Source organism: Motilimonas eburnea (assembly GCF_021295345.1).
Lineage (GTDB): Bacteria > Pseudomonadota > Gammaproteobacteria > Enterobacterales > CBDFNC01 > Motilimonas > Motilimonas eburnea.
The window spans coordinates 57,672-114,072 of sequence record NZ_JAIMJB010000003.1; the positions used below are offsets into that span (position 1 = coordinate 57,672).

At 45.6% G+C, this 56,401-nt stretch carries 58 protein-coding genes (2 of these 58 only partly in view); 27 read left to right on the forward strand and 31 right to left on the reverse strand.

All coding sequences use genetic code 11. The features are described 5' to 3' along the window. Positions 1–484 carry the 3' portion of an EF-P beta-lysylation protein EpmB gene (gene epmB, locus K6Y21_RS03915; RefSeq protein ID WP_233070434.1) on the forward strand. 536 nt of this gene lie to the left of the window's left edge, so 484 of the gene's 1,020 nt are visible here — the last part of the coding sequence; its start codon lies beyond the left edge, outside the window; the stop codon is at positions 482–484. A gap of 384 nt (positions 485–868) precedes the next feature. On the opposite strand, the gene K6Y21_RS03920 is transcribed toward epmB, so the two are convergent. Beyond that, positions 869–1,057, reverse strand: a complete 189-nt coding sequence (locus K6Y21_RS03920) for a hypothetical protein (RefSeq protein WP_233070435.1) — start codon at positions 1,055–1,057, stop codon at positions 869–871. Between the two features lie 177 nt (positions 1,058–1,234). Here K6Y21_RS03920 and K6Y21_RS03925 point away from each other — a divergent pair, with 177 nt between their 5' ends. Continuing rightward, positions 1,235–1,552 (forward strand): hypothetical protein, encoded by a 318-nt coding sequence (locus tag K6Y21_RS03925; protein WP_233070436.1) that lies wholly within the window; start codon positions 1,235–1,237, stop codon positions 1,550–1,552. A gap of 25 nt (positions 1,553–1,577) precedes the next feature. Here the strand turns inward: K6Y21_RS03925 and K6Y21_RS03930 are convergent, their stop codons facing one another. Both K6Y21_RS03930 and K6Y21_RS03935 read right to left on the reverse strand, forming a co-directional pair. After that, positions 1,578–2,237 (reverse strand): flagellar brake domain-containing protein, encoded by a 660-nt coding sequence (locus K6Y21_RS03930; protein WP_233070437.1) that lies wholly within the window; start codon positions 2,235–2,237, stop codon positions 1,578–1,580. Between the two features lie 22 nt (positions 2,238–2,259). Continuing rightward, complete coding sequence (locus K6Y21_RS03935) at positions 2,260–2,766, reverse strand: DUF3087 family protein (protein WP_233070438.1); 507 nt, start codon at positions 2,764–2,766, stop codon at positions 2,260–2,262. Positions 2,767–2,918: 152 nt separating this feature from the next. Here K6Y21_RS03935 and rluA point away from each other — a divergent pair, with 152 nt between their 5' ends. Next, on the forward strand, positions 2,919–3,575 hold the full coding sequence (rluA, locus tag K6Y21_RS03940) for a bifunctional tRNA pseudouridine(32) synthase/23S rRNA pseudouridine(746) synthase RluA (RefSeq protein WP_233070439.1): 657 nt from the start codon (positions 2,919–2,921) through the stop codon (positions 3,573–3,575). A gap of 22 nt (positions 3,576–3,597) precedes the next feature. Here rluA and K6Y21_RS03945 read toward each other — a convergent pair whose 3' ends face one another. Continuing rightward, positions 3,598–3,978, reverse strand: a complete 381-nt coding sequence (locus tag K6Y21_RS03945; RefSeq protein WP_233070440.1) for a DUF2799 domain-containing protein — start codon at positions 3,976–3,978, stop codon at positions 3,598–3,600. Positions 3,979–4,293: 315 nt separating this feature from the next. Between K6Y21_RS03945 and K6Y21_RS03950 the strand changes: the two genes are divergently transcribed. Then, complete coding sequence (locus tag K6Y21_RS03950; RefSeq protein ID WP_233070441.1) at positions 4,294–4,980, forward strand: substrate-binding periplasmic protein; 687 nt, start codon at positions 4,294–4,296, stop codon at positions 4,978–4,980. Between the two features lie 114 nt (positions 4,981–5,094). On the opposite strand, the gene K6Y21_RS03955 is transcribed toward K6Y21_RS03950, so the two are convergent. Both K6Y21_RS03955 and K6Y21_RS03960 read right to left on the reverse strand, forming a co-directional pair. Then, complete coding sequence (locus K6Y21_RS03955; protein ID WP_233070442.1) at positions 5,095–5,262, reverse strand: hypothetical protein; 168 nt, start codon at positions 5,260–5,262, stop codon at positions 5,095–5,097. A 200-nt stretch (positions 5,263–5,462) separates the two neighbouring features. After that, on the reverse strand, positions 5,463–6,563 hold the full coding sequence (locus tag K6Y21_RS03960) for a beta-N-acetylglucosaminidase domain-containing protein (RefSeq protein WP_233070443.1): 1,101 nt from the start codon (positions 6,561–6,563) through the stop codon (positions 5,463–5,465). Positions 6,564–6,733: 170 nt separating this feature from the next. On the opposite strand from K6Y21_RS03960, the gene K6Y21_RS03965 reads away from it, so the two are divergent. From K6Y21_RS03965 to K6Y21_RS03975, 3 genes are all read left to right on the forward strand, one after another. Further along, complete coding sequence (locus tag K6Y21_RS03965; protein WP_233070444.1) at positions 6,734–7,663, forward strand: DNA/RNA non-specific endonuclease; 930 nt, start codon at positions 6,734–6,736, stop codon at positions 7,661–7,663. A gap of 120 nt (positions 7,664–7,783) precedes the next feature. Further along, positions 7,784–8,719: a formimidoylglutamase gene (gene hutG, locus K6Y21_RS03970; RefSeq protein WP_233070445.1), complete on the forward strand. Its 936-nt coding sequence runs from the start codon at positions 7,784–7,786 to the stop codon at positions 8,717–8,719. Positions 8,720–9,114: 395 nt separating this feature from the next. After that, positions 9,115–9,708, forward strand: coding sequence for a superinfection exclusion B family protein (locus K6Y21_RS03975; RefSeq protein ID WP_233070446.1), 594 nt, complete (start codon positions 9,115–9,117; stop codon positions 9,706–9,708). 85 nt (positions 9,709–9,793) lie between these two features. On the opposite strand, the gene K6Y21_RS03980 is transcribed toward K6Y21_RS03975, so the two are convergent. Together K6Y21_RS03980 and K6Y21_RS03985 are read right to left on the reverse strand one after the other, a co-directional pair. Further along, positions 9,794–11,710: a hybrid-cluster NAD(P)-dependent oxidoreductase gene (locus K6Y21_RS03980; protein ID WP_233070447.1), complete on the reverse strand. Its 1,917-nt coding sequence runs from the start codon at positions 11,708–11,710 to the stop codon at positions 9,794–9,796. 49 nt (positions 11,711–11,759) lie between these two features. Then, positions 11,760–12,218 (reverse strand): methylglyoxal synthase, encoded by a 459-nt coding sequence (locus K6Y21_RS03985; RefSeq protein WP_233070448.1) that lies wholly within the window; start codon positions 12,216–12,218, stop codon positions 11,760–11,762. 318 nt (positions 12,219–12,536) lie between these two features. Between K6Y21_RS03985 and K6Y21_RS03990 the strand changes: the two genes are divergently transcribed. Both K6Y21_RS03990 and aroG read left to right on the forward strand, forming a co-directional pair. Further along, entirely contained in the window at positions 12,537–13,022 is a 486-nt protein-coding gene (locus K6Y21_RS03990; RefSeq protein ID WP_233070449.1) for a hypothetical protein, read from the forward strand. Positions 13,023–13,155: 133 nt separating this feature from the next. Then, positions 13,156–14,211 carry a 3-deoxy-7-phosphoheptulonate synthase AroG gene (aroG, locus tag K6Y21_RS03995; RefSeq protein WP_233070450.1) on the forward strand — a complete coding sequence of 352 codons (1,056 nt, stop codon included), beginning with the start codon at positions 13,156–13,158 and terminating at the stop codon, positions 14,209–14,211. A gap of 260 nt (positions 14,212–14,471) precedes the next feature. Here aroG and K6Y21_RS04000 read toward each other — a convergent pair whose 3' ends face one another. Together K6Y21_RS04000 and K6Y21_RS04005 are read right to left on the reverse strand one after the other, a co-directional pair. Beyond that, positions 14,472–15,656, reverse strand: a complete 1,185-nt coding sequence (locus K6Y21_RS04000) for a cystathionine beta-lyase (RefSeq protein ID WP_233070451.1) — start codon at positions 15,654–15,656, stop codon at positions 14,472–14,474. Between the two features lie 145 nt (positions 15,657–15,801). Continuing rightward, the gene (locus tag K6Y21_RS04005) at positions 15,802–16,512 is read right to left on the reverse strand and encodes a DUF3581 domain-containing protein (RefSeq protein WP_233070452.1); all 711 of its coding nucleotides are present in this window, start codon (positions 16,510–16,512) and stop codon (positions 15,802–15,804) included. A 280-nt stretch (positions 16,513–16,792) separates the two neighbouring features. Between K6Y21_RS04005 and K6Y21_RS04010 the strand changes: the two genes are divergently transcribed. Further along, positions 16,793–17,698, forward strand: coding sequence for a chemotaxis protein (locus K6Y21_RS04010; protein ID WP_233070453.1), 906 nt, complete (start codon positions 16,793–16,795; stop codon positions 17,696–17,698). Between the two features lie 4 nt (positions 17,699–17,702). Here the strand turns inward: K6Y21_RS04010 and K6Y21_RS04015 are convergent, their stop codons facing one another. Genes K6Y21_RS04015 through K6Y21_RS04050 form a run of 8 tightly spaced genes read right to left on the reverse strand, consistent with a single transcriptional unit; the run spans position 17,703 to position 25,875 of the window. Further along, positions 17,703–18,407: a tyrosine-protein phosphatase gene (locus K6Y21_RS04015; protein ID WP_233070454.1), complete on the reverse strand. Its 705-nt coding sequence runs from the start codon at positions 18,405–18,407 to the stop codon at positions 17,703–17,705. Next, positions 18,404–18,811: a hypothetical protein gene (locus K6Y21_RS04020; protein WP_233070455.1), complete on the reverse strand. Its 408-nt coding sequence runs from the start codon at positions 18,809–18,811 to the stop codon at positions 18,404–18,406. The genes K6Y21_RS04015 and K6Y21_RS04020 overlap by 4 nt, the downstream gene beginning before the upstream one ends. Position 18,812: 1 nt before the next feature. Further along, the gene (locus K6Y21_RS04025; protein ID WP_233070456.1) at positions 18,813–19,544 is read right to left on the reverse strand and encodes a VpsP family polysaccharide biosynthesis protein; all 732 of its coding nucleotides are present in this window, start codon (positions 19,542–19,544) and stop codon (positions 18,813–18,815) included. Positions 19,545–19,569: 25 nt separating this feature from the next. Continuing rightward, positions 19,570–20,403 carry a UTP--glucose-1-phosphate uridylyltransferase GalU gene (gene galU / locus K6Y21_RS04030; protein ID WP_233070457.1) on the reverse strand — a complete coding sequence of 278 codons (834 nt, stop codon included), beginning with the start codon at positions 20,401–20,403 and terminating at the stop codon, positions 19,570–19,572. A 38-nt stretch (positions 20,404–20,441) separates the two neighbouring features. After that, a complete protein-coding gene (locus tag K6Y21_RS04035; RefSeq protein WP_233070458.1) occupies positions 20,442–22,697 on the reverse strand; it encodes a GumC family protein in 2,256 nt (751 codons plus the stop codon). Between the two features lie 18 nt (positions 22,698–22,715). Next, on the reverse strand, positions 22,716–23,252 hold the full coding sequence (locus K6Y21_RS04040) for a polysaccharide biosynthesis/export family protein (protein WP_233070459.1): 537 nt from the start codon (positions 23,250–23,252) through the stop codon (positions 22,716–22,718). A 5-nt stretch (positions 23,253–23,257) separates the two neighbouring features. Next, positions 23,258–24,463: an outer membrane beta-barrel protein gene (locus tag K6Y21_RS04045; protein ID WP_233070460.1), complete on the reverse strand. Its 1,206-nt coding sequence runs from the start codon at positions 24,461–24,463 to the stop codon at positions 23,258–23,260. An 11-nt stretch (positions 24,464–24,474) separates the two neighbouring features. Further along, positions 24,475–25,875 (reverse strand): undecaprenyl-phosphate glucose phosphotransferase, encoded by a 1,401-nt coding sequence (locus K6Y21_RS04050; RefSeq protein ID WP_233070461.1) that lies wholly within the window; start codon positions 25,873–25,875, stop codon positions 24,475–24,477. Positions 25,876–26,232: 357 nt separating this feature from the next. Between K6Y21_RS04050 and K6Y21_RS04055 the strand changes: the two genes are divergently transcribed. The 6 genes from K6Y21_RS04055 to K6Y21_RS04080 all read left to right on the forward strand — a co-directional run bounded on the left by K6Y21_RS04055 (position 26,233) and on the right by K6Y21_RS04080 (position 32,116). Continuing rightward, positions 26,233–26,883 (forward strand): transglutaminase-like cysteine peptidase, encoded by a 651-nt coding sequence (locus K6Y21_RS04055; RefSeq protein ID WP_233070462.1) that lies wholly within the window; start codon positions 26,233–26,235, stop codon positions 26,881–26,883. 9 nt (positions 26,884–26,892) lie between these two features. Continuing rightward, positions 26,893–28,803: a bifunctional diguanylate cyclase/phosphodiesterase gene (locus K6Y21_RS04060; RefSeq protein ID WP_233070463.1), complete on the forward strand. Its 1,911-nt coding sequence runs from the start codon at positions 26,893–26,895 to the stop codon at positions 28,801–28,803. An 88-nt stretch (positions 28,804–28,891) separates the two neighbouring features. Then, positions 28,892–29,566 carry a hypothetical protein gene (locus K6Y21_RS04065; RefSeq protein WP_233070464.1) on the forward strand — a complete coding sequence of 225 codons (675 nt, stop codon included), beginning with the start codon at positions 28,892–28,894 and terminating at the stop codon, positions 29,564–29,566. A gap of 62 nt (positions 29,567–29,628) precedes the next feature. Next, positions 29,629–30,966: an O-antigen ligase family protein gene (locus K6Y21_RS04070; protein WP_233070465.1), complete on the forward strand. Its 1,338-nt coding sequence runs from the start codon at positions 29,629–29,631 to the stop codon at positions 30,964–30,966. 216 nt (positions 30,967–31,182) lie between these two features. Beyond that, positions 31,183–31,635 carry a zinc uptake transcriptional repressor Zur gene (gene zur, locus K6Y21_RS04075; protein ID WP_233070466.1) on the forward strand — a complete coding sequence of 151 codons (453 nt, stop codon included), beginning with the start codon at positions 31,183–31,185 and terminating at the stop codon, positions 31,633–31,635. A gap of 19 nt (positions 31,636–31,654) precedes the next feature. After that, positions 31,655–32,116 (forward strand): chemotaxis protein CheX, encoded by a 462-nt coding sequence (locus K6Y21_RS04080; protein WP_233070467.1) that lies wholly within the window; start codon positions 31,655–31,657, stop codon positions 32,114–32,116. Between the two features lie 109 nt (positions 32,117–32,225). On the opposite strand, the gene K6Y21_RS04085 is transcribed toward K6Y21_RS04080, so the two are convergent. From K6Y21_RS04085 to dnaB, 3 genes are all read right to left on the reverse strand, one after another. After that, positions 32,226–32,828, reverse strand: a complete 603-nt coding sequence (locus K6Y21_RS04085) for a peroxiredoxin C (protein WP_233070468.1) — start codon at positions 32,826–32,828, stop codon at positions 32,226–32,228. Positions 32,829–32,998: 170 nt separating this feature from the next. Beyond that, a complete protein-coding gene (gene alr, locus K6Y21_RS04090; RefSeq protein ID WP_233070469.1) occupies positions 32,999–34,087 on the reverse strand; it encodes an alanine racemase in 1,089 nt (362 codons plus the stop codon). A gap of 42 nt (positions 34,088–34,129) precedes the next feature. Beyond that, complete coding sequence (dnaB, locus tag K6Y21_RS04095) at positions 34,130–35,554, reverse strand: replicative DNA helicase (RefSeq protein WP_233070470.1); 1,425 nt, start codon at positions 35,552–35,554, stop codon at positions 34,130–34,132. A 287-nt stretch (positions 35,555–35,841) separates the two neighbouring features. Between dnaB and K6Y21_RS04100 the strand changes: the two genes are divergently transcribed. The 5 genes from K6Y21_RS04100 to ilvN all read left to right on the forward strand — a co-directional run bounded on the left by K6Y21_RS04100 (position 35,842) and on the right by ilvN (position 40,478). Then, entirely contained in the window at positions 35,842–36,735 is an 894-nt protein-coding gene (locus K6Y21_RS04100) for a LysR substrate-binding domain-containing protein (RefSeq protein WP_233070471.1), read from the forward strand. 57 nt (positions 36,736–36,792) lie between these two features. Further along, a complete protein-coding gene (locus K6Y21_RS04105) occupies positions 36,793–37,353 on the forward strand; it encodes a GNAT family N-acetyltransferase (protein WP_233070472.1) in 561 nt (186 codons plus the stop codon). Positions 37,354–37,450: 97 nt separating this feature from the next. After that, positions 37,451–38,116, forward strand: a complete 666-nt coding sequence (locus K6Y21_RS04110; RefSeq protein ID WP_233070473.1) for a hypothetical protein — start codon at positions 37,451–37,453, stop codon at positions 38,114–38,116. Positions 38,117–38,523: 407 nt separating this feature from the next. Next, positions 38,524–40,194, forward strand: coding sequence for a biosynthetic-type acetolactate synthase large subunit (ilvB, locus tag K6Y21_RS04115; RefSeq protein ID WP_233070474.1), 1,671 nt, complete (start codon positions 38,524–38,526; stop codon positions 40,192–40,194). Continuing rightward, positions 40,191–40,478 (forward strand): acetolactate synthase small subunit, encoded by a 288-nt coding sequence (gene ilvN, locus K6Y21_RS04120; RefSeq protein ID WP_233070475.1) that lies wholly within the window; start codon positions 40,191–40,193, stop codon positions 40,476–40,478. Before ilvB ends, ilvN begins: the two co-directional genes overlap by 4 nt. Positions 40,479–40,646: 168 nt before the next feature. Here the strand turns inward: ilvN and chrA are convergent, their stop codons facing one another. The 4 genes from chrA to K6Y21_RS04140 form a co-directional block, all read right to left on the reverse strand. After that, positions 40,647–41,801, reverse strand: coding sequence for a chromate efflux transporter (gene chrA, locus K6Y21_RS04125; protein ID WP_233070476.1), 1,155 nt, complete (start codon positions 41,799–41,801; stop codon positions 40,647–40,649). 324 nt (positions 41,802–42,125) lie between these two features. Continuing rightward, positions 42,126–44,882, reverse strand: coding sequence for a heavy metal translocating P-type ATPase (locus K6Y21_RS04130; RefSeq protein ID WP_233070478.1), 2,757 nt, complete (start codon positions 44,880–44,882; stop codon positions 42,126–42,128). After that, complete coding sequence (locus tag K6Y21_RS04135; RefSeq protein WP_233070480.1) at positions 44,872–45,318, reverse strand: MerR family transcriptional regulator; 447 nt, start codon at positions 45,316–45,318, stop codon at positions 44,872–44,874. The genes K6Y21_RS04130 and K6Y21_RS04135 overlap by 11 nt, the downstream gene beginning before the upstream one ends. Positions 45,319–45,641: 323 nt before the next feature. Further along, positions 45,642–46,235, reverse strand: a complete 594-nt coding sequence (locus tag K6Y21_RS04140; protein ID WP_233070481.1) for a DUF4202 domain-containing protein — start codon at positions 46,233–46,235, stop codon at positions 45,642–45,644. A 292-nt stretch (positions 46,236–46,527) separates the two neighbouring features. On the opposite strand from K6Y21_RS04140, the gene K6Y21_RS04145 reads away from it, so the two are divergent. From K6Y21_RS04145 to K6Y21_RS04155, 3 genes are all read left to right on the forward strand, one after another. Then, positions 46,528–47,547, forward strand: coding sequence for a Fic family protein (locus K6Y21_RS04145; RefSeq protein WP_233070483.1), 1,020 nt, complete (start codon positions 46,528–46,530; stop codon positions 47,545–47,547). Positions 47,548–47,683: 136 nt separating this feature from the next. Next, complete coding sequence (locus K6Y21_RS04150; RefSeq protein ID WP_233070484.1) at positions 47,684–48,073, forward strand: cupin domain-containing protein; 390 nt, start codon at positions 47,684–47,686, stop codon at positions 48,071–48,073. Between the two features lie 192 nt (positions 48,074–48,265). Further along, complete coding sequence (locus K6Y21_RS04155; RefSeq protein ID WP_233070486.1) at positions 48,266–48,616, forward strand: hypothetical protein; 351 nt, start codon at positions 48,266–48,268, stop codon at positions 48,614–48,616. 264 nt (positions 48,617–48,880) lie between these two features. Here the strand turns inward: K6Y21_RS04155 and K6Y21_RS04160 are convergent, their stop codons facing one another. Continuing rightward, the gene (locus K6Y21_RS04160) at positions 48,881–49,270 is read right to left on the reverse strand and encodes a GFA family protein (RefSeq protein WP_233070488.1); all 390 of its coding nucleotides are present in this window, start codon (positions 49,268–49,270) and stop codon (positions 48,881–48,883) included. Positions 49,271–49,597: 327 nt separating this feature from the next. On the opposite strand from K6Y21_RS04160, the gene K6Y21_RS04165 reads away from it, so the two are divergent. Further along, positions 49,598–50,953, forward strand: coding sequence for an ATP-binding protein (locus K6Y21_RS04165; protein ID WP_233070489.1), 1,356 nt, complete (start codon positions 49,598–49,600; stop codon positions 50,951–50,953). Positions 50,954–50,988: 35 nt separating this feature from the next. Here the strand turns inward: K6Y21_RS04165 and nrdG are convergent, their stop codons facing one another. From nrdG to K6Y21_RS04180, 3 genes are all read right to left on the reverse strand, one after another. Then, a complete protein-coding gene (nrdG, locus tag K6Y21_RS04170) occupies positions 50,989–51,456 on the reverse strand; it encodes an anaerobic ribonucleoside-triphosphate reductase-activating protein (RefSeq protein ID WP_233070490.1) in 468 nt (155 codons plus the stop codon). Positions 51,457–51,465: 9 nt separating this feature from the next. Beyond that, positions 51,466–53,586, reverse strand: a complete 2,121-nt coding sequence (gene nrdD, locus K6Y21_RS04175; protein ID WP_233070492.1) for an anaerobic ribonucleoside-triphosphate reductase — start codon at positions 53,584–53,586, stop codon at positions 51,466–51,468. A gap of 298 nt (positions 53,587–53,884) precedes the next feature. Beyond that, positions 53,885–54,217 (reverse strand): HI1450 family dsDNA-mimic protein, encoded by a 333-nt coding sequence (locus K6Y21_RS04180; protein WP_233070494.1) that lies wholly within the window; start codon positions 54,215–54,217, stop codon positions 53,885–53,887. Positions 54,218–54,475: 258 nt separating this feature from the next. Here K6Y21_RS04180 and K6Y21_RS04185 point away from each other — a divergent pair, with 258 nt between their 5' ends. Both K6Y21_RS04185 and K6Y21_RS04190 read left to right on the forward strand, forming a co-directional pair. Continuing rightward, positions 54,476–54,670, forward strand: a complete 195-nt coding sequence (locus K6Y21_RS04185) for a hypothetical protein (RefSeq protein ID WP_233070495.1) — start codon at positions 54,476–54,478, stop codon at positions 54,668–54,670. Between the two features lie 67 nt (positions 54,671–54,737). Beyond that, complete coding sequence (locus K6Y21_RS04190; RefSeq protein ID WP_233070497.1) at positions 54,738–55,385, forward strand: DsbA family protein; 648 nt, start codon at positions 54,738–54,740, stop codon at positions 55,383–55,385. Positions 55,386–55,441: 56 nt separating this feature from the next. Here the strand turns inward: K6Y21_RS04190 and K6Y21_RS04195 are convergent, their stop codons facing one another. Both K6Y21_RS04195 and K6Y21_RS04200 read right to left on the reverse strand, forming a co-directional pair. Beyond that, positions 55,442–55,636 (reverse strand): DUF4250 domain-containing protein, encoded by a 195-nt coding sequence (locus K6Y21_RS04195; RefSeq protein ID WP_233070498.1) that lies wholly within the window; start codon positions 55,634–55,636, stop codon positions 55,442–55,444. A gap of 105 nt (positions 55,637–55,741) precedes the next feature. Next, a protein-coding gene (locus K6Y21_RS04200) for a DMT family transporter (RefSeq protein ID WP_233070501.1) crosses the window boundary here: on the reverse strand, positions 55,742–56,401 show its 3' portion. Its footprint extends 243 nt past the window's final position; only the last 660 of its 903 coding nucleotides appear in the window; the start codon falls outside the window, past its right edge; the stop codon is at positions 55,742–55,744.

The following is a 56,401-nucleotide window of genomic DNA, read 5'->3' on the forward strand; positions in this document are numbered from 1 at the left end:
GACTCAGTTGGAGCAAATCCCCCATCTTACTCGAATAAGGATCCATACCCGTTTGCCTGTGGTTATTCCCAGTCGCTTAACGCCAGAGCTGTTATCTCGCTTACAAACGAGCCGGCTAAAAGCCGTGATGGTGTTACACATCAATCACGCCAATGAAATTGACCACACATTGCGCCAAGGATTACAACAAGCGCGCGCTCATAACATCACTTTACTGAATCAAAGTGTATTATTACGCGGGGTTAATGATTCAAGTCAGGCTTTAGTGGCTTTGAGTGAGGCCTTATTTGCAGCGGATGTGCTGCCTTACTACTTACATGTATTAGATAAGGTGGCGGGTGCAGCGCATTTTGATGTGCCAGAGTCTCAGGCGCAAGCCTTGATCCAAGCAATGCTGAAAGCGCTGCCTGGCTTTTTAGTGCCCAAGTTAGTACGCGAGGTGGCCGGCGAGGCCAGTAAAACACCTATCGACCTGCACCAATAATCAAGGCCAGATAATCCGTACCTTCAAGCCCAAATCACGCGCCCAAATACTCGCTCAAAATGTGCGCCAGAAAGCCACGTAGAAAAAACGCGCTCAACGCGCGTTTTTAGCTAACTCTAGGGCCTGTTTATCTTTGGTGGTTAATTTTTGTTCGAGATAAAAGCGTTTTGGGCAAGGCGAGCAGTGTGTAGCTTAGCGTTCTAAGTAAATACTGCTCAACGACGCACAAAACGCTTTTAGCCGAATCCGTAGGACAGCGTTTGTTGGATATTTCTACTGCGTTAGCGCCTTTTAACATAGATGACTATGCTACAAAGTCTCTGCCTTGTATAAATACCCAACAAATCGCTGCAAAAACAAGCTCAAAAGGTAAACAGGCCCTAATCAAACTTGAATATTTATGTTTTGGCCGATAGAGCTCGAAGGGTCTGGCTTGGGAGCTGAGCCAGATGACTCTAAGGTGGCCGATTGGATCAACTGCAGCTCTTGCTGCCCTTGGGTTTCTTGCTGCTTTTTATTCAGTGCCGCCTGCCAAGCTTCTTGACCTAAACCTGAATTTCCCGATACCTGCATACTGCCTCCTGTATCTGTGCGAACAAAAATGAAATCACTGCATATCGATGAATTGTCGTTTACTTTCCCAAGCGAACACAGGGTTGGCTAAAGGGTAATCAAATAAACACATGCTCATTCAGCTTACCGCTACTTGAGTATATACTACTGTCATCACTTCACTGCTTACTATAGATTATGACACACGAACAAATTTTGAACAGCTTAAAAGAGAATATTCAGCTAATTTACCGCCAATCTGTCGACGCGGACCAAGCTATAGCAGCATTAAAAGAGCAAGATAAGGCCAAATTTTCTGCCATCTTTGGCGACAATACCCCATTTCGAACCCGCTCGCCGTTATTCTTAGTTTACGTTGAGGAGCTGGCTGGCGATCTACTCACCCTGCAACAAAGCAGTAATGATGACGAATTCAAACGCACGCTAGCCGAATTAGTCAAAAAGATAGAAGCCATGTTCAAAACCTTACACGCGTTTAAGCAAGGACTAAAATAATGACAAACAAGAGTAATAGGCTCACCTACTGCTCTTGATCTAGGCTAATCAGCATTTTTTCAAAGATCTGCTCCACATTATGGCTAACACTGTTATCCAGTTTGATGCCAATTGACCATAGTCCTGACTCTTCCTTCTGGTTACAGACCACACCTAACAATTTAAATAATTCACTTTTGTTAGCATTCTCAACCATGATGGTCATTTGTTGACCTTTGAACGCACTATTTTGCACTGGGTCCACCAAACGAACACGACAACCATGGGGAGAAATATCAATCACCTGACCCGATAACATTTGGGTTCCATAGCGTACCTTGGCGGCTAATTGGGTCGGCAATCGCCGCTCAGCTCGCAAGGGCTGACGTTGTACTCCCTTAGGGTAAGTGATGACTAACATCTTAGTTGGCCTAGATACCGTGGTCACCACCTGACATTTAAATGCCATTACCGAGCCGAGTTGATCCTCTACAAGCACCCTAATGATGATGTCATAGCCCTCTCGTAATAGATCATATTTATCACCCCAGCGTTTGGGATCGGGGTATTGCAGCAACAAGAAGTCGTCGGCTTGATAGCCGATTAAAGCTAACTTCATTTTTGATCTAACCCCGGCTGGCGTAATGGCCTCCACATGTAACATCATTCCTGGGCGTAAAAAATTAAGTTGGTCAGTGACTGTCATGCCAAGCATCCATTTCGGCGAATTAAAATTGATCTAACAAAGTGCGTGAGTAGGCGTTAACGTCAAGATGCAGCCCTTGCGTTGCTGCTTGATTTTCAAGCCTGTCCATTAAAGGGCGTAACTCATCAAGCGTGATGGTGTTATCATCCAGCTGCCAAAGTTGACGCGACCCTTGATAGGAAAAGTGTAACACCTGCATTGCCGTTTCGTCCCCTTGCTGCGCAGCTTGCTCAATGTTGCGGATCTTACGATTGATAAGGTTAAGCTCGTGTTTAAGATCCCACACATACATAACTTCCCGCATATATGGGTGAGCACGATAGTAACGCAATAACTGCAATACGAGTCCGCCACCTAATACCACCCCCGCCAAATTTAAAACAAAATTTGACCCCGCCTCATCCCCAAAAAAATGGATCAAAGTTGTGGAGATACTTAAGGCTACCACCGTCAGCAGCGCAATAGCGGCCACTATCACACGATTAAGGCGTTGACGGTATTGCTGCTTATTTATCTCTCTTAACATCATGAGCACTCCTTAAGCTTGGTATTCACATTCATTATCGCGCGGCGGCTACTATACAACAAGCTAAGCAATAGCCGTAAACATGCGTGAGCTTTGCGCATTCAAGAAGGAAAAGGTATCCTAGCGCCATTTTCAATCTAGGCTAGAAAACTCCTATGGCAATGCTCGAGTATCACCCCCCAACGGATCCTTGGTTAGATATTATTTACCAAGATCGGGACATTATCGTCGTCAATAAACCCAGCGGTTTGTTGTCTGTGCCGGGGCGGGATCCTAAGCACAGTGATAGCACTTGGCGCCGGGTGCAAGAGCAGTTTCCTGATGCCCAAATTGTTCACCGCCTCGATATGGCGACGTCAGGCGTGATCGTTCTCGCTATGCATAAAGATGCCGAACGAAATCTAAAAAAACAATTTATGAATCGCGAAACAGAAAAAGTTTACTACGCCAGAGTATGGGGACACTTAGCCGAAAAATCGGGATTAGTTGATTTGCCATTGATTTGTGATTGGCCTAACCGACCCAAGCAGATAGTGTGTTATGAAAATGGTAAAGCATCACAAACCTATTACGATGTGCAAAGCGAAGATGAGCAAACCAGTCTGGTCAAACTGACTCCCATCACGGGGCGCACCCACCAGCTGAGAGTGCATATGCAAGCCATCGGTCATCCGATTTTAGGTGACTATTTCTACGCCACCCCCGAAGCACAAGCGCTGTCTTCACGCTTATTGCTTCATGCGACTTGGCTCAAAATAAAACACCCTCGAACCCATCAAGCCATGGAATTTTCTTGCCCTCATGGCTTTTAGCAGCATGCGGGCTTAGCGCCACTTAATCAGGAAATTCGGGACGAAAGAACTTATCTCTGCCGCGTTGCCAATGTAACTTAAAGCGGCCTTGATCCTTGTCGTCACAGACACCGAAATAAGGTCGACCTCGACGGCCTAACTCGTAAGGATCTTGTTCGGTGCAATAGCTATTTACGCCTTGTTGGTAAGCCTCTAGGTATTGATCGTAATCCGTCACCACAACCTGATATTGATTGGCTAATTGGACCAATTCATCTGCCGTTTTTAAGGGCTTTCCTTGTCTACCATCACGCTCGCCAAGAGAGTGCCATTGTGCTTGCTCAACCATCGACTGCTGCGTTGGGATCTGAGCGCACCCGACCAACGCAGTCAACCCTATCCCGACCAATATCATCCTCATCATTATCTCCTCTTTTGCTGCCATCGGTACTCAAGCACTTCTGAAAGCAGGTACTTTGAAATCTATCCTAGCAATTAAAGCTCAACCTCAGCTGAACCAAAGTGGATCCACGCACCACTTTTGTTTTAGCCGCAATAATGGGATATTGGGTATAATAAAACGACTTTTAAACAGCAGGAGCAAATCGTGCTTTCCCTTCACACATTTAATCCATTGTTTTTATTAAATAAATACAGAACAGCCTGGTTGCTCGCCATGCTCTTCGTTCCTTTTATGGTCAAAGCTGATTTAGCCTTACTCACTTCCCATGAGCCCCCAATGAACTTTGAACGTCACGGTAAAGTCGAAGGGGTGATCACAGACTACGTCAGATTACTGGCGAGTCATACTCAACACCAACAAGAAATCGAAATCGCGCCTTGGGCTCGCGTGCTTGAGGTGGGTTTACAGCGGCCCAACACGCTGATCTTTAGTGCTGAGCGAAACCCTCAACGTGAGCGCAGTTTTCATTGGATAGGACCTGTGATGGCAAAGCATTGGTATTTTATTGTTCACCAAGACACCGATACTTCTTTTCATCAACTTGAGCATTTCAAACAACTAGAAGACATAGGGGTACTGCGTGCGGATAACCGCGAGACTTGGTTAAAGTCACAAGGGTTCAATAACTTATACCCACTCAATACGTTGGAGCAGGCCTATAAAATGCTGTTAGCCAAACGCCTTGATGCGGTTTTAACGGGTGATATTGAACATGCCTATATGCTTGCACAGCAGCCTGAATTTAAACGCTTAGTTAAAGTCCACTACGTCAACACCGCATACAGCTATTTAGCCATTTCAAAAAACACCGCCCCCAGTGTTGCAAAACAATGGCAAGATGCCTTTAACCACTTCAAAGGCAGCCCTGAACTCATCAAGATACAGCAAAAGTGGCAACACAAGCTGACCAGAGACCTCACTTTGCATGAAGGCATGTTCGAATTAAGCAAACCTAAGGATTAGCGTTTGTGACGCTACTTTCGTGATACCTGAAAGCCCATAAAGTGAGCTCTTATATAGCTATTTTGTGGATATAACGAATAAAAAAACCAGCTAGATAGCTGGCTTTTTTATTAACTAAAAACTTTGGTCGTCACCCTCTGCATATTTCTTTTGACGCCGCTTTTCACGCACAAGATTCGCTTGAATTTTTTCTTTCTTCTTGCGCTTGTGATCAGCCACATCATGGTAGTCAGGCTCTTCGTAGTCGTCATCATAATCATCGTTGATGAATGTCTTACCCATAGCTTTAAAGCTCCAATGTTGATTACATTGCAATAAATAGCCTTAGCAGAGCACGAAATAAAGTGAAAGTTTTTCATCTTCATGAAAAATTTTTTTGCAGATAATTTAAACAATTGCCGCAATCATACCAAGGGGATATTTATTGTTAACGCGACAACAATACCCCCTCACTATGACAACTTGATGGCAGCGTCTTGCTGTCAATCTTGGGTCCATTGTTGCACCTGATTAGCATCAAACTCGTACTCTTTGTTAAGCCAACCCAACACCTCTTGCGCCATAGGATGATCAAATTGACCATATCGCGCTTTTAGCCTTTCCACTTCCTCAACGCTTAATAACTTAAAACCTCTATCAGCAAAGTCAGCAACATCTTGCGCTAGTTGCGCCGCTAACTCCCTCGGCACTAAATCCGTTAACGCTTGATGTAAAGCATGTTCAGGATCGTATTGCTCACCTTGTTGATACACCATAGGCAAGGTAGACAAAGAAATTTTTGACAGTTGGGCCTGGTTCATCGGGTTAACAAAGTGGCCCCGCGTTAAGCTAGGCATGCTAGCCAACCTGTCCTTAAAGGCACGCAAAAATAAATAATGCCAATTTTTCATATCATTCACTGGGTAGTTATCCCATATCACCGGCTTGCGGCCTAACTGACTGGCAACGCGCTGTAAATGCTCTGGAGGGTAAGCGACCGACCACACACTTGGCCCGGTCCAAAACACGTCGAATTTGTTATCTAATCGGTCACCCAATAGCTCTAAATATCCTTCCGGCTTTGCACCAAAAATACGTTCTAAAACAGGATCATCTGAATAATAAGTCGGGCACATAATGATTTCTTTTGCCTGACTGTGCTGAGCAATGAAATCACAAATTTCGGCTTGATTCACCGCCAGTTCTGGCACATCACCACGCATATCATCAAATAAGATACATAAAATATCTGCACCTATGGCGTTGATTTCTGACATCTTCTTAACCAAGGCCTGCCGGGTGTGACTATTCCAGTGTTGGTAAACTTCGTAAGGGCTTAAAGCGATTCCAAACTTTAACCCTGCCTGCTGATAACAACGGGCTAATTGTTGTAAATGCGCTCGCTCAGAATCACTCCATGGCTGCTGCCAATGCTCACGTAGCTTAAGATCAAATTTGGGACCATAAATATAGGCTCCGTATCCTTGTTGTGCCAAAAAGCCAGAATAGGCTTGTCGAGTCTGCCAAGACCAAGGTTTGCCATAAAACCCTTCTATGACACCTAGATTAAAACCTTGAAACTGCTGAGATAAGTGTGCTGACATAACGCCCCCTAATGATCATGACTGCACTCAGCATAAAGAAAATACACCAAAAAACTAGCGTTTGTTTCACAGGCTAAGGTCACAGTATAGATATTTCCTAACCACCCCTGTCCAAAATAAACATCAGTTCGCCTACAATTAATGACAAATAAATCAATACATTATTATCCATGCGCAAACCCTACCTCTCAACTTGCCTACTCCTTGTCATTGCTGGTTGCCAAGGTGGCACCAGTTCACTGCAAACAAGTCAACCAAGCGCAACCATTGGCGCTATCGGCTGTGAACACGCCCTAGTCGGCCATCAATCAGATCTCAGTTTGTGTCGTGAAGGCTATCAAGTTGGCTTTAACCTAACCCATCGCACCGCAGATTGGGTCAGCTATCAATTAACTCCCGAACGTGTCATTGGCTATGATGAGGGCTATGATTTTATTCCCGACCTCGACTTACCTAGCTCAGCTCAAGTCGACCCCTCCCTTTATCTGGCCACGGGTTATGATCGCGGCCACCTTGCCCCTGCGGCCTCAATGGATTTCACCTCAACGTCAGCCCAGCAATCATACTTGATGAGCAACATCGTTCCGCAGCTACCCGAGTTTAACCGTCAAGGCTGGGCAGATTTAGAAGCTTGGGAGCGCCAATGCACGCTCGAGCTTGGTCACCTGATGGTCATAACCGGTCCAATATATCAGCCTAGCGATCAGCGATGGTTAGCACACCAAGTTCGCATTCCTTCAGCCTATTTTAAAGCCTATGCCAGCCCCATTAACCAGCAAACTACCATGGCCTTTGTCATTCCCCATCAAGGCTTTCAGTTAAATGAAATAGACCAATATCAAGTCAGCCTCGCCCAACTGGAGCGGGTCACTAAACTGCGCTTATTCCCTGAGCGAGGGTTAAATAAACATGAGCGAGGTAGCCTCTGCCACCTCAACGGTGACAACACCTCCACCTCGACTGCATTGACCTGTGAAGATAAGCGCTATTGCAACCAAATGCAGAGTTGCCAAGAAGCGCAGTTTTATCTAAATACCTGTGGCTTAAGCAGGTTAGATAATGATAACGATGGTATCGCTTGCGAGTCTTTATGTTACTAAGCCAAGAATTTTGCAGCAGTTCACAGATGCATTAATTTTGTCATTAAAGGGGCGGATATGGGTTTTAGTTTGACCACGATGTGCCAAACTAAAATCAGCTAACCCCCTGAGATGATTAGAATGACAGAGATATCTTCGCCATTATGGCTAGGCAAACAAGACCGAGAAGACAGCCCACTAGCCTTACGTTGGCATAATAAAGTGACTCGGTTAAGCCCTAGTGCACAACCTGGCACTTGTTTAATCGGCTTCCCGTGTGATTTGGGCGTACGAAAAAGTAAGGGACGGCATGGCGCAGCCAAAGGGCCAGAGGCCATTCGCCGAGCCCTTGCTAATCTTGCTTGGCATCTAGATAAACCGGTTTATGATGCGGGCAATCTAGATTGCGAGTGGTTTGAGCTGTCCAAGGCGCAAGCTGATTTAGGAACCATGGTCGCCGATATACTCGCAAAAAAACACTTCCCCATTGTGTTGGGTGGCGGACAAGAGCTCGCCTTTGGCTGCTACCAGGGATTAGATAAGCAGTTACCTGCATCGGCAAAAATTGGCGTCATCAATTTTGATACCCATTTTGACATCCGCAGCGATCAAGATGGTGGCTCATCGGGTAGCCAATTCTATCAGATAATGAAGCACGCTAAGGAGCACCAGCGCGAACTGCAATATCTCTGCCTTGGGGTAAGCCAAATCAGTAACAGCCAAGCCTTGTTCCAACGCGCCAAAGCGTTTCAAGTTAAATACAAATACGATACCGAGCTGCATTGGAATAATATTGATGTCGTCAAAGCGGTCATTAAATCCTTTATTAATGAAATGGATGCTATCTATATCAGTGTTGATCTCGCAGTTTTACCCGCATACATAGCACCGGGAGTCAGCGCGCCAGCGGCTTATGGCATGCCATTAGAGCTACTGGAGCACCTTATTCTCACGGTCAAAAAGCATGGTCAAAGCAAGCTAAAACTGGCGGACATCAGCGAATACAACCCCAATTTTGACCAAGACAATCGTACCGCCAATGTCGCAGCGCGCCTAATTAGTCAGTTGGCAAAATAGCCAGCATCATGGCTGTCAGATTCTTGTCATATATGCCATTTATACTGAGCAGGCTTTTAAGACTTAGCGAATTGGCTTATGTGGATTGGAAAACGCGTGGTATATCCCCGACGTAACCTCGACTTCAGCGAAGGCGTGGTTATTAGCCACCAACAAAATACAGGATGGGTTTCGGTTAGAGATTTCTCCGGTGAGTTGTGGCAAGGACATCTCCATCAAATCGCACTTTTGTAGTGATGCGATCCTAACAAGACCTGCCCTTGGCTAACCAAGGGCTTTTTTTTGCCTAGCATTAATATTGGCACTACACTTGCTTAAACTATCCCATCAGGCTCATCTCGATGCCAACTAACATTTTCCACCATGCCTCATTGGAAAGACGAAGGGGATACAACATGAAACATATCATTACGCAATTCTCAATGAATGTTCAATTTAGCCTATTAATGGCTTGGGTATTATTGAGTGGCATATTTATGTTACTTCTGCCCAACGGGCTAGCCGAAGCACTCAATATCCATTTGCTGCAGGCTCAACTGAGCCCCTATCTAACCGTTGCCAGCATTATTAGTTGTGCCTACTTTATTGCTAAAGCCCTGTTATACACTCACTATAAGCTGACCCATAAAACCGAGCAGCAAGAGCAACATAAGCGTATGACCGAGATGATAAAGCGCCTCGACTTTGAAGAGAAAGCAGTTTTACGTGAATACATCATTCAGCGTAAAAATGTGCTGTCTTTACCCTTAAATGAACCGGCCGTTGCTAACCTATTAGATGCAGGTGTACTGGTGCCCGCATTAGCGACCCAAGAAATAAACGGCGAACGACGTATCGTGAAGCTGTCGATCAACCTTGCCGCACGGCCATTACTCACCCACAAGTTATTGGGCCTACCACAAGGAAAGATGACAGAAGAAGAAGTTGAGTTACTAAAATCGGCTCGCCCAGAATATGCCCGTCAAAATTTTGTTGGCCTGCGCGGTTAGGCTCACTCAGTCAGTGTCAAAAAAGTGGCCAACTGCGCTTTTTTGACACCTTTACACGGCGTGTGGCAGCCAATCATCACTATCCTTAGTGCTGCGACACCACAAGATCGGTTTGCGGAACACAACTACAGGCCAACACAACTCCCGCGTCACGCTCATCCGGCGTTAATGCCGCATCACTTAACATGCGCACTTCGCCCGATTGCAACTGCACCTTACACGCGCCACACATACCGCCTCGACAAGAAAACGGCAAGCTCAATCCAGCCTGCTCTGCTTGCTCTAATAAGGTAAGTTGGTTATCCCCTTCGACATAAGTATCCCAACTGTCGAACAAAATATTTAGTTGCTTTTTATTGCCACCAAAGCCGTCTTTTTGACCAAAACTTTCATCATGATACTGACTTGAGGGTAAACCAGCCGCCAATAAATATTGCTTCATTTGCGCCATAAAGCCGACTGGCCCACAAACAAATGCCGTACACTTGGTTAAATCTTTCACCAACTCAAACACGCCTTGATTGATATGACCAGCTTGCACTTCCGGGTTTAATGCGGGCGTTTGCACTTGTTCACGGCTGATAAAATAGTGCAGACTGAGATTAGGTAACAATGATTGAAAAAAGCTCAGCTCTTGTCGACATAACAAGTCAGCTTGGGTTTTCGCCGCATGGATAAACACCACATCACGACTTGGCTCCAAGTCACTGATATAACGTAGCATGGATAGCATAGGCGTTACCCCTACCCCTGCCGATATCATCAATAACGGTGCCTCACTGGGTGCTTTTTGTAAGTGGAAGCTACCCGCAGGTGCATGGGCAACGAGCGATTGGCCGATCTCAAGCTGCTCATGAAGCCAGCTTGAAACCTTACCTTGAGGCAACTTTTTCACTGTAATACTAATGAGATCGGGCCGCGTGGGTGTTGAGGACAGAGTATAAGTGCGTTTGTATGGCTTGTTATCTATGTTAACTTCAATATTGATGTATTGGCCAGCTAGGTAGCTAAACTTAGGGATATGAGTGCAACTAAAGCGAAACGTTTTGACGTCGTGACTTTCCTCTATCACGGCAACGCAGGTTAACACTTGAGTGTGTTGCTTATTCCACTGGTGAGCTTGGTCAACTAATGCAGTACTACGTAGCTTAGGCGCATGATTAACATACTCCTCCGGCGTTTGATATTCGAGCACCTCAACCTTATCAAAAACCGATATTTTACCTTCGTTTAGTGCTATCAAATTTTGACCAAAGTAGACCTGTCCATCGCTCCCCTTGCGGTACTTTTGTAACGTATTGAGGGGCTCGTTAAGCTCACTTTTTATTCCTGTAAAGGGATCTAGGGTGGTAAATATACAGCGAGAACAAGGTTTTACGACCGAAAAACGAACCTCGCCAATCTGAATGGTTTTCCAACTGTCTTCGGCAAATGCGGTACAATCGCTGACCACTAAGTTAGGACGAAAATGATCCATCGTCACACTTTCATCGGCACGTTCATTCAAGTCATCAAGGGATGCTTGCGATATCAGCAACAAAGGATAACCATCGGCAAAGGCCACTTGCGTTTGCCGATCTTTAACCAAGCGCTCACTTTGCTCGGCAAAATAAAGCAGCCGACAAGGCAGCCCTAAATAGTCACTGAACCAAGTATCATAATCTTTATGACACCATTGACCACTGACTTGCGTGCCCCAGATCTCGACATCAAGATAAAGGTGCCCAAAAGCGCGCTTATCAATTTCCAGCGCGGGCATATTGGGCGCACGAACATGCAAACCATTTTCGCTCAAGGCACTGTGAACTAAGGTTAAGGTCGGCTGGGTGCGAGCCGTAATAAATTTGCCTTTATGATCAACGAGAACAAACCTGCGATCAAACAATAAGCCAAGCTCTTCCACAAAAGCATGGTTGAGGTGCATGCCTGCCGTTGATTTTATGGGGAAAACGGTGATTTGACTTAACTTGGCTTGAGCCACGCCGGTGCGGGTTCCTGACATTTAAGCTTCCTTACTTGCACACCAAATAAAATGGGTGTGCAAAACTGTTTTACTGAGTACGTTCTGCTAAATAACCTGCATAATCAGGCACTTCAATTTCATATTCGTTATTCATGAACTCTGAATTCATTAAGAAATTGGCACTTGATTTGTTGGTGGCACAAGGAATGTTCCATACGGCAGCCAAACGTAATAGGGCTTTTACATCGGGATCATGAGGTACCGCGTTAAGGGGATCCCAGAAAAAAATCATCACGTCAATTTCCCCTTCGGCAATCAGCGCGCCAAGTTGCTGATCTCCCCCCATCGGGCCAGAGAGTAAGCACTTAACCGGAAGGCCGACTTTTTTACTGAGTAAGGTGCCTGTGGTCCCCGTGGCAAATAAATGATGAAATTTAAGCTGCTCGGCTTTTTCGTTAGCCCAGGCCAGTAAATCTGCTTTCTTGTTGTCATGAGCCACTAATGCAATACGTTTATTGGCGGCCATTTTTCGTGTGGTCTGTTTCACTTACTGCTCCCTATGACAGAATGTCTATTATTATACCCAATCAACCTGGATATGTTTGATTTCAGCATCTTCAAGTTGATTGGGTATACCTCGGTCCATCCCAGTTTAACGGCAATCAAATCACAGACACAGGGATAAACCTCGATTGGTTCAAGGGCTCATCAAAGTGTTGCATTTGCTTGATGTAAATCAATTTACCCGCGAATAGTCAAAACATCCAGAGCTTGTCACGCTAACTTCACCATTTTTATGATAAAACATGACTCTCCTAGGTGGGCGGTATCTCGCGACCTACTATTGACCGCGTTAGAGTATGCAATGATAAAAAGTAACCAGCTATTAGTGCAAACCTTAGAAAAACTTCCCCAATTGTTTATTGCCAACCCAGACATTAAGTTAATGGGATTGTGGATAGATAATCAAAATGAGCCCAGTTTACTGTACGCCATCTATCTGGAAAAAGACGATGTATCCGAAGAGCTGCCGTACCGAGCTCAATTAGCCATAGGTGAATGGGATAACACCAATAACAGCGAAGAATATTTTATCGAGGCCTTAACCGCCTCACGCTTGGTTGAAAAGCTGCGTAGTTTTATTGACCCCGCTCCGTTTGTGTTTTTTGAGGTGCCTAAGAGCATCACCATGGATGTCGTCAACATGTATCCCGACCCCATGATGTACAAACTATTTCCTGAACTAGGGGAATTTGAAGCTAGCTTAGATCAAAATGATTTATTGGATGCAAGGAAGCAAGCCAACCAAATACTTAACCATCTACACACAAAGACAGAATCGACTATTTAAGCTAAAAAATAGCATAAATAGTCTATATAATTATCAGTCAAATTTGCGCCAGCCCCGTTAAGGCTGGTACATTAAGGACACAAAGGGATAAGCATTGCCGAGCCATCTCGGCCATAATTAATGAGTGAGTATTATGCAATACCAAACGGATGATCTTCGCATTCGCGAAACCAAAGAACTTTTACCCCCCATTGCTGTACTAGAGAAATACCCAGCCACAGAAAAATCTTCAGCGACTGTGTATCAAGGCCGAACCGCCATCCAAAACATTTTACAAGACAAAGATGACCGCTTGTTAGTTGTGATTGGCCCATGTTCAATCCATGACACCCAAGCAGCCGTTGAATACGGCAAAAAGTTACTCTCTTTACGTGAAGAGCTCAAAGACAACCTAGAGATTGTCATGCGTGTTTACTTTGAAAAACCGCGCACCACAGTTGGCTGGAAAGGGCTAATTAACGACCCCTATATGAACGATAGTTTCCAAATTAACGATGGTTTGCGCATTGGCCGTAAATTATTGTTGGATCTAAATGAGTTGGGCATGCCAACGGCGAGTGAATTCCTCGATATGATTTCTCCGCAATATGTTGGCGATCTCATGTCTTGGGGTGCCATCGGCGCTCGCACCACTGAATCACAAGTTCACCGCGAATTATCTTCAGGTCTATCATGTCCAGTCGGCTTTAAAAACGGTACCGATGGCACCATTAAGGTGGCCATTGACGCGATTGGCTCAGCCAGTGCACCTCACCACTTTTTGTCGGTCACCAAGTTTGGCCACTCAGCCATCGTTTCTACTTCGGGTAACCCTGACTGTCACATTATTCTTCGTGGTGGTAAAGAGCCAAACTACAGTGCTGCCCATGTTGAAGCCATTTGTAGTGATCTCGCCAAAGCTGAACTACCACAGAAAGTCATGATCGACTTTAGCCACGCAAACTCCAGCAAGCAATACAAAAAGCAGCTTGACGTATCTACCGATGTGGCAGGTCAAATTGCCGCGGGTAACAAGTCTATATTTGGGGTGATGATCGAAAGCCACCTAGTGGAAGGTCGTCAAGATCTCGTGGATGGCAAAGCGGCCACTTACGGACAAAGTATTACGGATGCGTGTATTGGCTGGCCGGATACCGAAACCGTGCTGCGCCAATTAGCCGATGCGGTAGCCACCAGACGCCAAGCTTAAGCTGAGCGCTGATAGAAAACCAGCCATATGGCTGGTTTTTTTTGTTCAACGTCTTGTTTCACGCTACCTGTATCAGGGAAATCCTGCATAGATAGAGACCAGCCCCCCCTGCATAATGTGTTCATAAATCAACCAATATGTAGTGAGGAAAAAGTGCAAGCGCTAAATCTATTTTTTATCTTTCTGCAACTGGCTTTTGTGAGCGCCACGGCCCTCAATATTTGGCTGCTTTGGCGCTTTCTAAAACGCTTATAACCCGCTTATGCTTCTTGCGCCAAGACCTGGTTAAATCTGGCGAACCCTTGCTCTAAATCAGCAATTAAATCATCTGGGTCTTCAAGACCAATGTGCACTCGTATTAACGGGCCAGCCGCCTGCCACTGGGTTGCACTTCGTAAGCCTTGGACATTACTTACCGCCAAGATCAAGCTCTCGTACCCGCCCCACGAAAAGCCCATTTTAAAATGGTGCATGCCATCAAGTAGCGCCGTCAATGCAGCTTGATTACCGCGATTCAGCACAAATGAAAACAGGCCATTACTGCCGCTAAAATCGCGTTTAAAAAATTCATGGCCCGGGCAACTGCTCAACGCAGGATGGCGAATATGATCCACCTCATCTCGCGTTGCCAACCAATGAGCAACCTTAAGCGCGTTTTCTTGGTGCTGTCTCATACGTACCCCTATGGTACGCAGTCCTCGCATCGCCATGTAGATATCGTCAGGGGAGGTACACTGCCCCATTAGGTAGCTGTTTTCTCTTAGTTGTGGCCAGTGTGCTTCATTCGCCGTCGCCGTTCCTAGCATGACATCGGAGTGACCCACTATGTATTTGGTCGCGGCTTGAATGCTGATATCAACCCCATGAGCAAATGGGTCAAAATTTAACGGTGACGCCCAAGTATTATCTAACATCACGGTGATATCGTGCTGGTGAGCAATGCTGGCCAAGGTAGGTACATCTTGCACCTCCATGGTCAACGAGCCGGGCGATTCCAAAAATAAAATGCGAGTATTAGGCTGGATCAGCTCGGCAATGCCGGCCCCTATCATAGGGTCATAATAAGTGGTCGAGATGCCTAAGTTGGCTAACATCTTGTCACAAAAATCACGGGTTGGCTCATAAGCCGTATCGACCATTAAGATATGATCGCCAGTTTTAACAAATGACAAAATAGCATTACTGATCGCAGCCGTGCCCGATGGGTAAAGGGCGCAGCCCGCTCCGCCTTCCAGCTCAACCATGGCTTCTTGAAACGCAAATGAGGTATCCGTGCCGCGGCGGCCATAAAACATCACTTTATTGGTACGATTACCAGTGGCATGCTTCATCTGTGCAACCGAGTCAAACACCACGGTAGACGCTCTTACCAAAGGAGGGTTAACCACCCCTTTCGTCCATTTTTTTGCTCTGCCTGCCGAAACGATTTTAGTATCTTTTTTCATCACTTTTGCCAATCCTTAGAACCAGGCGGCTATTGTGGCATTTTTTAACTAAGACCAACATAGTCTATGCACTAATCAAGTAAAACTAATTACAAAGCAGTTGGTTGAGGAGGGAGCTAGGCCAGAGACGGCCTAGCTAAAAGGATTAGGCGCTATAGTTATCGCGGCTAGCTAGGTATTGCACACAAAATGCATCAATCGCGGCTTGATCAAACGCTCGTAACCCGCTTAACATCATTTTTTTCGAGCCAGTACCCACGACTTCGCCTGCCGATTTAACGTCGAAAATAAGATATGCGACACCACGCTTGCCATTGACCTCAAGACGACTCTCTGCCAACTCTAATTTAGGTGGCTCACTGAAGTTTACGTGGGTTAGGTTAAATTCCATACTGTCATAAATAACAAGTGGGCGCTCTGGATTAAGCATCACATTGTGCTCTGCCATTAAAGGCACCAATATGTGAGGAAAATTATGACCAGAAAATTCAACATAATTTCGCGCCATGGCTTCAATCACCGCAGCATCGTGACACACCTCCCCCTCACGCTCTACCGCTAAATACACCTTGCCATTGTCATCGTTGATATCAAAACTAAGCGCATCGGTATCAGGGAAGTTAAGGGCAACGTCTTTACCCACCATGCCAGCAAAGTTAAATGACATGCGTTGGCTGAGCCCATATTTGGCCAGCACCATGGAAAACAGCAAGTCACCAGGCACACAAAAGCGTTTATTGCTAGGGTCATGCAAAGGATTAAAGTCCCCTGCCACTCCTTTCGCAAAATGACTTGCTTGTTCAGGAGTGATCAAAACTTGATTGTTGTTCTCAGTAAAAAATTCGGATAAAAACATCGAAAAGTCACGACCCTGTACTAAATGAAAAGTAAAAATAATAGTCTTGCTATAATGAAGGCGGTTTTATACCAATAAAGCTGTCTGGTGTTAAGTAAAAATACCTAAAACCCTGTATAACTAATGATAAAGCGCAAACTTCGCTGCAATAGTCACATATCCACTCAAGCGAGGATTTCGACATTATCGATTTCTTGCTATTCTCTAAGCATTAGCCAGAGGCAATCACCAGAGCGGACCATTTCGCTAATACCGTCTCTTTCTCAATAGCGAGTGCACAATGAAAAACCAAACCAGTCATCATCAATCACAGGGTTTACTGCTGTTTCATCTAACATCGCAGCAAAGTTTTGCAATTGGCACACTCAAAGTACAAGAAATCGTTCCCTTCACTCAGTTGACCAGTATCCCCAATGCTCATCCTTGCGTTTTGGGCGCGGCAAACTTTCGCGGCCGAACCATAGCGGTCATTGACATGGCCAAGGCCATTGGCTACCCTCCAATCAAACCCGCAGAGCGCAAAAACTGCGTCATTATTATTACCGATTGCAGCCGACAATTAATGGGCTTTTTGGTACGCAGTATCGATAAGATCATTGAATGCGATTGGAAGAAAATTTCAGCCCCTGCGCAATCCCTTGGCCGCCATACTTATGTCACCGGCGTGACTAAGGTAGAAGATAAGTTAGTGCAGCTGATGGATGTCGAGCTATTACTCGATCAAGTTTACCCCGACAAAGATAATAAGGCATTGCCAACATTATCCAGCCATGAAAAAGCATTACTCAGGTCGCAAAACATCTTATTGGTGGATGACTCATCCGTGGCCCGCCGTCAATTGGCTGGCGCCCTTGATGAAATGGGCGTGCATTACTTGCTGCACAAAAACGGCCATGATGCCTTTGAAAACATGAAACAATGTGCAGCGCAAGGTGAGCCTATTGATATTCTCGTGAGTGATATTGAAATGCCCGGTCTAGATGGCTACGAGCTAGCATTTGAAGTGCGTAGCGCCCCTGCGATTGCTGATGCCTATATTATTTTACACACCTCACTATCAAGCGAAATCAGTGTTGATCGCGCTCACCAAATTGGCGCCGATGAGGCGCTGACAAAATTTGACGCAGAAGAATTGATCCATGCCATTTTACGTGGCGCAGAGAAAAAGCAGGCCGTTACTGGATAACCCGCTACAAACCGACGATCTCTGCTGGGGTATCCAATACCAAGGCTCTGGCTTTATCATGACCGAGCCATTGCTCTGCCTTGGCTAACGCTGCGGATAACTTAGGTGTACGATTACTTAAGTTATGAGCATCACTGGCAATCACACTGGCATGGCCTTCTTCCAGTAAGGCTTTTGCTCGCAGCAAACTACGCTCACCAAACCCACCAAGTAAAGAGTTGGCCGTCACTTGCATTAAGCAGCCTTGCTTAATGAAAGGCAGCAATTTAGCAGGTTGTTCCCAAACGGCTCGATTGCGCTCGGGGTGCGCTATCATGGGCAAAATACCCTGTTTTAATAACCAAGCAGTGAGATTGTCGCTACCTGGCGGTATATGGGCGTGGGGAAACTCGAGCAATAACACATTTTTTTGTCGATAACGGCCAATAAAAGGCAGTACCTCCTGCTTAGCCCACAACATAATCTGCGGGTCAAGGCGCACTTCGGCAGCCAAAGAAAAGGAATAGCTGTTATCTTGTTGCCTGATCAAACTCGCCGCGGCTGCGATGGTCTGCTGATTATTATCAAAGCGCCCAGGCTCAATATGTGGCGTCATGACACTATGGGTAATACCGTCATCACGCGCCATGGCCAACATATGTAAACTGGTCGAAACTTGGTCTGCGCCATCATCAATTCCCGGTAAAATATGACAATGTAAGTCAATCATAAATCCACCTTCTCTAACCAAATCTGCCTAGCCAATTGAAATAAAAGCCAAGCAAAGCCCCCGCCCAAGGCACTCATCGCAAAGTCCAGCAAATCAAACTGCCGCAATGGTGACCAAGCCTGCAAACACTCATCAATGAAAAAGGCCACAAGTACGCCAATACCTAACCACAGATAAGGCTTAAAACGCAGACGTAATTCATCCCTAAGTAAGCTAAACAAGGCTAACAACATGGCCAACATCAAAGCAAAACCAAAGCTAAAGTGAACCACCTTATCCCCACCTAACCCTTGCTCAAGTAGCCAAATCTGTTGGCTGGCTAATCCCAAGGTTTTCAACAGTGATAGTGCAGGAGCAACAGCAACCACTAACAGCGAGGGAATTAATAAAGGCCATCTAATCATGCTAGTTCCGACGACACCTTGAAGGTAACAAAACAGAAGGGAAGTGTTCATCTCGTTTTACCTTCTGCCTAGCAAGAGCGCAGCCATAGGCTAGACGATTGAGACGCCCTAAGTAACCTATCAAGGCAGATTGACTTTGTTTATGCAATAACCCCAGCGCGATATGTTTATTGGTTAATTGGCGCAATGGGGTCGACAGTTCACGCCAAGCTAACAAACCAGCCTGACTCAACACCAAATGCACTTCCGCTGTCATCGGCCCATACTGGTCAGCCAGCGCAAAAGCTAAAGCAAACTCATCGTCGATTTGATTTAACCAAAGTTTAGTTTGCACCAGATCGGCATAAGTATTTGGCCAATGGGGTCTTAAGGCCACAGCTTGCTCTAACAAGGTTAAACTTGATAATAATGGCTCAGCATGTTGTAAACGCTCGACCTTGGGTTGTTTCGCGCTGGTTAAGTACAGCCATTGATAAACCTTGGCTTCCAGCACTAAATAATGAGGGTGATCGGGGTGTAATGCATTGGCTTGTTTTGCGGCATTTAATACCGATTTCAACCCATGCTCATCAATCAGAGCCTGCTCATCTCGTAATCCTTGCCAATCGGCGAGGCTGTTTTCAACATAGTTGGCATACAAGTTCGCTAGGGCATAACGGCCAGCGAAAAAAATAAGCCCGATTGCCAGGGTGGCAATCAGGCTTTTAATTAAGATACGATAACACTGAGTCATAATCAGCCGGCTAAAAGTGGCCGTATTACCCCTTATAGAATTTATCGTAGCAGTAGTTGGTTGCTTCGATAAAGCCAGGCACGCTACCACAGTCAAAACGGCGGCCTTTAAATTTATAAGCGAGTACACAACCCGATTGAGCTTGCTTTAATAACGCATCGGTGATTTGGATTTCGCCACCTTTTCCTGGCTCTTGATTTTCAAGAATATCGAAAATGTCTGGAGTCAGAATATAGCGGCCAATAATCGCTAAATTACTTGGTGCAGTACCCGGCTCTGGTTTTTCGACCATGTCATCAACACGGTACAGATCATCTTTGATCATCTCACCCGCGATCACACCGTACTTGTGGATCTCATCGGCTGGCACTTCTTCAACGGCAACAATGCTACAACGGAATTGCTTATACAGCGCCACCATTTGCGCTAACACGCCTTGCTCTTCGTTAATGCAAAGGTCGTCCGCTAAAACCACAGCAAAAGGCTCATCACCGACTAATTCTTTACCGGTCAAAATAGCGTGCCCTAACCCCTTCATTTCACTTTGGCGAATAAAGGTAAATTTAGCGGTGTCGATGATATTACGGATATCGACTAGCATGTTTTCCTTACTGGTGCCTTTGATCTGATGCTCTAACTCATAGTTCATATCAAAATGGTCCATGAGGGAGTGCTTACCGCGACCGGTTACAATACACATGCCTTCAATACCCGCCGCAATGGCTTCATCAACACCATATTCAATTAATGGCTTATTAACGATAGGCATCATTTCTTTTGGCATAGACTTGGTCGCAGGTAAAAAGCGTGTACCATAGCCTGCCGCAGGAAATAGACATTTCTTAATGGTTGATTTCATTTTATATCCCTAAAAGCCCCATAACATGAGGCTAACTATTACACTGATTCTTTTTCTGTCTTAGTGACTTTCGCCGTTTCTGGCGCTTTCTCGGCATAGCCATAGTATTCATAATAACTGCCATGGCCGCTGTATTTGGCTGCCTTTTTCAGATTCAACCGGTTCAGGATCACGCCATCAATCTTCACGCCTTGCTGTACTAGCTTACCCAAAGTGTGCTTGACCACACCGGTACGAGTGTGCTCTGCACGCGTCACCAAAATACAAGAGTCTACCTTTTGTGAAAGTAAGTAAGCATCACTGACAGCTTGGCAAGGAGCCGTGTCGATAACAATTCGGCTATAGCGCTGTTTTAACTTCTCAAGCAATAAACCAAAGCGATCTGATGCCAATAGCTCTTGCGGGTTAGGTGGCACAAGTCCTGCCGATAAAATATCCAGCCCAGAGGTTTCATCCTTAACTAAGCACTCTTCAAAGGTATGAGTGCCTGCAATCAAGTTAGCCAAACCCGGTTGGGCAGCAGGTAAATTAAATCTTTTGGCCACTGCCGGACGACGTAGATCGCAGTCAATCAAAATGGTTTTTTCTAACTGCGCCAAACCAAAAGCAAGGTTAATCGCTGATGTGGTCTTGCCTTCACTCGGCTCAGAGGAAGTCACTAACACCGAATGATTGTCATGATTCATATTCGACAACATATAGCCGGTACGTATAGTGCGCACGCCTTCAGAGAAGGCCCTTTGCTTATCATCGTAATACAGATAGGTAGGTAACTTATCTTTTTTGCTTTTCACTAAAGGTAAAATACCAAGGAGACTTACTCCTAACGTGGTTTCAACTTGTTTTGCATTAGTAAAGCTATCGTTAAGGGCCTCTAGCACAAAGGCCACCACACAGCCAAAGCCAAATGAAGCCACAAAAGCCATTAGTACGATGAGCTTACGTTTAGGTGCACTAGGTAACAAAGGTTGATAAGCCACATCGGTAAAACGCGCAATGGTTGAGCCAAAATCACTCGAAGCCGATGTTTCTTTATAGCGATTTAAGAATAAATCATACAGTTGCTTATTAGAGTCTACTTCGCGTTGATATTCTGAGTAACGCGCATTTTTCACGGTTAGCTCTTGGAACTCAGCTTTGCGGCCCTCTATCTCACGACGTATGGTATTTTCAGCTTGACGCGCAGCACTCATTTCCGCGCCAATGCCTTTAACTAGTTGACGTAACTCTCGGTCTAAGTTCTTTTGCGCCGATTTAAGCTCAGCTTGCGCCGCCTTCATTTTCGGGTGCTTGGGACCATATCGCTTGGCGAGATCGGAAATTTTTCGCTCGGCATTTGACACGGCCAACTTAACATCGCGAATGACAGGATGGTTGGTAATCTCAGGCACCGCAGAGATTCGAGCCACATTGTTGGTGCTACTTTGCGCTAAATTATAAAGGGATTCAGCTGCAACACGACGATCTCGGGCCTTGTTTAACTGCGAGGTTAATTCATTCAGCTCTTGTGACGCTAGGCCACCAACCCCTTCGATATCCACTAAGCCCTCTTCTCTTAAAAAAGCCTGAAGTCGAGCTTCGGAAGCTTGCAGATCGGCTTTTAACTTAGCAACTCGCTCATTTAGCCAGCCAGAAGCTTTATTGGCCACCTGCATGGTCGAGTCTAGGTTGCTTTCAATATAAACATTACCGACTTCATTAGCCACTTGAGCAGCCAGAGCCGGGCTGGTACTGCTAAATGAAATATTGACAAGCTGAGTTTTGCGTACCGGTGAAATCGCTAATTTACTTTTAAATGTCGCTAATACTCTTTGCTCTAAGCGGTAACTGGCTTCATCTTCCGATAATTCTGGTGCTGGCTTTCTTAACCCCTTAAGAAAAGGCAATAACTCGTAAATATCAAAAGAAATATCCAGTAGCTTCTGCTCTTCAACTAAAGCAGGATTAAACTCAGGATTGTTGGTTAAATCCAACTTGCGGATCACTTCTAAGGCGATACTGTCAGACTTTAAAATCTCAAATTGAGTTAAAAAATACTCATTGATACGGGTATCTAGGCCATAGACCTCTTCTACCGATACCGCTTTTGCTTGCTTAGATTCGATCATTAAGGTGGCGGTTGCAGTGTAAATAGAAGGCTTTGACAAAGCCACTAAACTGGCAATAGCCGTCACCATGATCGAGAAAAACAGTATTTTCCATTTGTACTTCAATAAAGTTAGCCAAATCTGCTTAACATCAATCAGCTGTTCCATTTGCGGCATGGCCGAACTGGCCGAGACTTTCTGTTCCATTAATGATTAACCTGACGTTTAGAAGAAACTTTGTTCTATGGTGATTATATCACCAGGCATAATGCTGGTATCGAGTTTAACGGGCTTCGGCTTTCTGTTAGGAGCATCGCTGGAAGTTACATAAATGCTGCTTTTAGATGCGCGGTTAGTAAAACCACCCGCCAAGGCGACCGCTTTGTTTACCGTTAAGCCTGGCTGAAAGGCATAACCGCCGGGCTGCTTAACTTCACCATTGATAAAAAACGGTCGATATTCAACGATACTGACATGGACACTGGGATCGATCAGATAGTCCCCTTTCAAGCCTTTTTGAATGGTATCTTTCAGATCTTCAATGGTGAGTCCCTTGACCATGATTTGCCCAAGAAACGGATAGTTAATCCGCCCGCTGTCACTGAGCAAGGTCTCCATAGAAAGCTCTTCTTCACCGTAAACTAAGATAGAGATAGTATCCCCCGCTCCCAGTTTGTAGGTAGAATCAAAATCATTAGCATGAACGGACCATGTTAATACGATAGCGACAACGGCCAACCATACCGAATAAAGCTGCTTCATTTTATTTACATCACCATGTTTACAGAAATAAAGAACACGTTTTTATCGTAATCTAAATTGTCTTGATTAGAATCTTTGTTAGTTATGCGATAGCCCAACCCTAAGTTAACCCAACGACGCAGGTCATAGTTAAGGCCAAAGGCAAACTCATCGGTGTCATCGCGTCTTGGGCTGCCGGTGTAGTCATCGCGCACATAAGTCCAGCTAATATCACTGGATAAGCGCTCTAGCCAGTAGTGATTCCACGCGGCGCGATAAAACGACTCTTCAATGTAATCGCCGCCTTGATCGGGATCTTTAGCGCGATGACGGGTACCCACTTCAAACTTAGAATGCTCCTTCGCTTGCCAAGTTAATCCCACATCCCAACTAAAGCCTTCGAAATTATCTCGGCTTGAGGCTTTAAAATCTTTGTTTTGGTAACCCACCTTGGCAATACCCGTCACTGTCGCTGTGGTATCCCAAGTTGCACCGACATAAGCATAGTAATCATCGGAGTCGCGTGTTACCCCTGATACATCAAGTACGTCATAGCGTTTATCATTTTTCAGAAGTTCAAACAGCAAGCTCGTTTTCGGAGCCACACGGTAATAAAAAGTCCCGCCGTAGCGCATTTCATCATAATCACGGTACTGGGTAATATTACGGTAGTTAGTATAACGCTGGTCAAAATAACCTAGGTTGAATTTAAATCGTCCCGTGGCTTGCATACCACCAAAACCGTAGCTCGCATCGACATAATTAGTGCGATAACGGATAACCTCATCAAGTAAGTTACCAGCACCATCAGATATCCCTGTGCCGCGGTCTTCGTGAGTGGCGTTAAAGTCATAGCTTAGCCCTGCACGGTGGCGATCGGTAAACTGCCAATCGGCTTTCATCCCTACGTAATGATCTGTGTAGTCATCATTGTGTGAGCTAAAGTAATTTCCTTGGCTTAAACGGTAAAGGAAAACGTATTCGTGGCTACCTGGATTCAACTTAACCATTAGGCCAGGCTCTATCACACTTGCCCATGAACTTTTCTCGTTGCTGCTGGCATTAATCACATTATCATCGTGCTTTAGCTCTGCCTCCACGAAAGGCAAAATTTCAATCCCATTTTCAGTAACATAAGGATTAGCGGTGACTTCGGCGTAAGCAGACACACTAAAGCTAGCGGCTAGACTTAAACTAAGCAGAGAAACGCCATTTAATTGCAATGATTTCATTTAATTTTCCCTTAATAAGCTGTTTTGCTTACAAATCCCTTAAAAATGGTTAAAAACACAATCTTAATATCTAACCAAAGTGACCAGCGGTGGATGTAGTCCAAATCGTATTGAACACGTTTTTCCATCTTCTCTAAGGTGTCAGTTTCACCTCGCCAACCATTAATCTGAGCCCAACCTGTGATACCCGGTTTTACCTTATGGCGCAGCATGTAGCGCTCCACTAACACTCGGTATTCTTCATTGTGAGCTACCGCGTGAGGACGAGGCCCAACAATTGACATCGAGCCTTGCAACACATTAATAAATTGAGGTAATTCATCTAAGGAAGTGCGACGTAAAAAACTGCCAAGCGGGGTAACCCTAGGATCATTTTTTGTTGCTTGAACCACCTTATCCCCGTTGTCCATGGTCGACATGGATCTGAACTTCCAGACCTTGATTTTTCGCCCGTCTAAACCATAACGAAATTGTTTAAAAATGACAGGGCCGGGCGACGTTAACTTTACGGCCACAGCAATGGCAATAAGCACAGGAGAAATTAAGGCTAATATCATGCTTGATAACACGATATCTTCAAGGCGCTTGATCCAACTACTCAAGCCATTAAACGGCGTATCGAATACACTTAAGGTGTGAATGTCACCAACTGAATCCCAACGAGAATGCAGCAAGTTATAAGTAAAAAAGTCTGGTACGAGGTAAGTACAGGCGGTCGTATCGGCAAACTCAGAAAGCAGGTGGGAGATGCGTTCCTTAGCATGCATCGGCAAGGCAATATACACGCGCTCAACCGCTCCCTTTTTTGCTAGTTTTAAAGCCCGCTCAGCATTGCCGCGCAGCCTAGCAGGTAAATCTTGATCTAGTCGGCTGGTGTCACGATCGTCGTAAAAGCCCAACACTTTGACACCTATTTCGGGGTGGCGCTGTAAGTTTTTAACGAGAGAAATTGCCTGTGGTGTCACCCCTATCACAACAGCATTACGTGTATTGAGTCCTTTTCTGCGCATTTGTGCGCGGTAAAAGCGTAAAACAACCCGCCAACACAGTAAGCCACCCCAAGCGATGACGAACCACCAACCAATCACCAATCGCGAATACTCAGTGCCTAATTTGGTGAAATAAGCTAACAGCATTAATAACCCGCAGACAATGATCCAAGCGAGACTGGTTAACATAGCAAGGTAACTAAAGTTACTGCCTCGCCATGAGCGGTATAAATCAACACTTTCCGATGCAATGGTGAATCCCACCGTTGCCAGTAAAGCAACAGCAAAATAGTGGATATCAAAGACTTGGTCGAATATAGATAACGAGACAAACAAAGACAATGAGACAACAACGATATCAATTAATCGATAAAAAAAGCTCGATGATTTGCCAAACGTACGAATATGGCCTTGTGCGCCCATGTATAATAGTCCCTTATTGCTAGTAATGTGCCCACTATCAAGCTACCGAGCTATCATAGTGTCGCACCTGTGTTTTGTGTGAGAGCTTACAGTTAAAAGTTGTCTTTTTTGTTGCAGTGCTGGTGAAATGCAATTGTTTTATTTTTTGTTACTAGGCCAAAATTTGATTTGGCTAGCATTTTTTTGTTGCGCTATGGTAATAGACTTGACAGACTTGCTCAAGGTGTTTCTTTGACATTTTAACAAAAAATATCTAATACAAATCGAATCAAACCTTTAGTCACATGGAAGTAATTGAGGTAGGCTAAGTAGCATTGCAAATGACTTTAATATGACTCATTTTTCCTGATGACAAAGATGACAACGCTAAAAACTGCCCTTTTCGCTTTAAGCTTTGTCGCGCTTGCTATTCCTGCCATCAATATTCAACAATATCTCACTCCTGTTTTACTTAACCAAGTAAAACAAGAACACGGCAACCGGGCTCACCATCGGGTTCGACAATGGCAGCGGTTGATCGAGAAAAACCAAGATCGAGATGAAGCTGAAAAGCTCAAACTGGTCAACGATTTTTTTAATCGGGAGATCGAGTTTATTGATGACATTAAACATTGGGGACAAGAAGATTATTGGGCCACACCACTTGAGACCTTGATTACCGCCGGGGGGGACTGTGAAGACTTTTCCATCGCCAAGTACTTTACCCTTAGAGCCTTAGGTATAAGCGAAGACAAATTGCGTATGATGTACGTAAAAGCACTAGACTATAACCAAGCTCACATGGTAGTGATTTATCTGCCCGAGCCAGGAGCATACCCCTTAGTGCTAGATAATATTAATCGTGATATCTTAAACGCTCAGCAGCGTCGCGATTTACGCCCGGTATACAGTTTCAATGGCCAAGGGTTATGGATGGCCAAAGCCCAAGGCTTAGGTAACAAAGTCAAGCAACGCAGAGGGTTTGCCCCCTGGGTTAAACTAATTAAACGGATTGAACAAGGCCAGTAGAGAAAAAATATGAGCTTATTTGCCCGCCTGAATGGCATGTTGTTTGGTGTGATTTTAATGTGTTTTCTCACCAACTTGATCACAAATATCCAAGAAAGCCAAAACTATCTTGAAGAGCAGCTCAATTCCCACAGCCAAGATGCTGCCACCTCCCTTGGCCTGTCCCTAAGTAATATCATCGGCCTTGACGACATCGCCATGGTCGAAACCACAGTAAACAGTATTTTTGACTCAGGATACTATCGTTCGATCAAGCTGTTCCGTATTGATGGAACCCCCCTTGTTGAGCGCGAATACCCAACCCAAATTGAAGGCATTCCTAACTGGTTCATTTCTTTGTTTCCGTTGAACCCGCCCGTTAACCAAACCGAAATTAATGATGGTTGGCGTATCGTTGCCACGATGAAGATCCAAAGTAATCCCGGCTTGGCCTATTACCAGCTTTGGCAAATGGCCAATAACACCTTTATTTCCTCTGGCATTATTTTTGTTCTGGCGTTGTTCACCGGCTGGCTACTGTTACGCTTAATCTTACGTCCATTAAGCGCCATCGAAGCCAAAGCCAATGCCATTGCCGATAAAGACTTTAGTCCTATCGCAATGCAGCCTAAAGCGCGTGAACTTCGTATTGTGGTGGAGGCGTTTAACCGCATGGCCGCAGCGTTAAAACGAAACTTCGATGAAATATCAAGCTATGCCGAAAACATGCGCCAACAAGCATTCATGGATACCTTAACGGGCTTTGGTAATAAGCGTAGCTTTATGTCTAAGCTATCACTGGAACTCGAGTCAAAAAAATCCAACAACAGCGGCTTAGTCGGGCTATTTCAACTGCAAGGATTACAAGAACTTAATGAAGAATTAGGCTATCAGGAAGCCGATCGCCATTTAAAAAACCTCTCGATGAAACTTAAGCAAAATTTCAGTGGTCAACCGCAAAGCTCTTTTTTCCGTCTGCAAGGCCCTGAGTTCGCCGTGATCATGCCCAATACCGATCTAGAAGTTTTAGAGCAAATCGCTCCACTTCTTAATCAAACCTTAAATCAAGCGAATAACCCAGTTGCAGGCGCTTTTGTTCGTTACCAAGAAGGGCTACAATCCGGCGCGGTATTAGCCCAACTCGATAATCAGATCAGCCACTCCATTTCACAAGGGTGTAAAATCAGCATTGCCAACCAAGATAACGTCGCGACTCAACGCAGTGACTGGCACGGGATTATTAATGATATTATTGCTTATGACCGTATCAAGTTAGTATTCCAACCCATTATCAATGTACAAAAGCAAACCTTGTATTACGAAACCTTGACGCGATTTGTTGACAGCAAGGGGGAGCCCCTGAACACGGGTGACGTATTTTCTGCCGCCAACCGGATCAACCAAACCAAAGCCCTTGATCAGGCCATCTTTAAGCAAGTCATGGCTACCCTAGTAGAATCAAGTCAAGTTTCTTTGTCAATCAACCTCGCGGGCAGCTCCTTGGCTGAAGCAGACTTTCAAACATTCGTATTAGATGCCATTAAACAAGCGCCACAATTGGCAAAACGCCTCATCATCGAAGTCAGTGAAACCAGTGCCAACCACTTTTTGGTCGACTTAAAAGCATTAGTCGGCGAACTAAAACAGGCGGGCTCCTTGCTGTCGATTGATCGATTTGGTACTAGCTTTACATCTTTTAGCTATATTCAATCCCTCAAGCCTGATTACTTAAAAATTGACGGCAGCTATATTCGCCAGCTTGAACAACACAAGGACAATCAGTTTTTTCTTAAAACCTTAGTTCAAATTGCCCACGGCATTGATACTAAAGTGATTGCAGAGCACATAGAAACGCAACAAGAACTCGATACCGCAAAGGAGTTATTGGTAGATGGATTTCAGGGTTATCTAGTCGCGAAACCCGGCGCCATAAAAAATTAATCTATCTAATACTTTTTCTGTCTTGAGTTATGCTATCGAAGCCCCTAAAATCGGCTTGTTTTTTAATTTACCCTACAGGGAAGTCGTCATGAAACTGCCAATCAAACATATCCTATTAAGCTCCATTTTGCTTACGGGAAGTGTGCACGCCACCATTAGCGAAGATATGTCTGCGGGTATCAGTCTGAATGACAGCATTAATAACGCGTTGGCCGCTGGTGAAACAAGCGAACAACTCTTTACTGAGTTAGCCCAAAGTAACCCAGAATTATTAGCACAAACTCTTACGTTACTTGCCGCGCAGCCCGCGCAAGATCTGAATGTGTTATTGGCGCAGGCCTTGGTTGCCAGTCAATCCCTTGATGCCCAGATCCAAGATGACATCCTAGTAGCAGCTGTAGAACAAGCCAAGAATAACGAAGCACTCGTTTTAAACTTGCTTGACACAGCCATTCAGAATTCAACCGATGATGCACAACTTGATATTATCGCGACCATGATTGCTAGTGTCGGTGCAACCGAAGAAGCAACATTGGCTTTACGACTCAATATTGCAAAGCGCGCTGTAGAATTACAGATCCCTGATGATATTTTGCTAGCTGGTTATGCTGCTTCGGGTGCGGATACCGCAGAACTTGAAGCAACAGCTGCAGGTGGTTCCGGCTCTACACCAGGAGCGGTTGCTACAACAGCTACAATTCCCACATCCACAGGTAATGGCGCAGGCACAGGTGGCGGCGGTCTAACGGCATCACAAAACTAATTTCCACTACCATCTTCTAAAGAGGGCGTTTTACGCCCTCTTGCTATTTCTGGATCCCGCGCATGTCTGCTATGCAAAAAGGTTGTTATTGGGCATTTCTACTCTTTGTCTTTTATCTTCCTTTCCCCCTAGGTGGAAACAGGCCTTGGCTTTGGTCTATTAATGAAATCTGGTTAAGTGGCCTTATCCTAGCCACGCTGTTTTGTTTTTCATTCAGTCAGTGGCGAGATGCCATATTGCGAGTTAAATGGCTATTTACTCCACTGCTACTGTTTACACTATGGACTGCCCTGCAGTATTTTGCCGTCGGCCTGACTGATCTAAGCTGGGTTGCCAGTGTCGATCCTGCCCAAACATGGATCCAACTGCTAAAAACCCTCAGCTATCTCTGGTTAGTGATGTTGGCAGGCTTGTTTATCACCACCCATAAACAGTTAACCCAATTAGCCTACGTCATGATCCTCAGTGGTGTTTTACAAGGCTTTTACGGCGCGTTTCTGGTACTCGCACAAATCGACCCCACTCCGGTTTTTTCTTTGCCGCTCAACAGTCGTGCCGCGGGCTCATTTGTTTACCACAACCATCTCGCTAATTTCCTTATGCTCACCCTTTGTCTTGGTTTTGGTTTACTGGTATCGCAATTACAGCATGGTCAGCATCAAAATTTGAAACAAGCCATGGCACAATTTTTCGCCACCTTCTTAACCACTAAGGCCTTGATACGTATGGCACTCATCATTATGGTGATCGCCTTAGTGCTGACTCGCTCTCGCATGGGCAACACCGCATTTTTTAGCGCCCTGACTCTAGGCTCACTGCTCTTGCTCGTGGTTTACAAAAACAAGCCGAAAAGCTTGTACATCCTCGTCGGCAGTATATTTGTTATTGATACCGTGATTGTGAGTACCTGGTTTGGCCTAGACAAGGTAAAAGAACGCTTGGTTGCCACCAACCTGGATGCAGAAACCCGGGATAATGTGGTGCGATTTGCGTTAAACGCCATAGAGCAACGACCTATGTCAGGCTATGGTGCGGGTAGCTTTTATTCTGAGTTCCAGCGCTTCAATGAGCACGGGATTTACCTTTTTTATGATCACGCCCACAACGAGTATATTCAATTCTTATTCGAGTCAGGTCTGATTGGCACCACTTTGTTAGGGCTGGCGATTGTCATTGCGCTCATGGTGAGCACACAGCAATTTATCAAACGCGAAGATCCCTTAGTTAAAGGGATTGCGCTAGCTTGTGTCATGACCATTGTCGGCATGCTGATCCACATTTCAGTGGACTTCCCGCTTCAAGCGCCTGCGACGACTTGCTACTTCTTACTTATCTTATCTATCGCTCTGGTACTTCCATCAATTCACCAACGAAAAAGAAAAAAGCGCTCGGTAGATTAAACCAAACCCGATAATTTGCGATTAATCACAACAACTTAAAAAAATGAAGTTTAGTTGATAATTGCCACCACAGCTGAGCATTTAATTCTATACTTAGTACTGTTGGTAGTAATCGTTAGTTGAAAACCGACTCAGTTAACGAGTCTCTAAGCTTGTGCTTTATAGACCGGAAAATAATGTTAGTATTTCGCTCTCGCTATTTAATAAACCACTGATATGCCGAATAACGCGATAGACTTACTAAAACGAGCCGAACAGATTTGCCAGCAACGAGCGGTTAGATTTACACCAATACGGCAGAAAGTGTTCCGTATTATGGCTGAACAAAATGGTTCAATCAGCGCTTATGACTTGCTTGATAGGCTGCGTGAGACAGAGAAAGGGGCAAAACCGCCAACCATCTATCGCGCGTTAGATTTTTTACTTGAGCAAGGCTTTATCCATAAGATTGAATCGATAAATGCTTATATTTTATGCCCACATTTTGGTACGCAACACCCAATGCAGTTGTTAATTTGCGACCAGTGTGGAATTGTCATAGAGCTACATGATGAAACCATAGATGACGCTTTTGCAGCGCAAGCGCAAAACCATGGCTTTAGTATTAGCAATACGACCCTAGAAGCCCATGGCATTTGCCAGCAATGTAAACCAAAAGCGACGGCTTAACTCATAAAAGAACCCGTATATGAATGTAGAATTTGTAAACCCTTTTCTTAGCTCTTTAATGAATGTGCTGCAAACCATGGCGCAATTAGAGTTAAAGCCAGGAAAACCTAAACTAAAACAAGACAATATTGCTCGAGGAGATGTTTCGGGTTTAATTGGTATGGTGAGCTCGGAAGCAAAAGGCTCTTTCTCTATTAGCTTTGAAGAATCACTCGCCTTGGAAATAATGAAGCGTATGCTCGGCGAAGCCCCGGCCACGATAGATAATGAAGTATCTGATATGGTTGGAGAAATTACTAACATGGTAACAGGTGGAGCCAAACGCCTGCTTGCCGAAAAAGGCTATGACTTTAACATGGCTACCCCCGTCGTAGTATCAGGTAAAGCCCATACTATTTCCCATAAATCAGAAGGTAAAAAGGTATTAATGCCATTTACCACAGATTTCGGCAATGCCACGCTGGAGATTTGTTTCGACTAACCCATTGGTCAAATATCAGCCCCGTATTCGTTAATCAACATTTCATATCTAACGAGATCAAAAAAGCCGCACAGTATGCGGCTTTTAAGGTTCAGACTAAAACGTCTGATTATAGGTCGTCAGTGTGCTCAGATAGGTACTTAGCCACACCTTCTGGTGATGCCGTCATACCTTCTTTACCTTCTTGCCATTGTGCAGGACAAACTTCACCGTGCTTCTCATGGAAGTTTAGCGCGTCAACCATACGTAGCATTTCGTCAATGTTACGGCCTAGTGGTAGGTCGTTAACAACTTGGTGACGAACAACGCCGTTAGCATCGATTAGGAAAGAGCCACGGAAAGCAACACCGGCTTCTGGATGCTCAACGTCGTACGCTTTACAAATTTCATGTTTAACGTCAGCAACAAGTGGGTATTTAACAGCACCGATACCGCCATCAGCAACTGCAGTGTTACGCCATGCGTTGTGAGAGAATTGTGAATCGATAGAAACACCGATAACCTCAACACCTTTATCTTGGAAGTCTTGGAAACGCTTGTCGAAGGCGATCAGCTCAGATGGACATACAAATGTGAAATCTAGTGGGTAGAAGAAAACTACCGCAGCTTTACCTTTAGTGAACTCTTTAAAGTTAAAGTTATCTACAATTTCACCGTTACCGAGTACCGCTGCAGCTGTGAAGTCAGGTGCTTCTCTTCCTACTAATACCATTTTCTATTTCCTCATTTAAAGGTTTTGATTATCAACAAAATACGGGATAAATAATGGCTCAAGTTTGTGAAATTTGCGAATCGTTTTTAGCAATTAAATTAATTGCTAAAAACTATCAATAAACAAGAAAAAAGAGCCACCCACTATTAATACTAAATCCGTCGTGGCTGTCAATCAAAATCAGGAGGTGAAATGTAACTTAACGGCACTCTTGAGGTTAACTTAGTCACTAACTCATAAGCAATGGTACCGATTGCACGCGCAACCTGCTCTACAGGCAGCTCTGCTCCCCAAAGGGTTACTTCATCTCCTACTTGGTCCTTTGCTGCTGGACCCAAGTCTACTGTCATCATATCCATCGACACCCGGCCGACCACAGGTACAACACGGCCATTGATGTAGACAGGTGTGCCCGCAGGGGCATTGCGAGGGTAACCATCACCATATCCAATAGCCACCACGCCAAGTTTGGTATCGCGCTCTGAACGCCAAACACCACCATAACCAACAGGCTCACCGGCGCTATGGGTTCGCACCGCAATTAAACTTGAAGTTAACGTCATCACTGGCTGCAGTCCATAATCGCTGGCATCCCCTTGTTCAAAGGGCGATACGCCATAGAGTGCGATACCCGGTCGAATCAGATCACCATGGGCTTGTGGCCACGCCATCACAGCCGCAGAATTAGCCATCGATTTAAAGCCACAAACACCTTGCGTTAATTGCTCAAACAATACAATTTGACTCTCTGTTTCGGGTCGCTGTGGCTCATCTGCACAACTAAAGTGAGTCATCACATTGACAGGCTGCGCGACCTGAGGACAAGCCTGTAAACGTGCCATGCTTTGGGAGAACGCTTGTGGATGAACACCTAAACGGTGCATACCCGTATCAATTTTTAACCACACCTTCACAGGGTTATCTAAGTCGGCTTGCTCAAGGGAATTGAGCTGTTCAACATTGTGAACAGCGGTTTGAATATTGTTAGCAGCTAAAATAGGCAAGTCACTGGCGTTAAAAAAACCTTCAAGTAAAACAATAGGCTTCACTATCCCGCCCGAGCGAAGCGACAGCGCCTCTTCTATTCGAGCAACGCCAAACGCATCGGCATCAATGGCATGAGCGATGGGCACCAATCCGTGACCATAAGCATTGGCTTTAACCACAGCCAACACCTTGGCATTGGGTGCCATTTGTCTTAGCTGAGTTAAATTATTTCGCAATGCATTTAAGTTAATAAGGGCCGTAGCCGCTTTCATTCGATATCCCTAAGGTCGTTAAAGCTAAAGTAAAAAGTTGAGTTAGTACTCATCATCAAATGCTGGGCCGGCATAATTATCAAAGCGAGAAAATTGCCCTTGAAACGTTAGCCTAACCTTACCAATCGGGCCGTTACGTTGCTTACCAATAATAATTTCAGCCACACCTTTTTCCGCGCTATCTTCGTTATACACTTCATCGCGGTAAATAAACATAATTAAGTCAGCATCTTGTTCGATAGAGCCCGATTCACGTAAATCCGAGTTAATGGGGCGCTTATCGGCACGTTGCTCCAAGCTACGGTTTAGCTGAGACAAAGCAATCACAGGGCATTTCAACTCTTTAGCGAGCGCTTTAAGGGACTTAGAGATTTCCGCAATCTCTAAAGTACGGTTGTCACTTAATGATGGTACTCGCATCAATTGCAAGTAATCCACCATGATCATCGATACCCCGCCATGATCTTTGGCTATCCGACGTGCCCGAGAGCGCACTTCGGTTGGGGTCAAGCCAGAGCTGTCATCCACATACATTTTGCACTTTTCTAACAACAATCCCATGGTTGAAGATAAGCGCGCCCAGTCATCATCATTTAATTGACCCGTACGAATGCTGCCTTGGTTGATGCGCCCTAACGAGGCCAACATACGCATCATGATTTGTTCTGAGGGCATCTCTAACGAAAAGATAATGGCGGGTTTATCTTGCGTCATGGCCGCATGCTCGGCCAGGTTCATGGCGAAGGTGGTTTTACCCATAGAAGGACGTGCGGCGACGATGATCAAATCCGATGGCTGAAAACCTGCGGTCATTTTATCTAAGTCAGCATATCCGCTTGATACTCCCGTGACACCGTCTTGCGGGTTTTTAAACAGATCTTCGATTTTATCAACGGTCTTTTCTAGAATGCTGGTGATACCTTGCGGGCCCTCGCTTTCATTGGCACGAGACTCTGCAATTTTAAATACCTTACTTTCAGCGAAATCGAGTAACTCATCACTGCCACGCCCTTCAGGATCGTAACCAGCTTCTGCTATTTCATTAGCAACCCCGATTAACTCACGCACGACCGCCCGCTCGCGAACGATATTAGCGTAAGCGGCAATGTTGGCAGCACTGGGGGTATTCTTTGCAATCTCGGCTAAGTAAGCAAAACCGCCCACATCTTCTAGTTTCTGATCGCGCTCCAATAGTTCAGAAACGGTGATTAAATCAATCGGATCACCCGCATTCGCTAGGCTTTCCATCACTTGAAAAATTAACCTATGGGGGCGCGAGTAAAAATCCTTATCAACAACCGCTTCAGCAACGCGATCCCACGCTTGGTTGTCTAACATAACGCCACCAAGCACAGATTGTTCGGCTTCAAATGAGTGAGGAGGCACTTTTAACGAACTGACCGCATCTTGGTCTTTAAAGTCCTTAGCAAATTTTTTCTTATCAAACGGGGGGCGTGATTGTGACATATTTCGACCGAGCCTAAATTGTGGAAGGTTATTATCCAAAAAAAGCACCGACATTAAAAGCAATAGCCAATAATCTGTTCTAGCTTGTGGCTTATCTCAACCTCACCTTACACCATCAGTGAGTAAGCAAAACTTATTTTAGCCCCCCAGTGTAATTTAACCTAAATATAGCTGTTCAGTTTAGGTTCAGCTTACACCCGTTAAAATTCAATGATTCAGGCAAGGATTCGCCACTTAATGGTGTGACGGAGTACAGATCGCATCTCCGATAATGAATGAGGCCTGCCATGCAGCTACAACTACGTAATCTAGATTTAAACCTATTAACGCTCTTTGTTGCTGTAATGGAGCAACAAAATGTCTCTAAAGCGGCCAAAATCCTTAATATGTCGCAGCCTGCGATGAGCTTAGGGCTCAACCGTTTACGCAAAAAATTCAATGATGATTTGTTTTACCGTAGTGGCGGCATCATGCAACCCACAGCGTTAGCAAAAAGCCTCTACCAACCTATTAATGAAGCCCTTAAAACCATAGGCCAAGCATTGCCTCAAGATGACTTAGCCATGAGTCAGATAGTATTAAAATTTAACTTGGCCATGCCAACAGCGCTAGAGCCTTTTTTACTCACAAATTTACTTTCGCAGTTGAGCCAATCGTCGCCTAATGTCAGGATCAATAGCCAACAAGCGGTAGACATAGACGCATTAAAATATAATAGATTAGACTTTATTTTAGAAACGCAACCTTACCAAGGTGAAGACCTAAACTGTGAGAAGATTTGTTCAGAGCCCCTGATCTTAGCTTACAGCTGCGCCCACCCTCGCATTAGTCATGGAGTGGATTTAGACACCTTACTCAATGAAGACTTTGCTGTGGTTGAACCACAACGCTGTCTGACGAATAAAGACAAGGTCAAGGTCAACTACAAACTGAGCTCATATCAAGCTGCGCTGTCTTTAGCAGCACAAACTCAAGTGTTAACCCTAGTACCTAAATCAAGCCTAGATAACAGCGATGCTAAGCGCCTCTTAAACTGGCAACCAAGCCCATTCACTAAGAAGCAGCTGGATATTTATTTAACTTGGCTGGCACAGCGAGAACAAGATAAAAGCCATCAATGGCTGAAAGAGTGTATCTGCGATAGCTTGAACCCAAGCAAATTAAGCGCGATCTCAGCTTAAGGAAATCTCAGTGCTATCGTGTTAACATGAGCGCCTTCATCAAGATGTAGCGGATCCATGAACCAAGCACGAGTTATTCTAAGCGCAGCAGATTGCCTTATCACTCCCTTAGCAGTGAGTGATGCGCCTTTAATTGTCGATTATCAAAGGCGTAATAAATCCCATTTGGCTCCTTGGGAGCCAAGCCGCAGCCAGCAATACTACGAGCTCGCTACCTGGCAAGCCGTGTTGAAAAATAATCAACAACTATGGCAACAAGGTAGCGCTTTTCACTTTGCCGCACTCGATCAAACCAGCGCAAAAATGATAGCAAGCATTAACTTCACAGGTGTGATTAGAGGTGTGTTTCAAGCCTGCTATCTAGGTTACTCAATTGATCGGCGCTACCAAGGCCAAGGCAAGATGCAGCAGCTTTGCCAAGCCTGCATCGACTATATTTTTGAGCAGCAAAACCTTCACCGCATCATGGCCGCACACATGCTTCACAATGAGCGAAGTGAGCGTTTATTAACTCGTTTGGGCTTTGAATATGAAGGGCTAGCGAAGGATTACTTAAAAATCGCGGGGCAATGGCAAGATCATAAACTATACGCATTACGTAATCTGCAGCACAGCTAACAGGCCACAACACTCCTGCCTCCCAGCTACCTTGGAGATTGTACCGAAATCGGTTTAGTGCTAACTTGCCAAAATCAATGTGACACCGGAATCATCAATGTCGAGTAAAAAATCCCTACCAGCTCCGCTTATTATTTTTGCTGGTTTTATATTATTACTGCTTTTCTGCGCCAGTTTACTGGGTGAAAATGCCCGTTCGGAGCAGGTCACCAAAGACTATTTTAACGCCATCGCCGAGCTCAAGTTTAGTCAAGTTAGCCATTACCTGAGCGAGCAAGGTGAACAAGGCAATCAAGATGTGGCCCATCTTTTTGCGCTCGAGGCGGCGCTACAGCAACATTTTAATCTGGCGATGGACCAAGCCTATTTAGTCGAGACGAAACAACAAAGTTATTGGCTTCCTTACTTATTGCCCGCTGTTGTCAGTGTTGCGGTCAAATTTAGCCCTATCACAGAAGGTCAAGCTAAGCAGCAAAGTAGATATATAGATGGCATGGTCGAATTAGTCAGAGAGGAAAACCGCTGGCGCATTAAAGCTATCAAGCTACCCGAAGACATTCAATCTGACTATCTTCGCGCCAAGGCTCAAATCAATCAGCAAAAACACATTGAAATCCAAGATCAACAGATCAGATTAGCTGCGAACACCATAAATACTCAACAACTTGATCCGCTGACCCAGAAACTCTGGCTGTTCCAACTAAACAACGCCATGACCGCCATCGCTAATGCTACTCCGGTCACGGAAAAAAGTGATAATTAACTAGGCCATAAAAAAACACAATAAAACTAATAAAACCAACAAGTGCAACCTAGTGTCTCTGATAAAACGAGAAGAAACGATATAAAGCTTCAAGTTAAGCCTGTTCAAAGGGCTGTAAAAAGTTGAAACCTCTAGCTAGATGGGTAATTTACCGCGTTTTAACCGAGTCGAAGTTTGCGCCTTGAGGCGTCATTTGCTAACTTGAGCTTCATATAACAAGGAACAAAATCATGAAACTGGCTATTGCTGCAAACCTAATCAAACAACTACAACACGTCGTCAGCGTCGTGGTTGTCGTCGTGGTTAGCTGTTTGCCGTAGCGGGTTTTACCGATTTAAACCCCCTTCGGCGCAAGCCCAAGGGGGTTTTTTTATGCCAAAAGAAATTGATAGCAAGAGAGGCAATAGATGAAAATTAGCGGTGCACAGCTCGTTATAAAATTACTTGAGCGTCAAGGTATTACGCAAATCGCTGGGCTTCCTGGTGGTGCCGCCCTACCGCTTTACGACGCCCTACCGGGTAGTAAAATTAAACATATACTAACCCGCCACGAACAAGGCGCAGGCTTTATTGCCGAGGGCATGGCGCGCGTCACCGGTAAACCAGCCGTGTGTTTTGCTAGTTCAGGGCCGGGTGCCACTAACCTGATCACCGCTATCGCCGACGCGCATCTTGACTCTATTCCTGTCATTGCTATCACAGGACAAGTGCCCAGCAGCATGCTCGGCACCGACGCTTTTCAAGAAATTGATACCTTTGGCCTAATGGTGCCCATTACCAAGCATAACTGGCTGGTCCGCTCAGCCGAAGAGCTACTGGAAGTGATCCCTGCTGCATTTCGTATCGCCTCTTCCGGTCGTCCAGGCCCTGTTGCGATTGATATTCCTAAAGACGTACAAAACCAAATCATAGAGATTGATGAGCTACCTGAGCCGGGTGTCGCTACGCCACTGCCACAACCCACACTGGCACAGCTACAGCAAATGCAACAAATGATCGCCCAAGCCGAGCGCCCTATGTTGATGGTCGGTGCGGGCGTTATCCAATCGAATAGCAGCGAAGCATTAGTTGCTCTGGCTGAAAAACTGGGCATTCCGGCTGTATCGACCTTCCTTGGCTTAAGTGTGTTCCCTCACGGTCATGAATTACACATGGGCATGCTAGGTATGCACGGCTCAAAGGGCAGTAATATTGCCCTTGAAGAATGTGATTTGTTAATCGGTGCAGGTGTGCGCTTTGACGACCGCGCTACCGGCAAAATCAGTGAGTTTTGCCCTCAAGCTGCGGTTTTACATATCGAAATCGATCGCAGCGAAATTGGCAAATTAAAAACCCCAACCCTCGCGGTAAATGCTGACGTTGGCGCCTGTATTAAAGCCCTACTTAACAACTGCGAACCGCAGCAACGCATTGAATGGGTGAGTCGCATTAAATGGTTAAATGAAAACCATGGCATTGCACTGCCAACCAATAACGACCTCACCAATCCTTATAGTGTGATCAAAACCGTGGCCGAAATCGTCGGTGATAACACCAATGTGCACACCGACGTAGGCCAACACCAAATGTGGACGGCGCAGGTTTATCCGTTTGTGCGCGACCGCCAATGGAGCAGCTCAGGCGGCCTTGGCACCATGGGTTATGGCCTACCCGCGGCGATTGGTGCGGCCCTTGCCGATCCCGAGCGCATGGCACTGTGTATCAGTGGTGACGGTAGCATCATGATGAACATTCAAGAGTTTGATACCGCCGTTGAGCACAACCTAAACGTAAAGGTAGTGGTGATTAACAATGCGCGTCTTGGCCTAGTTCGCCAGCAACAAGCCTTGTTTTATCAAGAAAATTTCTCTGCGGTAAATAACCGACGCACCGCAGATTTTGCCTTAATGGCCCAAGCCATGGGCGCCAGAGGCTTTGATTTGAGCAAGGCAACCGATGCCAAAGCCATGTTAACCGAAGCATTGAATACCCCGGGACCGGTACTCATCAACGTACCAATCTCAGAAGAAGAAATGGTATTTCCTATGGTGCCACCGGGCGCAGCCAACAAAGATTTAATTGAGGAGCGTAACGCATGAGTGATTTTAGCCAATGTGCCATCTTAGAGCTTAAAGTAAACAACCATCCGGGCGTTATGTCTCATGTGTGTGGTCTGTTTGCCCGCCGCGCGTTTAACGTGGAAGGCATCTTATGTATGCCGATGCAAGACAAACAGCACAGTAAAATCTGGCTGCTAGTGGGTGAAGATCAACGCCTAGATCAAATCACTCAGCAAACCCTGAAGCTCGAAGACGTGCTAGAAATCGCCCAGCACCCTTCCTGCCATCCGGTATTTGCGCAAATGATGCAGTTTGTAGAATAAAGCTATGAACCTTGTTGAACGATAAGTAACGTTTTCTTAAACGAATATCTGCCGCAGGGATGCGGCAGTTAAGCCATCATCAATTATTGATGGATGATTTCACGGCGTTTCGTATAAGAAAATGTTACTTGTGTTGGTCTAGTCGTTCAATCTCATGCTCACTGTTATTTAGCCAATAAGATGCAAACCTAAACCCAACACTAAGGCGCCAAACACCAACCACATCACCTTAAGTTTTAATCCCCTCAGGGCAAACAACCCTAAGATCACCGCCACCATATCCACAGCTGAAATCACCGCGCTGGTAAACACAGGTTGATACAAGGCCGCCAGCAACAAACCCACTACCGCGGCATTAATGCCCGCACTGGCACTGGCAAACCAAGGTTTAAGGGACAATTGCTGCCAGCTTTGCATAAAAGCGAGCACCAACAAAAAACCGGGCAAAAAGATAGCCAAGGTGGCCAATAGCGCCCCCCAGATTGGCGAAGCGTCTAAGTAGGCACCCAAAAACGCCGCCAAACTAAACATCGGCCCCGGCACAGCTTGCGCCGCCGCGTAACCAAACAAAAACGTATCTTGGCTCACCTGCCCGTGTAGGCTTTGCTCCAGTAACGGCAGCACCACATGACCGCCGCCAAACACCAAACTGCCCGCCTGATAAAAATCATTAAACAAGGCAAAACCACTGCCCAATTGAGTAAGCCAAGGCAGCCCTAAAAATAGCAAGATAAACAGCCCTAGCGCCCAGATTTTTACCTTCATCTTGCCACTGACATCGGATTCAATCGGCCCAGCTTGGTGCCACTTAAAACACACTAACGCCGCCACAATAAACACAACAAACTGCGTTGCTACGCCGGGCACGAGCAATAACGCAGCCGCACTCAATACCGCCATCGCCGTCAGCAAGCGCGTCTGACAAAAGCTGCGATACATATTGAGCACCGCATCAACCACCACCACCACGGCAAGCAGTTTTAAACCATGGATCACGGCTTGCAGCCAATCAGGCTGTTGCCCTTGGCTATAAAGGGCCAAACCCAATAGCAGCAAAAAGGAAGGTAAGGTAAACCCCAAAAAGGCAGCCATGCCACCCGCTAATCCTGCCCGTTTTAAGCCAAGCGCAAAGCCGACTTGGCTAGATCCCGGGCCGGGCAACATTTGGCTTAACGCCACTAGGCCTTGATAATCTTGCTCACTCAGCCACTTTTTTTCATCAACAAAGGCCTTTTTAAAATAACCAATGTGAGCAGCCGGGCCACCAAAGGAGTGCAGCCCAAGTAAGAAAAAGGAAGTAAAGATATCGACTACAGCTTTCATTTATACCACTACCTAAAAAAGCCAAATAGCGCATAATAAGACAGTTTTATGACAGTTAGATAACAAATCCCCCTCACCTTTACTTTCAATCAGCGAATAAATAGTTCTTAAGCGATAAGTGGCGATTTCTGATACGAATATCTGCCGCAGGGAAGCGGCAGTTCAGTCATCATCAATTATTGAAGGAAGATTTCACGGCGTTTCGTATCAGAAAATGCGACTTATCTATGCATGCGGCATCAATGCGCTTTCCCTCATTACTTGCCCCAAAACCACCAGACAATCAAAATAATCAGCGCGATACCTATCAAATTAACCCACATATCAAGGCTCCTTATGTGTTGTAAGGTTTGCTTTAGGTGAAAACCAGCGTAGTCGATTGGCATTGCTCACTACCGTCACCGACGATAGGGACATAGCCGCGCCGGCAATGATGGGGCTAAGTAACCAACCGGTAAAGGGAAACAACAAGCCCGCCGCAATGGGAATGCCTAAAGAGTTATAAATAAAGGCGCCCCACAAGTTTTGCTTAATATTGGTCATGGTGGCACTGCTGATAGCAATCACATCGGAAATACCGTGCAGCGAGCTGCGCATTAAGGTGATATCGGCGCTTTCAATCGCCACATCGGTGCCGCCGCCGATGGCAAAACCGACATCGGCTTGCGCCAGTGCGGGCGCATCATTAATGCCATCGCCCACCATGCCAACTACCTTGCCTTGGGCTTGCAAGCGCTTGATCCATTCAAGCTTATCCTGCGGTAGCTGATTAGCATGAAAAGCATCAATCCCCGTTTGCTGGGCGACTTGCTCGGCCGTGGCCGCGTTATCACCGGTTAACATCACCACTTCAATGCCTTGCTGATGAAAACGCGCAATTGCCGACTTCGCATCCTCACGGATAGGATCATTAATGGCAAAAATAGCTTCGACTTGATCGCCTAAAGCTAAAAAGACCAAGGTGCTGGCCTGCTGCGCTAGCTTCGCCAAGGCCTCACGGCAATCAATGTCAAATTGCGCCATCAACTGCTCATTGCCCAATAACACCCGCTGGCCTTGATAACTCGCTTGCACGCCAAGACCCGTTAATGAGGTAAAGTCAGTGACGGTGACCGAGTCAGCCTTGGTTTTTGCGTTATCCGCATACTCCAACAAGGCCTGCGCTAAGGGATGATTCGCCCCTTGCTCCACAGCGGTAACAATGTCTAGCAGTGGCTTATCTTGGGAAAGCGCATGATATTGCGTGACCTTAGGTTTGCCTTGGGTAATGGTGCCGGTCTTATCCAGTACCATTACATTGATTTCGCTGGCACGCTGCAAGGCGTCACCATGGCGAATTAAGCCGCCAAATTCCGCCGCTTTGCCCACGCCTATCATGGTCGAGATGGGGGTGGCTAAGCCCAATGCGCAAGGGCAAGCGATGATCAGCACCGCCGTTGCCGTCACTAGCATATAAACCAAACTGGGCGCGGGGCCAAAATTGTACCAAGCCAATGCGGTGAGAATGGCAATGATCATCACGCTAGGCACAAAGATCGCCGACACGCGATCGGCCAAATGACTAATCGGCGGCTTAGAGTTTTGCGCTTGGCTCACCAAATTAATGATTTGTGCCAGTACGGTTTCGCTGCCGACTTGCTTAGCCTCAAGTACAATACTGCCCGAGCCGTTCACCGTGCCCGCGGCAACCTTGTCACCCACTTGCTTAGCTACAGGGATGGGCTCCCCCGTCAACATGGCTTCATCTATGCTGGTTTCACCTTCGATCACAACGCCATCCACGGGCAGTTTTTCGCCAGCGCGCACTCGCACTAAATCACCAATAATGACTTGCTCTACCGGGAGTGAAACTTCTTCACCATTGCGGATCACCCGAGCGGTTTTTACCCGTAAATCCAATAAGCGTTTAATCGCCTGCGAGGTGCGCCCCCTTGCTTTTAGCTCTAAGGCCTGACCTAAATTAATCAAACCTAAGATCATCGCCGTTGCTTCAAAGTACAAGTGACGGCCACTGCTTGGCAGCCACTCGGGCGCCAGCACCACCAGCATCGAATACAGCCACGCCGTGCCAGTGCCCAGCGCAATTAAGGTGTCCATGGTGGCGTTTCGCGCAGTAAACGCACGCCATGCGCCGGTAAAAAAGTGTTTGCCGCTGTGCCATAAGATCAAGCCAGTTACCACGCCCACCACCAGCCAGCTAAGCTGCTCGCTGCTGGTGTTCACCTGCATTGAGCCACCCAGTAAACCATACAGCATCAACGGAATACCAAGCCCTAGCCCGATCCAGCTTTGCTTGATTTTACTTCGATATTCTTTTGCTTCACGGGCCTCTTTTTCTTGTTCGGCCACTTCACTATCAAAGATTTCTTTACCGTCATAGCCCGCGCCTTGGATGGCCTTGATCAGGGTGTTGGCATCATAAATGGAACTAATACTGGCGGTGCGGTTAGCAAAGTTAATGCTGACGGATCCCGACTGAACCTCAGGCAGGGCATGCAGGGCTTTTTCTATGGTATTGACGCAGCTGGCACAAGTTACGCCGATTAATGACAAATTAACGATTTGGGTATGAACTAAAGATTCAGACTCAGACGCAACCTTTACGGACTCTACTTCCTTGACTGCTGGCTTAGCACTACAAACCGCTTTGGTGACTTCCCCTTGCGGTGCTTGATTCTGCTGCTGATAACCCAGCTCGGCTAAGATCTGTTCTACATAACTTTCACTTAAACAGCTCTCAAGGGTTAAACGCTGCGCCGCAATATCTAACTTAACCTGAGCCGATGGATCGTCTTGTAAGATCCGCTTGGTAATTTTATTGACGCAAGACTGGCACGACACCTTAGCCGTGTTGGTTTCATAATGCTGCGCCGTAGCTAGCTTAGCTTGGTAGCCCGCGCCATTAATAATTTGAATCACTTCGGCTTGGCTTAATACCGAGCGCACCACGGCAAAGGTCTTAGTTGCATCAACCGTGAGATCTACATTCGCATCACGCTCAGTAAGGGCACTGCGAATTTTGTTAACGCACTTCATGCAATTAACGCCCGCCAGCGTCATGGCCATGGGATTATTTGTCATGTTCTTGCTCCTTTACATCAAGCTCCGCGCCCTGCTGCGACCAATTGGCAATCAAACAACAAATCGCTTGGCCGTTAGGCGCCATATCCGGCTTAGTGGCCCAATCGGCAAAGGTGGTTTCCATTAACTTAAGGTGGCGCTGCAACTGAGCGATTTTGTCTTTGGTGTCAGCAATTTTATCACTGAGCATTTGCCTCACTTTAGGGCAAGGCGAATCCTCACGTTGTGAGTGTTCAATAATGTCAGCAATGTCCTGCAGACTAAAACCGATACTGCGTGCATGATTGATAAAAATAAGCCGCTCTAATGCCGCGCTGTCGTAACGCTTATAGCCATTACTTGGGTCTTTCGTCGCGCTGAGTAACCCTTTGCGGGTGTAAAAGCGCACGGTTTCAGCCGTGACACCGGCCGCACGGGCAATTTCATTGGTCAGCATGATGTATCTCCACCTAGCTAATACAAGTTGTATTTAAGCATACAACCTAGGTGTAACACACAGGTCAAGGAGATATTTTAAATGGAAATATGATATCTGCTATTCAGAAAAGAGAGACTTTGAATTTAAGCGAAAAGCGTTTAAACAGAATATTCTGATAAGTGACATTTTCTTATACGAAACGCCGTGAAATCTTCCATCAATAATTGATGATGACCTAACTGCCGCTTCCCTGCGGCAGATATTCGTCTAAGAAAACGTCCCTTTTCATTCGGCTTGCCCAATAATATCTTTGGCAGCTGCAGCATAGACAATCGCCGCCCTTATTGGTCGGCCAGCGCCTTTTCGATCAGGGGAACCAAAGGCTGAGGCAAGGTGATATTACCGGCTAGCACAAAGGCATGAGCCTCTGGCGACATCTTTTTCCACGTGCGCTGTAAAATGCCTATCCATTTTTGCTCATCGTAATCGGGCTTAGTGGCGGCAAACGCCAACATGTAATGCTCAATAAACACCAAACTGGCGACATCTTCTACCAGCTGGCTATCTGGGTTTTTCTTAATTTGTTTTTTTGCCACAGCGGCATAAACCCGTTGCTGCGCATCGTCGTCATAGCCCACTTGCTGCATCAGCTGCGTGGCTTGCTCGGCGTGAAATAAATACAAGGCACTGCGCCATTGATGATAACCCTGCTTGTTCATCGGGAAATCGCTACGCGGCGAACACCAGCGTTTAATATGCTGCGCTCTTACTGCAATTTGCATTAACTCGTCAGCATCAGGCGCAAAGCGCGTTAGCATGTCGGTCATACGCTGTGAATACAGCAGCTCTTTCGGCCAACTTTTACCGTCAAACTCTTCTTGGTTAGGATCTTGGCTATTCGCTTGATCAATTAACTCAATAACTTGGCTAAACATAAGGCATTCCATTTATCTAGTATTCTCGGTATTTTATGCAGCTAGCCAAGATTAAGCTAGTTTGCTGTTATGCCAAGGGATTTCAGTAAGACAATAAACTAACCGCAGATAAGATTAAATTGACTGTGTTTGTGACAGGTAAATTTGTTAAATCGTACACTAACTCTAGGTAGACAGTGCAAATGCTCCTAGCCTTAGCTCATAAAATCATTACCGAGTAAGATTCGATTCAAGGTAAATAAATGAGTTAATGTTAGAATATCGGCAATGTTTTCAAATCAAGGTCTCGTAAATGCAGCCTCCATTTACCCTCAATAGTCACATTTTGTCGCTGGTGGCCGATATCAGTGAGCGCTTGGGTAAAATCTCTGTCACTCATTCAAATGACATAGATCTGCGCCTAAGACGGATAAACCAAGTGCGTACCATTCAAGGTACATTGGCGATTGAAGGTAATGAGCTAAGCGAAGCGCAGGTTACAGCCATACTCGCAGGTAAACGAGTATTAGCTCCGATAAAAGAAGTACAAGAAGCGAAGAATGCGATTGACGTTTACGAGCGCCTAAGTGATTGGGATCCACAAGTCGAATCTGATTTACTTAAAGCGCATCAGCGTCTAATGATGGGCATGATTGACTCAGCAGGTCGTTATCGCAATAGTGGTGTCGGCGTGATGAAAGACGGGCAAGTGATCCATATGGCTCCCCCCGCAGATCGCGTTGCAACACTGATGCGTGATTTATTTGCATGGTTAAAAACGAGTGATGATCATCCACTGATTAAAAGTTGTGTATTCCACTACGAATTTGAATTCATTCATCCATTTTCCGATGGTAACGGGCGTATGGGTCGGCTTTGGCAAACGCTCATTCTAAGCCACTGGCAACCGCTGTTTGCTGTCTTACCGGTTGAAAACTTGATCCACCAGCACCAACAAGCTTATTACCAAGCTATCAATCAAAGTACACGTGATACCGACAGCCGTGCCTTTATCGAATTTATGCTAACTATGATTAGGCATACCTTGGTTGAATTAGAACAAACTGACCTTAATTCTGCTGCCCCCCAAGTTAGCCTACATGTTACCCCCCAAGTTAAATTATTGCTCAGTCAGGTGGCAGGGGAAATGAGCCGCGAGCAGTTACAAAGCGCTTGTGAGCTAAAAGATCGTAAATCATTTACGGCAAGATACCTAAAACCCGCCCTTGAAGCTGGTTATATAGAAATGAGCATTCCAAATAAACCTCGCAGCCGCTCACAGCGTTACAGGCTCACCAAATTAGGTGATGAACTAAAAAGAAGGCCAGCATAAAAAGAACAGCAGCCCAGTAAAAGCGCCTACCTCGGTTGGTTTTATGGCCTCAAAAATACCGCCCCCCCAAAAATCCGAGGTATATTATTCAGCTCGCCAAGATTAAGCTAGTTTGCTGTTATGCCAAGGGGGCAACTTGACGGTTATTTCAAAACAAAATTCCGAGCATTATCACTGGGGTGAAGGGTGCGATGGTTGGCATCTGGTTAAATCCAACACCTTAAGCGTTATCCAAGAGCGCGTACCACCCGGCGGCAGTGAGATACGCCATCTGCACCAACACGCAGAGCAATTTTTCTACGTGCTGTCTGGCACTGCAACCTTAGAGGTCGATGGTGAAACCCACCACTTAACGGCCTATCAAGGACTGCATGTCCCCCCTAATACGCCTCATCAGTTAAGCAACCTAGGCCAAGAGGATTTACATTTTATCGTTACTTCAACTCCGCCTAGTCATGGTGATAGGGTGATGATTGATTCACCACTAGTCGAAGCAGGAACTGACAACACCTTACTAAAAACTTAAACTATTGATTTAGCTTAGATTATAAGGTTTAACTGATTTAATTGGCATATCAAAGAAGCCTGTTCTGAATGGTTAAATAGCTGTTTACCTTATATAAAAACAGTGTGATCATTAAGAATATGTTTTTTAAGTCCCTTTGGGACTTATCATCCTATTCTGAAATCTAATAGCAATTAACGGTGAGAGGGAACAATGAGCTACGATTTAAACTTCTGGAAAGAAGAAAAGCCGATGAACGTTGAACCGCTACAAATATATAAAGATCTCTGTGAAGGGCTAACAGTTGAGGGACTTTGTATAATACCAGCTCCTGATTTTTTAAATCGTATAGCAGAAGCGTTTCCAAACTCAGAAATAGAAGAAGATGGATCTGTCTTTTGGGAAAATGACGAGAACTCTTTCCATGCGACCAGTGGAACCCAGCACGTGCGAGTTGATTGTTACGGTACAATTGGAGAATGGATGAACGTATTCATCGATATAGCAAACGAGTTTGATATGCCTCTTTACGACCCACAAGTTAATGAGAGATTTTCTGGCTGAATCACAACAAATATGCGACAAACATTTTAAATACGGAGATAGATCTAAGTTCAACTGAACAACTAGCGATCACGGTGGTAGAGCGAGGTGCTGGTCTAAACAGTTAGAGGCGCTTTCTTATGAATCATCACAGCTTACTTAAGTTTGTGATTATCTAGAGCAAAGTTTAAAAAACTAAGAATGCCCCACAAAAATCTAAAAGTGCCGTAGAGCCGACACTGTATTCAGAGCTTGGATTATCCTCGAAGTTTTCTGAGTAAAATCCTAAGGCACACCCTGCTCTAAGCTCGGCATCTCATTCAAACTATCAAGCCAAGTTAGCTTGGTGGATGTATAGAGATTAACCTCGGCGGGTAGCGCCTCTGTTTGGTCTAACGCGCCAAGGTAGAGCATATTGAGCCCGTTGAAGCGCTGGTTTTGATTGTAAATCGGGCTACAGCATTGGCTGCACACAAACTTAGTTGCCCTGTCTGTCAGCGTGATAGATTTTAGTTGGCCGCTGAGTAGTTTGAAGTCATTAGCTAGGCTGACGGCATAGGTGGAAAATGACGCGCCATTCATTTTACGGCATAGATTACAGTGGCAGTTGACCACCTTTTTTACCTCGCCCAACAGCTCAAATTTCACATCCTGACAATGGCAACTTCCCTGCATCACTCAACCTCGCGAATATTTTTAGCATTAAAATAATAACTTAGCATAAGTGGAGAGACTGGACACTCATTGTTTGGATTATTGCTGCAAACTCTAGGGCGATTAGGTTTATCGCAGCATGACTGCTGCTCCTACGCTAGATTAATTTGGTCAGTAGCAAGCAGCCGAAAGCACAGACATTCACTCGACTTAACCATGGCTAACATCACTCTAATAAGAATCAATGTTCGTAAAGTTACTGTAAAAAAAGTTACTGTAAAAATATTTACATTAACTTAATTCCCACCTACCATGTTAGATAACGATGAAGTGATACGGAGGCCTAGGATGGACAAGTTTTATAATCGTCAAGCAGAGCTGAGTGCCTTGCAGGCTGTTTCAACTAACCTGACGGAAACAAAAGGTCAGTTAAGTGTCATGGTTGGCCGTCGGCGTGTTGGCAAAACCCGCTTGCTCAATGAAGCCTTCCAACGTGGTAATATCCCCTTCCTTTACCTATTTATCAGCAGAAAAAGTGAAGCGTCTTTGGTGGCTGAGTTTGCGGAGATCATCAAAAATGAGCTAGGGGCTAAGTTTTTCCAGCCGCAATCTCTTAGGGATATTATTGATTATCTGTTAGATCACACCAAGAGCACGCCGTTAACCGTGGTTATTGACGAGTTCCAAGACATAGATATTGTTAATTCCAGTTTGTTTTCAGACATACAAAATTTATGGGATAGCAATAAACGAAACGCCATGATCCACCTCGTTTGCTGTGGTTCTCTTTACAGCATGATGACCAAGATCTTCAAAGGTAAGGATGAGCCGTTATTCAATCGTGACGATCGCTTTTTTAAGATCCAGCCTTTACAACCCTCGTATTTTGCCGAGATCATGCAAGATCATCAGCAATTTGATGCTGAGAATATGCTGCGCTGGTGGTGCCTATCTGGGGGGATCCCTAAATATCTCGAGTGGCTAACGCGATTTTCAGCTCAAAGTGACGACTTATTTGAGGCCGTGATCTCAGAGTTTTCACCTTTGATTAAGGAAGGTACACACCGACTGGTGGAGGATTTTGGCTCTGAGCATCGCGTTTATTTTGATATTTTAGGCGCCATCTCCAAAGGCCATACTAGCCGAGCAAAAATCGAGAACTTCTTAAATATGAGCGTTGGCGTGCACCTAGAAAAGCTTGATGACGTCTTTGATGTCATCACCAAAAAGCGCCCCATTAGCTCAAAAGAAAACTCTCGCGATATTCGCTACGCTATTTCAGATCCTTTCTTAAACTTCTGGTTTAGGTTTATCCATGCCAACAAAAGCGCCGTTGAAATGGAAAACTACGATTATATCAGACGCTACATAGCGCGTGACTTCGACGTCTATTCAGGGCTTGAACTTGAAAATCTGTTCACCGCGATTTTGGTTGAATCTAAACAGTTTGGCAAAATTGGCGGCTATTGGGATGCCAAAGGGCACAACGAGATTGATATCGTTGCCATCAATGATTTAGATAAGAAGGTGCTGATTGCCGAAGTAAAAAGGCAGCAAAAGCGCTATAGCGAAACAAAATTGATTGAGAAATCCCACCAGCTATTACAAAAGATGAACCTAAAAGGCTACCAGCTCGAATACAGAGGCTTTTCGCTAGATAATCTAGTAACGGTAATGGAAGAATATAAAGCACCAGCAAAATAAGCATTTTTAGCTGATGATTGAGGCTTCCACTCAACCTACTCACTTAAAGTATGAATGATCTGATTACTGCTGCCGCGCCATTTAAGGCTCGGGTCGGCGAGTTCTTGCTCGAATGGGCCGTCGATCAGCACATCCACTAATTCCACCACTTTTTGCTGGGCTGGGCTAAGCTCGGCCAAGGTGTAGCCCGTCCAGCACCAGATATCTTTGCCTTGGGTGCGCGCTTTGACTTGCTGCAATAGATCTAACACGGCATCGAGGTTGTTGGGGTGCAGCGGGTCGCCGCCAGAGAGGGACAAGCCGCGGCGCTTGATCCTAGGATCGTTAAGATCCTTGATGATGGTGTCTACCATGCTTTGATCAAAAGGCTGGCCCGCATCGCAGCGCCACGTGGCTTGGTTGTAGCAGCCCTTGCAGGCATGCTCACAACCCGACACAAACAAGGTACAGCGGGTGCCGAGCCCATTTACCACATCCACGCTGTAATATTTTTGATAATGCATCAGCTTAGCTTAAAGATGTTTAACACGGCGCTGCACTTCTTCTTGCTTGCCGTCGTTAAATGGCCTTGCGTCAGGGCTACCTAAGTAACCACAAACACGACGCGTCACTGATACCGTTGCAGGGTTATGATTGCCACAAGACGGACAGGTGAACCCCTTACTGGTGCAATCGAATTCGCCAGTAAAGCCACAATCGTAACATTCATCTATCGGCGTGTTGGTACCGTAATAAGGCACGCGCTCAAAGGCGTAATCCCACACATCTTCTAGCGCTTCAAGGTTGTGCTGCATATTGGGGTATTCGCCGTAGCAAATAAATCCGCCATTAGTGATATCTGGGTAAGCCATTTCAAAGTCGATCTTGTCAAATGGGTTGACCTTTTTCTCCACATCAAGATGGAAACTGTTGGTGTAATACCCCTTATCGGTAACACCATCAATCACGCCAAAGGTTTTGGTATCGAGCTTACAAAAACGGCTACAGAGGTTTTCACTTGGCGTCGAATATAGGCTAAAGCCATAGCCTGATTCTTGCTTCCACTGGTCGGTCGCGGCGCGTAAGGTACGCACGATATTCAGGGCTTTTTCACGCAGCTCATTATCGTCGTACACGTGGGTATCAGTGCCATACAAGGCTTGTACGGTTTCATGTAAGCCGATGTAACCTAATGAAATAGAGGCACGGCCATGTTTGAAGATCTCGCTGATATCATCATTGGGTTTGAGCCTTACGCCGCAGGCACCTTCCATGTAAAGAATCGGCGCAACGCGGGCTTTAACGCCTTCCAAACGGCTAATGCGTGAATCTAGTGCCGCCTTGGCAATGGCCAAACGCTTATCTAAGATCTTGTAAAAACGGCGCTCACTGCCCTTGGCTTCAATGGCAATACGCGGCAGGTTTAGGCTCACCACCCCTAGGTTATTGCGCCCTTCGTGGATCAGCTCGCCATCTTGTTCATATACGCCTAAAAAGCTGCGACAACCCATCGGGGTCTTGAACGAGCCCGTCACTTTCACTATTTGTTCGTAATTGAGAATGTCGGGGTACATGCGCTTAGACGCAGACTCGAGCGCCAATTGCTTAATGTCGTAGTTAGGATCGCCCGGCTTGTGATTCAGCCCGCCTTTGATGGCAAACACTAGCTTAGGGAAAATTGCAGTTTTCTTGTTTTTACCTAAACCAGCTATGCGGTTTTTCAAAATCGAGGTTTGAATTAAGCGCGCCGCCCAGCTGGTGCCAAGGCCAAAACCAAAGGTCACAAACGGCGTTTGACCGTTAGCGGTGTGTAAGGTGTTGACTTCATATTCTAGGGACTGAAACGCATCGTAACACTCTTTTTCGGTGCGATTGCGAGCAAAGCCTTCGGCATCGGGTACTTGCCATTCGTTCGCCAGCGCCACGTTTTTCTCGTAGCTGGCTTCCACATAAGGGGCAAGTACTTCATCAATGCGGTTGATAGTGGTGCCGCCATAAATATGGCTGGCCACTTGGGCAATAATTTGCGCCGTCACAGCAGTGGCCGTAGCAATGGATTTCGGTGTTTCAATTTCCGCGTTACCCATTTTAAAGCCATGGGTCAGCATGCCGTTTAAGTCAATCAACATGCAGTTAAACATAGGGAAAAACGGCGCGTAATCGAGATCGTGATAATGAATTTCGCCCTTCTCATGAGCCTTGACGATTTCTTTTGGCAGCATATGACGGGTAGCGTAGTGTTTAGCGACTATGCCCGCTAACAAATCGCGCTGAGTCGGGATCACCTTGCTGTCTTTATTGGCGTTTTCATTCAAGATAGAGGCGTCACTTTGCTCCACTAAGCCACGAATTTGCATGGCTAAACGGCCCTTTTTCTCCCGCACCGAATCGCGGTCGTGGCGATACTCAATGTAATGGCGTGCCACCTCTTTGTAGTCGCTGGCCATCAATTGGTTTTCAACCGTGTCTTGCAGCTCATGAATATCCACTTCATAGCGCTGAGCGAGCTCTTGGGCTACATTTTCGGCAATGGTTTGGGCGTAGCGCTCATCGGGCTCAAGCACGTTTTCCATGGCACATAATACGGCAGCTTTAATTCGGTTAAGATCAAAAGGCACACGCGCGCCATCGCGCTTTATGACGACAGGTTTCAAAGCAGAAACTCCTAAATATGAAAAGGCCACACACTAAATGTGGGCTTAGAAAGATTCAAGGAACACTAGATGTTGTGTATTAGGCGAAAAATCGTCGTTGAAAGCGTTGATCTGGATCAACTCTCAAACAGGATATGTTTGGCTTTTTGCTAATTGAGATTAGGGTCAAATTTGACAATTATTTTTGCTTTTTTGCTTGCTTCAATGCCAAGGCTTGGTGCGCTTGGCATCGCTAAAAATCAAGCAAAAATACTGTGATATGTTGCGCTTTTTTACCGCATCAAGATTTTTACTCGGTCTACTCTGTGTCTGCCTGTTTCCATAATATATGGCAAAATTTTTCGTCTTTATCCTTGCTGATCAACAAACGCGCATAGACATCACTTAGCTCGTCTTGCTCATCCACTAAGCCAACCACGACTTCGGCATATTCGTCTTCTTCCACTTCAAAGCCAACATGCTCGTCCCAGTCAAACCCCACCGCGACCAAATCGGCGGCGCCTTTTTCTTCAAATTGAGCCCCCAGTAAGATCATGTCGGCAGGATCCAGGTTATCACCCGCCATATCGATAAATATCTCATATGCCACATCAATTAATTCGTCTGGGCTAAGTTGGTTGTTTGCTGTCATGAAGATCTCCTAAATAGTTGACGAAATTAGAGCATGCAATCGGAGACAAAGAAACCTAATTTTGCCAGTCAATACAGCCAAAAAATATTTAAAAAAAATTTTTTTTAGCTTGAAATCTTGTCAGCCTAGCAGGGATAAGGACGCCAAGGGAGGGGCTAAATCACTTAGCATCAATATTGATAACTTGTCTCATTTGGCTACTTTTTTTGTCAATTTTATCTCCTATACTGATTCTTGTATGTCACTTAGGAGGCGCCCATGATAGGTAAAATTGCTGCTTATTCCGTTGCTGGCAGGCCAAGCCAACACGCTGGAATCATTACGTTTTTCAACCAAAACACCGATGAAGTCACGATCCGAGATTTTGAAGGCAACATCTGGAATGGCTGGGGCTATCAAATACAACTACTGTCATCGCAAGAGCCAAAGGTAAAAGCGCAATTACCTAGCTGATCTCCCCTAGAGACTCGGCGCTAGCTTTGTTATGCTGCGCCCTCTTTAACCACTTTTTTGTAGACTCATGAACAAGATTATCTATATTGCCGATCCCATGTGCAGCTGGTGCTTTGGCTTTAGCAGCGAATTTGAAAAGCTTCGCTCTGCCTTGCCAGAATATTCATTCGAGTTAGTTGTAGGAGGCCTTCGCGCTGGCCCTGACGCCCAACCACTCGATGATAGGCTGGCGCAAGAACTATCCCATCATTGGCAAAAAGTCACCGCTATGACAGGTCAAACCATCGGCAATAAGCTCATCGAGCAGGTTGGCCAATTTGTTTATGACACTGAGCCCGCTTGCCGCGCTGTTACCTTAATGGGTGAAGCGGCGCCTAAACACCAATTTGATTATTTGCTGGCGATCCAGCAAGCGTTTTACTTGCATAGTAAAGACATTACTCAACCGGAAGTGTTAGCCGAGCTGGCCACGCCTTGGTTAGCGGCGGATTTCTTCCTTGAGCTATTTAGCAGCGAAGCCATGATTGAAGCCACCGAGCAAGACTTCCAATTATCAAGACAGTGGCAAGTCTTTAGTTACCCCACCTTGGTGTACTCAACCGAAGATCGAATGGTGTTGCTTTCTCAAGGCTATGCTAAAGCGGACGCAATAGAACAAGGCATCAAGCAAATCGAGCAGCAAATAGCTGAGCAAGAACAAGCGGATGATCAATAAGCTTAAGGGGCCGAGTTAGGCCCCTTATTCGTGTTAATACTTATCTGGATGCAGTGCTAGCGAGATTTAAACTGGTTGGTCAGAAAATCATACTGATAACCTATCGCCGATAGCTTATCTTCCAACCCTTCTCTGGGGATATCAAACTGCCCCACCAAGTCTTCCAAATCCTCGCACTCAATACGCAGTTGCTCGTTGACTATGCTCAACAGAATGTGACTATCCATACTATGAAAGCGACTTAGATCCATGCTGTTTCCCCCCTCTCTCGGTGCTCATCAAAAAGTTTAGTCCACTGATAGCAAAACAGTTAAAAAAACAACAAGGTTCAAATTAAAAACGTAAACCAGTTAACGTTATGCCAACTTACTGGCCTTTGGGCTCACAATCGCAAGGGCAATGCCCCCTAACACCAGCGCAGTTGCTAAGGTTAACGACCAAGACCAAGTTTCATGAAGTAACAACACGCCTAGGATGGCTGCGATGATCGGCACAGTGAGTTGATACAAGCCCGCTTGTACCGCGGTTAATTGAGGCAACAAGCTGTACCACAGAGCATAGCCGCATGCCGATGCCACCACACCCGATAAACACGCTAATACAATGCCAGCAGCGGAGCTCCCTTGCGACCAATCAAACCAAGGCAGTAATAATAAACTGAGCAAGGCAGCGCGGATAAAATGCAGGCGACTTAACATGAGCACCTTGCCCTGACCGCTTCGTTTACCCAATAAGGTATAAGCACCCCATGCCATCCCAGCCACCGTCATTAACACCGCAGCCGATACATCAGGCCAAACGCTACCGGGTAAGAATAAAACGCATAGCCCCAGCAGCGCCAATAACATACCAAGCCATTGCCAAATACTGGGCTTGGCGCCCATAAAGAAACTGGCCACGAATAAGGTTATTTGCACCCAAGCGAACAAAATCAATGCGCCTAAGCCAGCCCCTAAACTCAAATAAGCAAATGAAAACCCCGCCGCATAAATAAGTAAAAAAATGGCTCCCCACCA

What these genes read in the sequence shown, in the direction of transcription:
- K6Y21_RS04140 (WP_233070481.1), bottom strand. Translation starts at nt 46,235, where the DNA reads ATGTTTAGCCAAGTTATTGAGTTAATTGATCAAGCGAATAGCCAAGAT.
- galU (WP_233070457.1), bottom strand. Translation starts at nt 20,403, where the DNA reads ATGAAATCAACCATTAAGAAATGTCTATTTCCTGCGGCAGGCTATGGT.
- K6Y21_RS03975 (WP_233070446.1), top strand. Translation starts at nt 9,115, where the DNA reads ATGAAACATATCATTACGCAATTCTCAATGAATGTTCAATTTAGCCTA.
- K6Y21_RS04110 (WP_233070473.1), top strand. Translation starts at nt 37,451, where the DNA reads ATGTCGAGTAAAAAATCCCTACCAGCTCCGCTTATTATTTTTGCTGGT.
- aroG (WP_233070450.1), top strand. Translation starts at nt 13,156, where the DNA reads ATGCAATACCAAACGGATGATCTTCGCATTCGCGAAACCAAAGAACTT.
- K6Y21_RS04145 (WP_233070483.1), top strand. Translation starts at nt 46,528, where the DNA reads ATGCAGCCTCCATTTACCCTCAATAGTCACATTTTGTCGCTGGTGGCC.
- K6Y21_RS04195 (WP_233070498.1), bottom strand. Translation starts at nt 55,636, where the DNA reads ATGGATCTAAGTCGCTTTCATAGTATGGATAGTCACATTCTGTTGAGC.
- K6Y21_RS03960 (WP_233070443.1), bottom strand. Translation starts at nt 6,563, where the DNA reads ATGTCAGCACACTTATCTCAGCAGTTTCAAGGTTTTAATCTAGGTGTC.
- K6Y21_RS04080 (WP_233070467.1), top strand. Translation starts at nt 31,655, where the DNA reads ATGAATGTAGAATTTGTAAACCCTTTTCTTAGCTCTTTAATGAATGTG.
- ilvB (WP_233070474.1), top strand. Translation starts at nt 38,524, where the DNA reads ATGAAAATTAGCGGTGCACAGCTCGTTATAAAATTACTTGAGCGTCAA.
- K6Y21_RS04040 (WP_233070459.1), bottom strand. Translation starts at nt 23,252, where the DNA reads ATGAAGCAGCTTTATTCGGTATGGTTGGCCGTTGTCGCTATCGTATTA.
- K6Y21_RS04000 (WP_233070451.1), bottom strand. Translation starts at nt 15,656, where the DNA reads ATGAAAAAAGATACTAAAATCGTTTCGGCAGGCAGAGCAAAAAAATGG.
- K6Y21_RS03980 (WP_233070447.1), bottom strand. Translation starts at nt 11,710, where the DNA reads ATGTCAGGAACCCGCACCGGCGTGGCTCAAGCCAAGTTAAGTCAAATC.
- K6Y21_RS03965 (WP_233070444.1), top strand. Translation starts at nt 6,734, where the DNA reads ATGCGCAAACCCTACCTCTCAACTTGCCTACTCCTTGTCATTGCTGGT.
- K6Y21_RS04180 (WP_233070494.1), bottom strand. Translation starts at nt 54,217, where the DNA reads ATGACAGCAAACAACCAACTTAGCCCAGACGAATTAATTGATGTGGCA.
- chrA (WP_233070476.1), bottom strand. Translation starts at nt 41,801, where the DNA reads ATGAAAGCTGTAGTCGATATCTTTACTTCCTTTTTCTTACTTGGGCTG.
- K6Y21_RS04015 (WP_233070454.1), bottom strand. Translation starts at nt 18,407, where the DNA reads ATGATTGACTTACATTGTCATATTTTACCGGGAATTGATGATGGCGCA.
- K6Y21_RS04130 (WP_233070478.1), bottom strand. Translation starts at nt 44,882, where the DNA reads ATGACAAATAATCCCATGGCCATGACGCTGGCGGGCGTTAATTGCATG.
- K6Y21_RS04085 (WP_233070468.1), bottom strand. Translation starts at nt 32,828, where the DNA reads ATGGTATTAGTAGGAAGAGAAGCACCTGACTTCACAGCTGCAGCGGTA.
- ilvN (WP_233070475.1), top strand. Translation starts at nt 40,191, where the DNA reads ATGAGTGATTTTAGCCAATGTGCCATCTTAGAGCTTAAAGTAAACAAC.
- K6Y21_RS04105 (WP_233070472.1), top strand. Translation starts at nt 36,793, where the DNA reads ATGAACCAAGCACGAGTTATTCTAAGCGCAGCAGATTGCCTTATCACT.
- K6Y21_RS03930 (WP_233070437.1), bottom strand. Translation starts at nt 2,237, where the DNA reads ATGACAGTCACTGACCAACTTAATTTTTTACGCCCAGGAATGATGTTA.
- K6Y21_RS04045 (WP_233070460.1), bottom strand. Translation starts at nt 24,463, where the DNA reads ATGAAATCATTGCAATTAAATGGCGTTTCTCTGCTTAGTTTAAGTCTA.
- K6Y21_RS03925 (WP_233070436.1), top strand. Translation starts at nt 1,235, where the DNA reads ATGACACACGAACAAATTTTGAACAGCTTAAAAGAGAATATTCAGCTA.
- K6Y21_RS04010 (WP_233070453.1), top strand. Translation starts at nt 16,793, where the DNA reads ATGAAAAACCAAACCAGTCATCATCAATCACAGGGTTTACTGCTGTTT.
- K6Y21_RS04060 (WP_233070463.1), top strand. Translation starts at nt 26,893, where the DNA reads ATGAGCTTATTTGCCCGCCTGAATGGCATGTTGTTTGGTGTGATTTTA.
- hutG (WP_233070445.1), top strand. Translation starts at nt 7,784, where the DNA reads ATGACAGAGATATCTTCGCCATTATGGCTAGGCAAACAAGACCGAGAA.
- K6Y21_RS04070 (WP_233070465.1), top strand. Translation starts at nt 29,629, where the DNA reads ATGTCTGCTATGCAAAAAGGTTGTTATTGGGCATTTCTACTCTTTGTC.
- K6Y21_RS04160 (WP_233070488.1), bottom strand. Translation starts at nt 49,270, where the DNA reads ATGCAGGGAAGTTGCCATTGTCAGGATGTGAAATTTGAGCTGTTGGGC.
- K6Y21_RS04155 (WP_233070486.1), top strand. Translation starts at nt 48,266, where the DNA reads ATGAGCTACGATTTAAACTTCTGGAAAGAAGAAAAGCCGATGAACGTT.
- K6Y21_RS03935 (WP_233070438.1), bottom strand. Translation starts at nt 2,766, where the DNA reads ATGATGTTAAGAGAGATAAATAAGCAGCAATACCGTCAACGCCTTAAT.
- K6Y21_RS04165 (WP_233070489.1), top strand. Translation starts at nt 49,598, where the DNA reads ATGGACAAGTTTTATAATCGTCAAGCAGAGCTGAGTGCCTTGCAGGCT.
- K6Y21_RS03920 (WP_233070435.1), bottom strand. Translation starts at nt 1,057, where the DNA reads ATGCAGGTATCGGGAAATTCAGGTTTAGGTCAAGAAGCTTGGCAGGCG.
- alr (WP_233070469.1), bottom strand. Translation starts at nt 34,087, where the DNA reads ATGAAAGCGGCTACGGCCCTTATTAACTTAAATGCATTGCGAAATAAT.
- K6Y21_RS04050 (WP_233070461.1), bottom strand. Translation starts at nt 25,875, where the DNA reads ATGGGCGCACAAGGCCATATTCGTACGTTTGGCAAATCATCGAGCTTT.
- zur (WP_233070466.1), top strand. Translation starts at nt 31,183, where the DNA reads ATGCCGAATAACGCGATAGACTTACTAAAACGAGCCGAACAGATTTGC.
- K6Y21_RS03950 (WP_233070441.1), top strand. Translation starts at nt 4,294, where the DNA reads ATGAACTTTGAACGTCACGGTAAAGTCGAAGGGGTGATCACAGACTAC.
- K6Y21_RS04190 (WP_233070497.1), top strand. Translation starts at nt 54,738, where the DNA reads ATGAACAAGATTATCTATATTGCCGATCCCATGTGCAGCTGGTGCTTT.
- K6Y21_RS04135 (WP_233070480.1), bottom strand. Translation starts at nt 45,318, where the DNA reads ATGCTGACCAATGAAATTGCCCGTGCGGCCGGTGTCACGGCTGAAACC.
- rluA (WP_233070439.1), top strand. Translation starts at nt 2,919, where the DNA reads ATGGCAATGCTCGAGTATCACCCCCCAACGGATCCTTGGTTAGATATT.
- K6Y21_RS04020 (WP_233070455.1), bottom strand. Translation starts at nt 18,811, where the DNA reads ATGATTAGATGGCCTTTATTAATTCCCTCGCTGTTAGTGGTTGCTGTT.
- K6Y21_RS04100 (WP_233070471.1), top strand. Translation starts at nt 35,842, where the DNA reads ATGCAGCTACAACTACGTAATCTAGATTTAAACCTATTAACGCTCTTT.
- K6Y21_RS04005 (WP_233070452.1), bottom strand. Translation starts at nt 16,512, where the DNA reads ATGTTTTTATCCGAATTTTTTACTGAGAACAACAATCAAGTTTTGATC.
- K6Y21_RS04025 (WP_233070456.1), bottom strand. Translation starts at nt 19,544, where the DNA reads ATGACTCAGTGTTATCGTATCTTAATTAAAAGCCTGATTGCCACCCTG.
- nrdG (WP_233070490.1), bottom strand. Translation starts at nt 51,456, where the DNA reads ATGCATTATCAAAAATATTACAGCGTGGATGTGGTAAATGGGCTCGGC.
- dnaB (WP_233070470.1), bottom strand. Translation starts at nt 35,554, where the DNA reads ATGTCACAATCACGCCCCCCGTTTGATAAGAAAAAATTTGCTAAGGAC.
- K6Y21_RS04055 (WP_233070462.1), top strand. Translation starts at nt 26,233, where the DNA reads ATGACAACGCTAAAAACTGCCCTTTTCGCTTTAAGCTTTGTCGCGCTT.
- K6Y21_RS04185 (WP_233070495.1), top strand. Translation starts at nt 54,476, where the DNA reads ATGATAGGTAAAATTGCTGCTTATTCCGTTGCTGGCAGGCCAAGCCAA.
- K6Y21_RS04035 (WP_233070458.1), bottom strand. Translation starts at nt 22,697, where the DNA reads ATGGAACAGAAAGTCTCGGCCAGTTCGGCCATGCCGCAAATGGAACAG.
- K6Y21_RS03955 (WP_233070442.1), bottom strand. Translation starts at nt 5,262, where the DNA reads ATGGGTAAGACATTCATCAACGATGATTATGATGACGACTACGAAGAG.
- K6Y21_RS03945 (WP_233070440.1), bottom strand. Translation starts at nt 3,978, where the DNA reads ATGATGAGGATGATATTGGTCGGGATAGGGTTGACTGCGTTGGTCGGG.
- K6Y21_RS04065 (WP_233070464.1), top strand. Translation starts at nt 28,892, where the DNA reads ATGAAACTGCCAATCAAACATATCCTATTAAGCTCCATTTTGCTTACG.
- K6Y21_RS03990 (WP_233070449.1), top strand. Translation starts at nt 12,537, where the DNA reads ATGATAAAAAGTAACCAGCTATTAGTGCAAACCTTAGAAAAACTTCCC.